Annotated in this window: 57 protein-coding genes and 14 pseudogenes (1 of these 71 cut by a window edge); 32 read left to right on the forward strand and 39 right to left on the reverse strand. The window is 56.6% G+C overall.

Annotated elements, in window-relative coordinates:
• Nucleotides 1–333 precede the first annotated feature (333 nt).
• The 3 pseudogenes from dnaA to gyrB all read left to right on the forward strand — a co-directional run bounded on the left by dnaA (nt 334) and on the right by gyrB (nt 5,389).
• Nucleotides 334–1,735 (forward strand): annotated as a pseudogene (dnaA, locus tag GKE73_RS08780) (chromosomal replication initiator protein DnaA).
• 42 nt (nt 1,736–1,777) lie between these two features.
• Nucleotides 1,778–2,886, forward strand: a pseudogene (gene dnaN, locus GKE73_RS08785) (DNA polymerase III subunit beta).
• A gap of 110 nt (nt 2,887–2,996) precedes the next feature.
• A pseudogene (gene gyrB / locus GKE73_RS08790) lies at nt 2,997–5,389 on the forward strand (DNA topoisomerase (ATP-hydrolyzing) subunit B).
• A gap of 199 nt (nt 5,390–5,588) precedes the next feature.
• Here the strand turns inward: gyrB and GKE73_RS08795 are convergent.
• The 14 genes and pseudogenes from GKE73_RS08795 to GKE73_RS08855 all read right to left on the reverse strand — a co-directional run bounded on the left by GKE73_RS08795 (nt 5,589) and on the right by GKE73_RS08855 (nt 13,920).
• The gene (locus tag GKE73_RS08795) at nt 5,589–6,590 is read right to left on the reverse strand and encodes a restriction endonuclease (RefSeq protein WP_230369767.1); all 1,002 of its coding nucleotides are present in this window, start codon (nt 6,588–6,590) and stop codon (nt 5,589–5,591) included.
• Between the two features lie 9 nt (nt 6,591–6,599).
• A complete protein-coding gene (locus GKE73_RS08800; protein ID WP_230369768.1) occupies nt 6,600–8,255 on the reverse strand; it encodes a type I restriction-modification system subunit M in 1,656 nt (551 codons plus the stop codon).
• Nucleotides 8,252–8,596 carry a hypothetical protein gene (locus GKE73_RS08805; protein WP_230369769.1) on the reverse strand — a complete coding sequence of 115 codons (345 nt, stop codon included), beginning with the start codon at nt 8,594–8,596 and terminating at the stop codon, nt 8,252–8,254. The genes GKE73_RS08800 and GKE73_RS08805 overlap by 4 nt, the downstream gene beginning before the upstream one ends.
• Nucleotides 8,590–9,393 carry an AAA family ATPase gene (locus GKE73_RS08810; protein WP_230369770.1) on the reverse strand — a complete coding sequence of 268 codons (804 nt, stop codon included), beginning with the start codon at nt 9,391–9,393 and terminating at the stop codon, nt 8,590–8,592. Before GKE73_RS08810 ends, GKE73_RS08805 begins: the two co-directional genes overlap by 7 nt.
• Nucleotides 9,390–10,643, reverse strand: a complete 1,254-nt coding sequence (locus tag GKE73_RS08815; protein WP_230369771.1) for a restriction endonuclease subunit S — start codon at nt 10,641–10,643, stop codon at nt 9,390–9,392. Before GKE73_RS08815 ends, GKE73_RS08810 begins: the two co-directional genes overlap by 4 nt.
• Nucleotides 10,644–10,656: 13 nt before the next feature.
• Nucleotides 10,657–10,899, reverse strand: coding sequence for a type I restriction endonuclease subunit R, EcoR124 family (locus GKE73_RS23090; protein WP_312854411.1), 243 nt, complete (start codon nt 10,897–10,899; stop codon nt 10,657–10,659).
• Complete coding sequence (locus GKE73_RS08820; protein ID WP_280954851.1) at nt 10,797–11,621, reverse strand: type I restriction endonuclease subunit R, EcoR124 family; 825 nt, start codon at nt 11,619–11,621, stop codon at nt 10,797–10,799. Before GKE73_RS08820 ends, GKE73_RS23090 begins: the two co-directional genes overlap by 103 nt.
• Nucleotides 11,512–11,811, reverse strand: coding sequence for a type I restriction enzyme subunit R domain-containing protein (locus GKE73_RS08825; protein ID WP_230369772.1), 300 nt, complete (start codon nt 11,809–11,811; stop codon nt 11,512–11,514). The genes GKE73_RS08820 and GKE73_RS08825 overlap by 110 nt, the downstream gene beginning before the upstream one ends.
• Entirely contained in the window at nt 11,771–12,115 is a 345-nt protein-coding gene (locus GKE73_RS08830) for a type I restriction enzyme subunit R domain-containing protein (RefSeq protein ID WP_230369773.1), read from the reverse strand. Before GKE73_RS08830 ends, GKE73_RS08825 begins: the two co-directional genes overlap by 41 nt.
• A pseudogene (locus GKE73_RS08835) lies at nt 12,013–12,660 on the reverse strand (DEAD/DEAH box helicase family protein); the annotation flags it as partial. The gene GKE73_RS08830 and the pseudogene GKE73_RS08835, both read right to left, overlap by 103 nt.
• A gap of 121 nt (nt 12,661–12,781) precedes the next feature.
• A pseudogene (locus GKE73_RS08840) lies at nt 12,782–12,964 on the reverse strand (DEAD/DEAH box helicase family protein); the annotation flags it as partial.
• On the reverse strand, nt 12,961–13,383 hold the full coding sequence (locus GKE73_RS08845) for a type I restriction endonuclease (protein WP_230369774.1): 423 nt from the start codon (nt 13,381–13,383) through the stop codon (nt 12,961–12,963). The pseudogene GKE73_RS08840 and the gene GKE73_RS08845, both read right to left, overlap by 4 nt.
• On the reverse strand, nt 13,349–13,657 hold the full coding sequence (locus tag GKE73_RS08850) for a type I restriction endonuclease (RefSeq protein WP_230369775.1): 309 nt from the start codon (nt 13,655–13,657) through the stop codon (nt 13,349–13,351). The genes GKE73_RS08845 and GKE73_RS08850 overlap by 35 nt, the downstream gene beginning before the upstream one ends.
• A 71-nt stretch (nt 13,658–13,728) precedes the next feature.
• A complete protein-coding gene (locus GKE73_RS08855; RefSeq protein WP_230369776.1) occupies nt 13,729–13,920 on the reverse strand; it encodes a hypothetical protein in 192 nt (63 codons plus the stop codon).
• 224 nt (nt 13,921–14,144) lie between these two features.
• Here GKE73_RS08855 and GKE73_RS25585 point away from each other — a divergent pair, with 224 nt between their 5' ends.
• From GKE73_RS25585 to GKE73_RS08890, 10 genes are all read left to right on the forward strand, one after another.
• Nucleotides 14,145–14,630: a helix-turn-helix domain-containing protein gene (locus GKE73_RS25585; protein WP_376767311.1), complete on the forward strand. Its 486-nt coding sequence runs from the start codon at nt 14,145–14,147 to the stop codon at nt 14,628–14,630.
• 171 nt (nt 14,631–14,801) lie between these two features.
• The gene (locus GKE73_RS08860; RefSeq protein ID WP_230369777.1) at nt 14,802–15,215 is read left to right on the forward strand and encodes a TnsA endonuclease N-terminal domain-containing protein; all 414 of its coding nucleotides are present in this window, start codon (nt 14,802–14,804) and stop codon (nt 15,213–15,215) included.
• Between the two features lie 17 nt (nt 15,216–15,232).
• On the forward strand, nt 15,233–15,523 hold the full coding sequence (locus tag GKE73_RS08865) for a hypothetical protein (protein ID WP_230369778.1): 291 nt from the start codon (nt 15,233–15,235) through the stop codon (nt 15,521–15,523).
• The gene (locus GKE73_RS08870; protein ID WP_230369779.1) at nt 15,486–17,033 is read left to right on the forward strand and encodes a TnsB C-terminal domain-containing protein; all 1,548 of its coding nucleotides are present in this window, start codon (nt 15,486–15,488) and stop codon (nt 17,031–17,033) included. The genes GKE73_RS08865 and GKE73_RS08870 overlap by 38 nt, the downstream gene beginning before the upstream one ends.
• Nucleotides 17,030–17,257, forward strand: a complete 228-nt coding sequence (locus tag GKE73_RS08875) for a Mu transposase C-terminal domain-containing protein (RefSeq protein WP_230369780.1) — start codon at nt 17,030–17,032, stop codon at nt 17,255–17,257. Before GKE73_RS08870 ends, GKE73_RS08875 begins: the two co-directional genes overlap by 4 nt.
• 246 nt (nt 17,258–17,503) lie before the next feature.
• Nucleotides 17,504–18,460 (forward strand): TniB family NTP-binding protein, encoded by a 957-nt coding sequence (locus tag GKE73_RS08880; RefSeq protein WP_230369781.1) that lies wholly within the window; start codon nt 17,504–17,506, stop codon nt 18,458–18,460.
• Entirely contained in the window at nt 18,457–19,089 is a 633-nt protein-coding gene (locus tag GKE73_RS25590; RefSeq protein ID WP_376767312.1) for a TniQ family protein, read from the forward strand. The genes GKE73_RS08880 and GKE73_RS25590 overlap by 4 nt, the downstream gene beginning before the upstream one ends.
• 263 nt (nt 19,090–19,352) lie before the next feature.
• The gene (locus tag GKE73_RS08885; RefSeq protein WP_230369782.1) at nt 19,353–19,820 is read left to right on the forward strand and encodes a hypothetical protein; all 468 of its coding nucleotides are present in this window, start codon (nt 19,353–19,355) and stop codon (nt 19,818–19,820) included.
• Nucleotides 19,817–20,509 carry a TniQ family protein gene (locus GKE73_RS25595; protein ID WP_376767313.1) on the forward strand — a complete coding sequence of 231 codons (693 nt, stop codon included), beginning with the start codon at nt 19,817–19,819 and terminating at the stop codon, nt 20,507–20,509. The genes GKE73_RS08885 and GKE73_RS25595 overlap by 4 nt, the downstream gene beginning before the upstream one ends.
• The gene (locus GKE73_RS08890) at nt 20,422–21,432 is read left to right on the forward strand and encodes a helix-turn-helix domain-containing protein (RefSeq protein ID WP_230369783.1); all 1,011 of its coding nucleotides are present in this window, start codon (nt 20,422–20,424) and stop codon (nt 21,430–21,432) included. The genes GKE73_RS25595 and GKE73_RS08890 overlap by 88 nt, the downstream gene beginning before the upstream one ends.
• 16 nt (nt 21,433–21,448) lie before the next feature.
• Here the strand turns inward: GKE73_RS08890 and GKE73_RS08895 are convergent, their stop codons facing one another.
• The gene (locus GKE73_RS08895) at nt 21,449–21,823 is read right to left on the reverse strand and encodes a hypothetical protein (protein ID WP_230369784.1); all 375 of its coding nucleotides are present in this window, start codon (nt 21,821–21,823) and stop codon (nt 21,449–21,451) included.
• A gap of 102 nt (nt 21,824–21,925) precedes the next feature.
• Here GKE73_RS08895 and GKE73_RS08900 point away from each other — a divergent pair, with 102 nt between their 5' ends.
• The 14 genes and pseudogenes from GKE73_RS08900 to GKE73_RS26980 all read left to right on the forward strand — a co-directional run bounded on the left by GKE73_RS08900 (nt 21,926) and on the right by GKE73_RS26980 (nt 32,572).
• Nucleotides 21,926–23,011 (forward strand): hypothetical protein, encoded by a 1,086-nt coding sequence (locus tag GKE73_RS08900; RefSeq protein ID WP_230369785.1) that lies wholly within the window; start codon nt 21,926–21,928, stop codon nt 23,009–23,011.
• A complete protein-coding gene (locus tag GKE73_RS08905; protein ID WP_230369786.1) occupies nt 23,008–23,328 on the forward strand; it encodes a hypothetical protein in 321 nt (106 codons plus the stop codon). The genes GKE73_RS08900 and GKE73_RS08905 overlap by 4 nt, the downstream gene beginning before the upstream one ends.
• A gap of 661 nt (nt 23,329–23,989) precedes the next feature.
• Complete coding sequence (locus tag GKE73_RS08910) at nt 23,990–24,781, forward strand: DUF2971 domain-containing protein (RefSeq protein ID WP_230369787.1); 792 nt, start codon at nt 23,990–23,992, stop codon at nt 24,779–24,781.
• 332 nt (nt 24,782–25,113) lie between these two features.
• Entirely contained in the window at nt 25,114–26,403 is a 1,290-nt protein-coding gene (locus tag GKE73_RS08915) for a type VI secretion system Vgr family protein (RefSeq protein WP_230369788.1), read from the forward strand.
• Nucleotides 26,384–27,019, forward strand: coding sequence for a type VI secretion system Vgr family protein (locus tag GKE73_RS08920; protein WP_230369789.1), 636 nt, complete (start codon nt 26,384–26,386; stop codon nt 27,017–27,019). Before GKE73_RS08915 ends, GKE73_RS08920 begins: the two co-directional genes overlap by 20 nt.
• A complete protein-coding gene (locus GKE73_RS08925) occupies nt 26,986–27,291 on the forward strand; it encodes a hypothetical protein (RefSeq protein WP_230369790.1) in 306 nt (101 codons plus the stop codon). The genes GKE73_RS08920 and GKE73_RS08925 overlap by 34 nt, the downstream gene beginning before the upstream one ends.
• 59 nt (nt 27,292–27,350) lie before the next feature.
• The gene (locus GKE73_RS08930) at nt 27,351–27,752 is read left to right on the forward strand and encodes a DUF2345 domain-containing protein (RefSeq protein WP_230371445.1); all 402 of its coding nucleotides are present in this window, start codon (nt 27,351–27,353) and stop codon (nt 27,750–27,752) included.
• 11 nt (nt 27,753–27,763) lie between these two features.
• Entirely contained in the window at nt 27,764–28,543 is a 780-nt protein-coding gene (gene tla1 / locus GKE73_RS08935; protein WP_512698901.1) for a toxin Tle1 chaperone Tla1, read from the forward strand.
• The gene (locus tag GKE73_RS08940) at nt 28,540–29,118 is read left to right on the forward strand and encodes a DUF3304 domain-containing protein (RefSeq protein WP_230369792.1); all 579 of its coding nucleotides are present in this window, start codon (nt 28,540–28,542) and stop codon (nt 29,116–29,118) included. The genes tla1 and GKE73_RS08940 overlap by 4 nt, the downstream gene beginning before the upstream one ends.
• Before the next feature lie 139 nt (nt 29,119–29,257).
• Entirely contained in the window at nt 29,258–29,521 is a 264-nt protein-coding gene (locus tag GKE73_RS23095; protein WP_280954852.1) for a DUF3304 domain-containing protein, read from the forward strand.
• Between the two features lie 434 nt (nt 29,522–29,955).
• Nucleotides 29,956–30,507: a DUF3304 domain-containing protein gene (locus GKE73_RS08950; protein WP_230369793.1), complete on the forward strand. Its 552-nt coding sequence runs from the start codon at nt 29,956–29,958 to the stop codon at nt 30,505–30,507.
• A gap of 101 nt (nt 30,508–30,608) precedes the next feature.
• The gene (locus tag GKE73_RS08955; protein WP_230369794.1) at nt 30,609–31,238 is read left to right on the forward strand and encodes a phospholipase effector Tle1 domain-containing protein; all 630 of its coding nucleotides are present in this window, start codon (nt 30,609–30,611) and stop codon (nt 31,236–31,238) included.
• Nucleotides 31,205–31,498: a phospholipase effector Tle1 domain-containing protein gene (locus GKE73_RS25600; RefSeq protein WP_376767314.1), complete on the forward strand. Its 294-nt coding sequence runs from the start codon at nt 31,205–31,207 to the stop codon at nt 31,496–31,498. Before GKE73_RS08955 ends, GKE73_RS25600 begins: the two co-directional genes overlap by 34 nt.
• 178 nt (nt 31,499–31,676) lie before the next feature.
• Nucleotides 31,677–32,572, forward strand: a pseudogene (locus GKE73_RS26980) (T6SS phospholipase effector Tle1-like catalytic domain-containing protein).
• A gap of 494 nt (nt 32,573–33,066) precedes the next feature.
• Here the strand turns inward: GKE73_RS26980 and GKE73_RS08970 are convergent.
• The 5 genes and pseudogenes from GKE73_RS08970 to istA all read right to left on the reverse strand — a co-directional run bounded on the left by GKE73_RS08970 (nt 33,067) and on the right by istA (nt 35,517).
• Nucleotides 33,067–33,339: a hypothetical protein gene (locus GKE73_RS08970; protein ID WP_230371556.1), complete on the reverse strand. Its 273-nt coding sequence runs from the start codon at nt 33,337–33,339 to the stop codon at nt 33,067–33,069.
• Nucleotides 33,299–34,036, reverse strand: a pseudogene (istB, locus tag GKE73_RS08975) (IS21-like element helper ATPase IstB). Before istB ends, GKE73_RS08970 begins: the two are co-directional and overlap by 41 nt.
• Nucleotides 34,029–34,247, reverse strand: coding sequence for a hypothetical protein (locus tag GKE73_RS08980; protein ID WP_230369797.1), 219 nt, complete (start codon nt 34,245–34,247; stop codon nt 34,029–34,031). Before GKE73_RS08980 ends, istB begins: the two are co-directional and overlap by 8 nt.
• Nucleotides 34,248–34,514: 267 nt before the next feature.
• Entirely contained in the window at nt 34,515–34,790 is a 276-nt protein-coding gene (locus GKE73_RS08985; protein WP_230369798.1) for a Mu transposase domain-containing protein, read from the reverse strand.
• A gap of 109 nt (nt 34,791–34,899) precedes the next feature.
• Nucleotides 34,900–35,517, reverse strand: a complete 618-nt coding sequence (gene istA, locus GKE73_RS08990) for an IS21 family transposase (protein ID WP_230369460.1) — start codon at nt 35,515–35,517, stop codon at nt 34,900–34,902.
• A gap of 39 nt (nt 35,518–35,556) precedes the next feature.
• Here istA and GKE73_RS08995 point away from each other — a divergent pair, with 39 nt between their 5' ends.
• The 3 genes and pseudogenes from GKE73_RS08995 (at nt 35,557) to GKE73_RS09010 (ending at nt 38,461) form a co-directional block, all read left to right on the forward strand.
• Nucleotides 35,557–36,789 carry a helix-turn-helix domain-containing protein gene (locus GKE73_RS08995; RefSeq protein WP_230369799.1) on the forward strand — a complete coding sequence of 411 codons (1,233 nt, stop codon included), beginning with the start codon at nt 35,557–35,559 and terminating at the stop codon, nt 36,787–36,789.
• A gap of 316 nt (nt 36,790–37,105) precedes the next feature.
• A pseudogene (locus GKE73_RS26500) lies at nt 37,106–37,999 on the forward strand (bestrophin family protein).
• A 291-nt stretch (nt 38,000–38,290) separates the two neighbouring features.
• Nucleotides 38,291–38,461, forward strand: a complete 171-nt coding sequence (locus GKE73_RS09010) for a hypothetical protein (RefSeq protein WP_230369802.1) — start codon at nt 38,291–38,293, stop codon at nt 38,459–38,461.
• Nucleotides 38,462–38,664: 203 nt separating this feature from the next.
• On the opposite strand, the gene pgaD is transcribed toward GKE73_RS09010, so the two are convergent.
• From pgaD to hemA, 13 genes and pseudogenes are all read right to left on the reverse strand, one after another.
• The gene (pgaD, locus tag GKE73_RS09015; RefSeq protein WP_230369803.1) at nt 38,665–39,210 is read right to left on the reverse strand and encodes a poly-beta-1,6-N-acetyl-D-glucosamine biosynthesis protein PgaD; all 546 of its coding nucleotides are present in this window, start codon (nt 39,208–39,210) and stop codon (nt 38,665–38,667) included.
• A gap of 312 nt (nt 39,211–39,522) precedes the next feature.
• Nucleotides 39,523–40,452 carry a poly-beta-1,6-N-acetyl-D-glucosamine synthase gene (gene pgaC / locus GKE73_RS09020; protein ID WP_230369804.1) on the reverse strand — a complete coding sequence of 310 codons (930 nt, stop codon included), beginning with the start codon at nt 40,450–40,452 and terminating at the stop codon, nt 39,523–39,525.
• Between the two features lie 70 nt (nt 40,453–40,522).
• Nucleotides 40,523–40,891: a poly-beta-1,6-N-acetyl-D-glucosamine N-deacetylase PgaB gene (locus tag GKE73_RS09025; protein WP_230369805.1), complete on the reverse strand. Its 369-nt coding sequence runs from the start codon at nt 40,889–40,891 to the stop codon at nt 40,523–40,525.
• Nucleotides 40,891–41,346: a poly-beta-1,6-N-acetyl-D-glucosamine N-deacetylase PgaB gene (locus tag GKE73_RS09030; protein WP_230369806.1), complete on the reverse strand. Its 456-nt coding sequence runs from the start codon at nt 41,344–41,346 to the stop codon at nt 40,891–40,893. Before GKE73_RS09030 ends, GKE73_RS09025 begins: the two co-directional genes overlap by 1 nt.
• A complete protein-coding gene (locus GKE73_RS09035) occupies nt 41,309–41,581 on the reverse strand; it encodes a poly-beta-1,6-N-acetyl-D-glucosamine N-deacetylase PgaB (protein WP_230369807.1) in 273 nt (90 codons plus the stop codon). Before GKE73_RS09035 ends, GKE73_RS09030 begins: the two co-directional genes overlap by 38 nt.
• Before the next feature lie 15 nt (nt 41,582–41,596).
• Entirely contained in the window at nt 41,597–42,490 is an 894-nt protein-coding gene (gene pgaB / locus GKE73_RS09040; RefSeq protein WP_230369808.1) for a poly-beta-1,6-N-acetyl-D-glucosamine N-deacetylase PgaB, read from the reverse strand.
• On the reverse strand, nt 42,490–43,020 hold the full coding sequence (locus GKE73_RS09045) for a PgaA family protein (protein ID WP_376767316.1): 531 nt from the start codon (nt 43,018–43,020) through the stop codon (nt 42,490–42,492). Before GKE73_RS09045 ends, pgaB begins: the two co-directional genes overlap by 1 nt.
• Nucleotides 42,951–43,910: a PgaA family protein gene (locus GKE73_RS09050; protein ID WP_230369810.1), complete on the reverse strand. Its 960-nt coding sequence runs from the start codon at nt 43,908–43,910 to the stop codon at nt 42,951–42,953. The genes GKE73_RS09045 and GKE73_RS09050 overlap by 70 nt, the downstream gene beginning before the upstream one ends.
• Complete coding sequence (locus GKE73_RS09055; RefSeq protein ID WP_230369811.1) at nt 43,859–44,929, reverse strand: PgaA family protein; 1,071 nt, start codon at nt 44,927–44,929, stop codon at nt 43,859–43,861. The genes GKE73_RS09050 and GKE73_RS09055 overlap by 52 nt, the downstream gene beginning before the upstream one ends.
• A 526-nt stretch (nt 44,930–45,455) precedes the next feature.
• Nucleotides 45,456–45,935, reverse strand: coding sequence for a DUF4337 domain-containing protein (locus tag GKE73_RS09060; protein WP_230369812.1), 480 nt, complete (start codon nt 45,933–45,935; stop codon nt 45,456–45,458).
• Nucleotides 45,936–46,221: 286 nt separating this feature from the next.
• Nucleotides 46,222–46,422: a YgaP family membrane protein gene (locus GKE73_RS09065; RefSeq protein ID WP_230369813.1), complete on the reverse strand. Its 201-nt coding sequence runs from the start codon at nt 46,420–46,422 to the stop codon at nt 46,222–46,224.
• Nucleotides 46,423–46,572: 150 nt separating this feature from the next.
• Nucleotides 46,573–47,650 (reverse strand): annotated as a pseudogene (prfA, locus tag GKE73_RS09070) (peptide chain release factor 1).
• Nucleotides 47,650–48,904 (reverse strand): annotated as a pseudogene (gene hemA / locus GKE73_RS09075) (glutamyl-tRNA reductase). Before hemA ends, prfA begins: the two co-directional pseudogenes overlap by 1 nt.
• Nucleotides 48,905–49,076: 172 nt before the next feature.
• On the opposite strand from hemA, the pseudogene pdxH reads away from it, so the two are divergent.
• Nucleotides 49,077–49,717: pseudogene (pdxH, locus tag GKE73_RS09080) on the forward strand (pyridoxamine 5'-phosphate oxidase).
• Between the two features lie 80 nt (nt 49,718–49,797).
• Here the strand turns inward: pdxH and fghA are convergent.
• Together fghA and GKE73_RS09090 are read right to left on the reverse strand one after the other, a co-directional pair.
• A pseudogene (gene fghA, locus GKE73_RS09085) lies at nt 49,798–50,647 on the reverse strand (S-formylglutathione hydrolase).
• Between the two features lie 13 nt (nt 50,648–50,660).
• Nucleotides 50,661–51,779: an S-(hydroxymethyl)glutathione dehydrogenase/class III alcohol dehydrogenase gene (locus GKE73_RS09090; RefSeq protein WP_245393835.1), complete on the reverse strand. Its 1,119-nt coding sequence runs from the start codon at nt 51,777–51,779 to the stop codon at nt 50,661–50,663.
• Nucleotides 51,780–51,989: 210 nt separating this feature from the next.
• Here GKE73_RS09090 and GKE73_RS09095 point away from each other — a divergent pair, with 210 nt between their 5' ends.
• Nucleotides 51,990–52,787, forward strand: a complete 798-nt coding sequence (locus GKE73_RS09095; RefSeq protein ID WP_312854412.1) for a LysR substrate-binding domain-containing protein — start codon at nt 51,990–51,992, stop codon at nt 52,785–52,787.
• Nucleotides 52,788–52,832: 45 nt separating this feature from the next.
• Here the strand turns inward: GKE73_RS09095 and GKE73_RS09100 are convergent.
• The 4 genes and pseudogenes from GKE73_RS09100 to parC all read right to left on the reverse strand — a co-directional run.
• Nucleotides 52,833–54,186, reverse strand: a pseudogene (locus tag GKE73_RS09100) (sigma-54-dependent transcriptional regulator).
• A 15-nt stretch (nt 54,187–54,201) separates the two neighbouring features.
• Nucleotides 54,202–54,414 carry an ATP-binding protein gene (locus GKE73_RS09105; protein WP_230369814.1) on the reverse strand — a complete coding sequence of 71 codons (213 nt, stop codon included), beginning with the start codon at nt 54,412–54,414 and terminating at the stop codon, nt 54,202–54,204.
• A complete protein-coding gene (locus GKE73_RS09110) occupies nt 54,381–55,730 on the reverse strand; it encodes a histidine kinase dimerization/phospho-acceptor domain-containing protein (protein ID WP_230369815.1) in 1,350 nt (449 codons plus the stop codon). Before GKE73_RS09110 ends, GKE73_RS09105 begins: the two co-directional genes overlap by 34 nt.
• Before the next feature lie 3 nt (nt 55,731–55,733).
• Nucleotides 55,734–56,362 (reverse strand): annotated as a pseudogene (gene parC, locus GKE73_RS09115) (DNA topoisomerase IV subunit A) (it continues 1,728 nt past the right edge of the window).

A 56,362-nucleotide genomic window follows, 5' to 3' on the forward strand; every position in this document is an offset into this window, starting at 1 on the left:
ACGCGTGATTTCACAAGAAAAATCCACTGTTGTCAATGCCAAATTTTTGCATCGCCTGTGGATAACTAGGGTGAAAACCGTTAGAATAAGCAAGCTTACCGAGAACAAGAACCCGCCGCCTGGTCCGCTATCCCGCACACTTCAGCCGGGCAAACGGCGCAACGACGGGGGGCACTCGACTCCGGTTTCCTTGCCAAACATGCCGTCATGGCCACGACACCCTCCGCTCCTGTCGGCGCAGCGCCCGGGGGCAACACGGTGCCGCCATGACCCTTCCCGCCGCCAACGCCACCATCTGCGCGGCGGGCTTTTGTTTTTATTTGCGTAACTGTAATGACCGAACTGGATCAATTCTGGCCTGCCTGCCTCGTTCGCCTTGAGGCTGAACTGTCTGCCCAACAGTTCAATACCGGATCAAGCCCCCGGCGGCCGAAGCCACCGAAGACGGTATCGCCTTGTTCGCGCCCAACCGCTTCATCATGCAGTTCATCAAGGACCGTTTCCTTGATCGTATCGAGGCGCTGGCGGTGGAACTGCTGGGCGAGGCCTCGGTCGAGTTGCGCCTAGGGTCGCCCTTGAACAAACCGGCCAGCAGCGCCAGCCCGCTCAAGGCAGCCAGCCAGCGCCCAGCCCCCACCAGCCCGGCCACCGCACAGGCACCGTCTCCGGCCAAACAGGCCGCCGTCAAGGCTATTGGTGGCAGCCATGAAAGCACGCGACTCAACCCGGCGTTTACCTTTGATACGCTGGTCACCGGTAAAGGTAACCAGCTGGCGCGCGCAGCGGCGATGCAGATTGCCGAGAACCCGGGCGATCAGGCCTACAATCCGCTGTTTGTCTACGGTGGCGTCGGTCTGGGTAAAACCCACTTGATCCAGGCCATCGGCAACCACGTGTTCCAGAAAAACCCGCAGGCCAAGATCCGTTACATCCATGCCGAACGCTATGTGGCCGACATCATGCGCGCCTATCAGCACAAGGCGTTTGACGAGTTCAAGCGCTATTACCACTCGCTGGACCTGCTGCTGATCGACGACATCCAGTTCTTTGCTTAAGCAAGAACCGCACACAGGAAGAGTTTTTCTACGCCTTCAACGCACTGATCGAGGGCGGCAAGCAAGTGATCATGACTTGCGATACCTACCCCAAGCAGATTGAAGGCATGGAAGAGCGTCTGATTTCGCGCTTCTCCCGGGGCCTGACGGTGGAAATCCAGCCGCCGGAGCTGGAAATGCGCGTGGCGATTTTGATGAAAAAGGCCGAGGCCGACAGCATCAAGCTAGATCACCCGGTCGCCTTCTTCATTGCCCAGAACGTGCGCTCCAACGTGCGTGAGCTGGAAGGTGCGCTCAAGCGCGTGGTGGCCTATGCCCGCTTTACCAACCAGAACATCTCGCTGGAACTGGTCAAGGAAGCGCTGAAAGACATTCTGGCCGCTGGCAACCGCCAGGTTACGGTCGACGCCATCCAGAAGACGGTGGCGGAGTATTACAAGATCAAGCTGTCGGACATGCACAGCAAGAAGCGCACGCGTGACATTGCCCGTCCACGGCAGGTGGCCATGGCACTGGCCAAGGAACTGACCCAGCTGTCGTTGCCGAATATCGGCGATGCGTTTGGCGGCCGCGATCACACCACGGTACTGCATGCCTGCAAAACCATTGCCGAAATGCGCGGCAGTGACGGCGACATCGCACACGATTACGATACGCTGCTATCCATGCTGCGTAACTGACATGTTTATTACTGATACTGCACATTCTCGGGAGTCCGGAACATGCTGATTCTGCAAGCCGAACGCGACACACTGCTCAAGCCTTTGCTGGCTGTGACCGGCATTGTCGAGCGTCGCCACACGCTGCCCATTCTCTCCAATGTCCTGATAGAGAAAAAGGGCGGGCAGGTGGGCTTTCTTGCCACCGATCTGGAAATTCAGATCACCACGGCCAGCGCCGATGAACTGGTACTAACGAAGACTTCCGCCTGACCACCTCGGCCAAGAAATTGCAGGACATCCTGCGTGCCATTCCGGACAAGGCCACCGTCACGCTGGAACAACTGGATGGCCGCCTGACGCTGAAAGCCGGTAAAAGCCGCTTCAACCTGCAGACGCTACCCGCCGAAGATTTCCCGCTGCTGTCAGTTGCTTAAGGCTCCGATGCCAGCTTCAGCCTGCCACAACGCGAACTGAAGCGACTGATCTCGCAAGTGCAGTACGCCATGGCGGTACAGGACATCCGTTATTACCTGAACGGCCTGCTGATGCAGACGGACGGCAACGAGGTCAAACTGATCGCCACCGACGGTCATCGTCTGGCCTTTGCCGCCGCCAACATCGAGGCGACGCTGCCCAAGGCGGAAGTGATCCTGCCGCGCAAGACCATCATTGAGCTGTACAAGCTGCTGCAAGACAGCGATGAGCCGATCGAGATCGAGGTGCTGGCCAATCAGGTACGCTTCAGCTTTGGTGCCACCGTGATCATCAGCAAGGTTGTTGACGGCAAGTTCCCCGACTATAACCGCGTGATCCCGCTGGATAACGACAAGATCTTTCTGATTGAACGGCTGAATTTCCTGCATGCGTTGCAACGCGCAGCCATTCTGGCCAATGAAAAATTCCGCGGCGTGCGCCCGGTGCTCAAGCCGGGTGCCATGTCCATCCTGTGTACCAACAGCGAACAGGAAGAAGCCGAAGAAGAGCTGGAGATCGCCTATCAGGGCGGTGAGCTGGAAATCGGTTTCAACATCAATTACTTGCTGGATGTGCTGACCAACCTGCCGGTCGACACGCTGCAACTGGCGTTTGGCGATGCCAACCGCAGTGCGCTGTTTACCATTCCGGAAGTCAGCAACTTCAAGTACATCGTGATGCCAATGCGCATCTGATAGCGGTTTCGGCCAACCTGGCACGATCAGGGTTGGCCGAAATGAGGGAGTACCGGCCTGATGCTTAAGCACTTCGGTGACACTTGCCACCACACGACAGAGAAGGTTTTATGAGCGAACAGGAATACGGCGCGGACAGCATTAAAGTCCTCAAGGGTCTGGATGCAGTCCGCAAGCGCCCGGGCATGTACATTGGCGACACTCAGGATGGTACCGGCTTGCACCACATGGTGTTCGAAGTGCTGGATAACGCCATTGACGAGGCGCTGGCTTAGCCACGCCGACACCATCAAGGTCATCATCAATCCCGACAACTCCATCACGGTATCGGATAACGGCCGGGGGATTCCCACCGACATCCACCATGAGGAAGGACGTTCGGCGGCCGAAGTGATCATGACCATCCTGCACGCTTACGGCAAATTTGACAGCAACAGCTACAAGATTTCCGGCGGTCTGCACGGCGTTGGCGTATCGGTGGTGAATGCGCTGTCCGACTGGCTCAAGCTCAAGATCTGGCGTGATGGCAAGGTACACGAGATGGAATTCCGCCGCGGCGATGCCGTCGCGCCGCTCACCGTCACCGGCCATACCACCCACCGCGGCACGGAAGTCACCTTCCTCGCCAGCGCTGAGACCTTTGGCACCGTCGAGTACCACTTCGACATCCTGGCCAAACGTATCCGCGAATTGTCGTTCCTCAACCGGGGCGTAGCCATTACCCTGATCGACAAACGCAGCGGCAAGGAAGAAAACTTCGCCTATTCCGGCGGTGTGGCAGGCTTTGTCAGCTACATGAACCGCAACAAGTCGGTGCTGCACCCCAAAGCGTTCTACAGCGTGGGGGAAAAAGACGGCATGACGGTAGAAGTCGCCATGCAATGGAACGACTCCTATCAGGAAAACGTGCTGTGCTTCACCAACAACATCCCGCAACGCGACGGTGGCAGCCACCTGACTGCGTTGCGCCAAGTGATGACACGCACGCTGAATCAGTACATCGAACAAAACGAAGTGGCCAAGAAGGCCAAGGTCGACACCACCGGTGACGACATGCGCGAAGGGCTGACCTGCGTACTCTCGGTCAAGCTGCCCGACCCGAAATTCTCCAGCCAGACCAAAGACAAACTGGTCTCCAGCGAAATTGGCCCGGTAGTCAACGAAGTTGTCAGCGAAGGCCTGAAAAACTTCCTGCTGGAAAACCCGACCGACGCCAAGATCATCTGCAGCAAGATCGTGGATGCCGCCCGCGCCCGTGAAGCCGCACGCAAGGCACGCGAAATCACCCGCCGCAAAGGCATCATGGACGGCCTTGGCCTGCCGGGTAAACTGGCCGACTGCCGGAAAAGAACCCGGCGCTGTCTGAACTGTATCTGGTGGAGGGCGACTCCGCCGGTGGCTCGGCCAAACAGGGCCGCGACCGCAAATTCCGTGCCATCCTGCCGCTCAAGGGTAAAATCCTCAACGTGGAAAAGGCCCGCTTTGACAAGCTGCTGCAAAGCCGTGAAATTGCCACACTGATTACCGCCATGGGCTGCGGCATCGGCAAGGACGAATACAACCCGGACAAACTGCGCTACCACCGCATCATCATCATGACCGATGCCGACGTGGATGGTGCGCACATCCGCACCCTGCTGCTGACCTTCTTCTACCGCCAGATGCCGGAGCTGGTCGAACGCGGCCACATCTACATCGCCCAACCGCCACTGTACAAGGCCAAATATGGCAAGCAGGAACGCTATCTGAAGGACGAATTCGAACTCAACCAGTTCTTGCTGCAACTGGCGCTGGACAAGTCCGAACTCACCCCATCAGAAGGCGCGGCACCGCTGGAAAACCACACGTTGGCCGAAATTGCCCGCCAATACCTGCTGGCCCGCGCCGTTATCGAACGTGAAAGCCGCGTGATCGACCATCTGGTACTGGAAGCCATGCTGAAAGTTGGCCGCCTGTCACTGGAAAGCCGGGCACAGGCACAGGCAACACTCGCCAGCCTCACTGCCGAGCTGCTTAAGCGGATGAAATTGGCCCGGAACTTTTGGCTGATGAAAAGAACGATGGCTGGATGCTCAAGATCATCCGCAAGCTGCATGGCAACGTGCTGGTCACCGTACTCGATCAGGACTTCCTGAATGGCAGCGACTATGCCGAACTGGCCAAGACCGGCGACCTGCTCAACGGGCTACTCGGCCGCGGGGCTACCGTCCGCCGTGGCGAAACCATCAAGCCGGTCAGCACATTTGGTCAGGCACTGGATTGGCTGCTGAGCGAAGTACGCAAGGGCATGAATATCCAGCGCTACAAAGGTCTGGGCGAGATGAATCCGGATCAGCTATGGGACACCACGATGGACCCGACCGTGCGCCGCCTACTGAAAGTGAAAATCGAAGACGCCATGAGTGCCGACGATGTCTTCACCACCCTGATGGGCGACAATGTAGAACCCCGTCGCGCCTTTATTGAAAGCAATGCACTGATTGCACGGAATATCGACGTGTAGGTGTGTTGTCGGGCGTCATAGAAAGTGAGACTTTCGCCAAAAGTGTGAGACTTTTTTGACGTATAAAGAGAGACCTTTTTGAATACGGACCTGTTTTCAAAAGGCATTAAAAAAGGGAACGCAGATGCGTTCCCTTTTTCGTTTAATGGCAAGTGTGATCAAAGACTATCGTCCTGCGTGGCGACCATCCAGACCCGTTTTAATGGCAGCTCAGCCTTGATGTCTTCATCCAGGGCGCTCGTACTGTTCGAATAGCTGTTCTAGTATTTCCTTTTGTGTCCATAGGCGCAACCGGAAGAACTGCGAGGCCAGCTCCTTTTGGACATTGCCCTTGAACCCGCCCCCGGGCAACGAACAGGCCTTGATCGGCATTGAACTTGGTCATGGCGCCCAATAGCTTGTCTACCGGTTCTCGCCCGATAGCGGTGTCTTCGGACTTCACCTCCACGCACAATCGCGGTGATGAAAAGCCAAGTGGGCCAGATCCCGCCAAGATATCAGCCCCGCCGTCAGCACCTTCTGGACTTCGGTAGGTGGTGTAGCCTTGGGCTTTCAAAATGCCTTCGACTAGTCGCGTCAGATTGTGCCCCTTAAATCGTGCGGATATCAATGCCGCTATCTGATCTCGAGCCAGTTGATCAAGATCAGTGTCCACCGTATCCACATCGCTTGTTGCCGTCGTAGCAGCTTTTACTGGCGCTGCCAACGTTTCAGCCTTCCAACCATTGGAACGCATCGCATTGATTCTCTGCTCGGCGTTATTACGTTGAATGCGACAAATCGTGAGGAATGCGCCGAATGAGTACAACAAGTCCTGACCAAAATACGATCTGGGAATGGCTTCGCCAATCCACTTAATGGATCGCCAGTGGAAAAATGGGTTCGGCCCTGCTTTCTCGGCATGGTAGTCACCAGTTAACTCACCGATATAGACCACAGGCTGGGTCTTTAGCGGCAGCACAACCAGATCCCCTTTTTGCATCTCATGCGCAAACGGCCAAACCTGGCTCACCCAATTTTGAATAGTTTTCGGTTTCTCATCCGCATAACGATGGATCATCGCAGCGGTCAGTTCAGACCGCTGCTGCAAGATAGACAAGTCAATATCCAATTCATCCCGGGTCACGTAGACGCGACTTTCCTGTATGAATTTCTGTTCGTACTCACCATGAGAGCCAGCACGAATGAGCCAAATTGCCATGAAGAATCCTTACTTTTTGGACGAAGTACCGCCCGGCAGTGGTAGCAGGCCAAGTTCCCGTAGAAACTTATTGTGCAGGTCGGTGGCGGCTTGGATTTTCTTATCCAAATCCATCAGTTCCGCATGCACCGCCGCCAGATCAATCTCTTCCTCAGCCTCAGCCGTGCTCACATAGCGCGAAATATTCAGATTGAAATCGTTCTTTTCGATCTCCTCCATACTAACGCGCCGAGAGTAGCGCGGCTCTTCCTTGCGGTACTGATAGGTATCGATGATCTTTTCAATGTGACCGATTGCACCCTCGGTCATCTCATTTGTCCGCAGCAGTTGGTTTTGTCGCTTACCCTTTTCAAAATATTCGGCAGCATTGATGAACAGTACGTCGTCGGGCTTCTTGCACTTCTTCAATACCAAAATGCATACCGGGATGCCAGTAGAGAAGAACAAATTGGCTGGTAGACCGATCACCGTGTCGATGTGGCCATCCTTGAGCAGCTTAGTACGGATGCGGGCCTCGGCGCCGCTACGGAACAGCACCCCGTGCGGCAGAATGATGGCCATCACTCCGTCTTGCTTCAGGAAATGAAAGCCATGCAGCAGGAAGGCGAAGTCTGCTGCCGACTTCGGCGCCAAACCATAGTTCTTGAAGCGAGCGTCCTCACCTAGTGCCTCGCTTGGCTCCCAACGATAGCTAAATGGGGGGTTGGCAACAATCGCATCGAATTTCGGCACCTTTGCCGGATTGGTCTCACGCAACATGTCCCATTCATTAAGCAACGTGTCACCGTGGAAAATTTCAAATTCCGAGTCTTTCACCCCGTGCAGCAGCATGTTCATGCGCGCCAGGTTGTAGGTAGTTATGTTTTTCTCCTGCCCGTGAATCTTGCCGATACCATGCGTCCCCATGCGGTGGCGCACGTTCAACAGCAAAGAGCCAGAACCGCAAGCAAAATCGAGCACGCTGTCCAAGTGCGAACGCTGGCCAGTGGAGGGATCTTGACTATCCAGAGTGACGATCGCCGACAAAATATCTGAAACACGCTGCGGCGTGTAAAACTCACCTGCTTTTTTGCCCGAGCCAGCTGCGAACTGACCGATCAAGTATTCGTAAGCATCGCCCGTGGTATCGCTATCGGTGGAGAATTGACCGAGACCCTTGGCGATCTCGGCAATGATCTTGCACAACCGGGCATTGCGCTCGGGATAGGACTTGCCTAGCTTATCGGAAGCTAGGTTGATCTCCGAGAACAGTCCCCGGAACGTACTGGCAAAAGACTCTTCCTCAATGTACTTTAAGCCATCTTGTAAGGTACTAAGCAACTCATCATCCTGAGTTCGAGCCATTTCCGATATGTTGGTCCACAGATAATGCGGCTCAATAACATAATGCACCTTGCGGCGCATTTGTTTTTCGAACTCAGACACGTCGGCTGCATTGTCAGCGTACCAAAACGATAGCGGGCTTAGACGATCATCAGGCTCCAGTTCCGGGTAGTCTGCACCTAGTTCTTTCTTTGCGGCCGCTTCATAGTTATCGGACAGATATCGCAGGAACAAAAAGGCCAGCATGTAGTCGCGGAAATCATCTGCATTCATGGCGCCGCGTAGTTGATCAGCAATAGCCCAGAGGGTCTTGCCTAGTTTTTGTTTTTCGAGATCAGTCATGGTGTACCTGCTGGCCCAGCAGCCGGTGCAGGCTGAGGGAATAAATCGGGGTTGAATGGGTAGCGATTCAGGAAGCCATCAAGAATCGTCTTGAAATGCTCCTTGTTCTCGTCTCCCATCGGCACGGGTTCAAACAAGGAATAGTCGCCGTGGCTCAGGATGTTGATGAGCCGGGCATGCAACACGCCTTCCGGGTCGTCAGCATCGTCGGTCGGGATACAGGCCGAGAACTTCGAGAAGCCATGGAAACTCGCTGACTTCTCCAGCACCGAACGCAGCATGTTGAAGTGGTAGGTGTACAGATCGCCCGACTGCGCTGCCTGGTACAGGTCTGTCAGCACCGCCACATGGTGGAAGAACGGAGTCGCCCCGGTGTAAGCCGGGTATATGAACCGTCCGTCTTGGAGCGCGACAAGAAGTGCGCTGATACCTTTTTCGACTTGCGAGCATCAAGCTCGTTATGCATCACATTGAAAAACAATGGATGGTGAGACGAAATGACCACCTTCAGCGGGTTGTCCGCCTTGTTCAACAGCTGCGCAAGGTGATTACCCACCGAGATGGCGTTGTGCTCATCGAGCGACGAAATCGGATCGTCGATGTAGACGTACTTCACCCAGCGGTAGGCCTCGATCTCCGGGTCCATCGCCAGCCGCATAATGGCGAGGAAGAAGCACCAGACGAATAGGTTCTCTTCACCGCGCGACACCTTGATGTTGTCGATGATCTGTCCGTCCACCGTACGCGAGAACCGTACCACCCATTCCTCGGTGTCGATGCGGAAATCGAAGTCCGCATAGCGCTGCAGCAGTGGCCGAATGCGGTTGTCCATCTCCAGCTCGGCCAAACCGGCGAAGAAACGCGAATCGGCGTTCAACGTCAACTTACGATCATTGTCGCCCTCGAGGTCGTTGTCCCAGTGAAAGAGATCTTCGGTGAAGGCATTGAAGTACAGAGTGTCACGCGCCTCGGCATCGGCGCCGCCGCCCTGCTTGCCTATGTCCTTGAAGGCCATGGACAAGCGGGTTTTGCCGGTGCCGTTGTAGGCGTAGAGGACGATGGTCTTCCTATTTGTCAGTTCGCTGCGCAGGTGAGTGGCTAGTGCTGGCAGATTGGCGAAAGTCTGTGCTGGTTTCATGCGTGCATCTCAAGCATGACCGGGAACAGCTGCTGCATAAGCCCCTTCTTGTGAATCTTAAAGGCGTCGATCTTCTGGCTTTGAGCGGCGATTAGATTGTCAAGGGAAGAAAGACAGCGTGCGATTTCCGCTTGTTCTTCTACGTGCTCTGGAGAAAGAAACTCAAGATTCTCAAAATCCTTCTGACCAAGTGTCTTGTTTCTACCGGCTCCTCCAGGAGAGGCTATTCCCAGCAGCTCCTTTCCCTTCTTTGTCAGGAAGAAATATTTAATGAAATCGACATTGGATTTGCTCTTCTGAGCGACGTACATGGGAAACCGATGGGAAGCAATCATTCCTTTTTCCTGCATTGACGTCACAGCGACAGCCTGCTCCCAAGCGAAAACGATGTTGACCACAAAGGCGTTTTCTTCCACCCAAAAGACTCGCTTGTCTCCCAGTGCCTTTCCGCTGACAAAATCTTTGTGGAATAAACCCTTCCCGTGAGATCGAATTCCTATCTCCTGATAAGTCGCGCCACTATCCACGTCTACCGGTTTTGTCGATCTTTTCAGCAGATCAGAAATCTTCCTTCTTTTCCATTCGCTTGCCTCCAAGAACTGTGGGAAGCGAAATCGAGGAATAGTTTCGTCCTCGCGGGGGAACAGATGTTGCATTAGGCCCCTTTTGTGGGCTTTGAGATTTTCTAGCTTCTCGACCTCCCTCTTGAATAGTTCGTCGATGGATGACAGGAAATTGGCTATTTTTATTTGTTCTGTGTCAGAAGGGACTGGGACGTCTAGTGCGAGAAACTTTTCCGGAGAAATTCGTTTGAGAGTAGTGCTTGTCCCAGTTCGCTCGATATTAAGGCGCTCGTAGCTTGCTTTTAGCCAATTCACGAAGAATGTCGAGGATCGGTTGGATTTGAACGAATACGCAGGCACGTCCGAGGACGAAGCGAATCCGTCGAGCGCATCCGGCACTATTCCGAAGGCGCCATTCAGCAAGTCGATCTTTGAGAAAACGAATTGCCCGGCTCTGCGATTGAAATAGTTCGCACCCCCAGTAAGGTTCGTCTTCTCATTCTTCACCACGCCATTGGCGTGCAGTTTGACGGTCAGGAGCCTGTTTTTGTCGAAGGCCTCTGTCTTCTCCGACGTGTCGGTGTGATCAAAGAAATCACGAACTCCGACCAGGTCCCGTGTCTCCTGAAACTCCGGAAATCTAAGCCGTGGTACCAGCGCCGACTTTTCGTTGTTCTGTTCGCTCATCACGCTTGTGCCCTCATTGCTCATACACACTCAGTCCTGAGATATCTCGTCCTTGCGCCAGTTTGTGTAACAACGGCGTCAGCTCTTCCATCAACGCCAATTCCTTCTGCGTGCGGGCCTTCCAGCCCAGATCCAGCGGTGCCATTAGCTCGCTCAGCGCTTCAGCATCAAAAATGTGGCGGCGCAGCACGCCATCGACGAAGGCTTGCAGGGCGTCGGCTCCCACGCCATGGCGTTGCGCCATCTCGGACAGCACCCGATTTTTCTTCTCCGCCTTAAAGCGATCAAAACCTTTGCGAATGGCGTCTTCGTCCAGGGCCCGCCCACGGGCAGCCCACGGATGTACTCGGCGATATCATCGCGGTCGTCGATGAACTTGGCATCGGCCTGGATCAGGCCGATGAGTTGCTCGCGATTCAAGGTCAGCTTGCCGGGTTTTTGCTGCGTCATGCGCGCGATCAGGCCCATGATGTAGTCGTAGTCGATCACCGCAGAGGCGAAGAGCACGAACTCGAAGTCGAGCTGCTGCACTTCGGGCGGGGTTTGGTCGCGGTCTTGCTGGGCCTTCAAGCGCTTGGCAGTCTCCGTGTACATGCCCTTGAAGCCGAGCATCTGGTCGGGTGGCACGATCTGAGTGATCTGCGTTTTCTGCTCTTCCGACAGGTCGGTGTATTGGTCCAGCTGCGTTTTAAGCCGCTGCACTTCTTTGAAGAGGTTGACGAACTGGCTGCGCACGGCATCGCCCTTCAGGTTGGCAACGTCTTCCGGGGCGTTCGTCAGCCCTTGTGACTGCATGAAGTCCGCCAGCTTTTGAGTGGCAGCTTGCAAGGTATCGATGACCTTGGGCGCCGGATCCACCAGCCAGATTTCACGCGGGTTGTTGGTCTTCTTGCCCGAGAACAGCGTGATGGCCTCTTCCACGGGCTTTTGCTGCTGGCGGAAGTCGAGCACATTGCCATAGGGCTTGCTGTCGTTCAAGACGCGGTTGGTGCGCGAGAAGGCCCTGGATCAGGCCGTGGTACTTGAGGTTCTTGTCCACGTACAGCGTGTTGAGGTACTTGGAGTCGAAACCGGTGAGCAGCATGTCCACCACGATGGTGATGTCGATCTTCTGGCTGTGCGGAAGGTCAGCATTCGGGTATTGCTGGTCCTTGATGCGCTTTTGCACGTCTTGGTAGGTACAGGTCGAACTCGGCAATACGGTGGTTGGTCCCGAAGCGCGCGTTGTAGTCGGCCATGATGCACGTGAGCGCGGCCTTCTTGCCTTCGGGGTCCTGCTGGTTGTCGGCCTTCTCCTGCGGCAGGTCTTCCTGAATCTGCTGCACGTCCTTGTTGCCTTCGGCAGGGGGAGAGAACACGCAGGCCACGTTCAGCGGGACGAAGCCGTCATCCTCAGCCTGCTTCTTGTCCTGCAGTTCCTTGAAGGCCTCGAAGTACTCGATGGCATCGTTGATGCTGGCAGTGGCCAGCACGGCATTGAACTTGCGCCCGTTGGTGGCGGCATCGTGTTTGGCCGGATGGTCTCGATGACCTTGGCTTTCGGCAGCCCCTCGCCAGGCTTAGGCGGCTTTTTGCCCTCGGGCTTGAAGAAGTCGATGTGGAACTTCAGGACGTTTTGGTCCTCGATGGCGTGCGTGATCGTGTATTCGTGCAGGCAGCGCTGGAACAGGTCATCCGTGGTGCGGTAGCTGGCCTGCTGGCCTTCGATCTGCACGGCCGTGGCGTTGTCCTTGAAGATCGGGGTGCCAGTGAAGCCAAACAACTGGGCCTTGGGAAAGAATTCCTTGATGGCCTTGTGGTTGTCGCCAAACTGCGAGCGGTGGCACTCGTCGAAGATGAACACCACTCGCTGTTCCCGCAGGGGCTCCAGACGCTGCTTGTAGGTCTCCTTGCCCTGCTTTTCTTTCTGCTTGTTGCGCTTGCTGTTCTCGTCCAGCGCCAAACCTAGCTTCTGGATGGTGGTAACGATCACCTTGTCGGCGTAGTCGTCTGACAGCAGGCGGCGCACAAGTGCTTCGGTGTTGGTGTTCTCTTCGACGCAGCCTTCCCGGAAGCGGTTGAACTCTTCGCGTGTCTGGCGATCCGAGGTCTTTGCGGTCCACCACGAACAAGCACTTGTCGATGTCCGGGTTGTCTTTGAGCAGGGTGGAGGCCTTGAACGAGGTCAGCGTTTTGCCCGAGCCGGTAGTGTGCCAGATGTAGCCGTTGCCGCAGTTCTGGTGGATGCACTCCACGATGGCTTTGACGGCATAGATTTGGTATGGCCGCATCATCAGCAGCTTCTGCTCGCTGGCGACCAGCACCATGTAGCGGCTGATCATCTGGCCCGAGGGTGCACTTGGCCGGGGAACTTTTCTGCGAAGCTGTCGAGCTGGGAGACCTTCTTGTTGTCTTCGCTCGCGAACTGGTAGACCGGCAAGAAGCGCTCATCCGCATTGAAGCTGAAATGCCGGGCGTTGTTGTTGGCGAAGTACCAGGTGCCAGTACGGTTACTGACAATGAAGAGCTGCAGGAAACACAGCAGCGTTTTGCCGTAGCCATTGCCGGGATCGGTCTTGTAGTCAACGATCTGCTGCATGGCCCGGCGCGGGCTGACAGACAGGGCCTTCAGCTCAATCTGCACTACAGGTACGCCATTAATAAGTAGCATCACGTCGTATCTGTGATGACTGTTATCGGTGTTCATACGCAACTGGTTGACGACTTCAAAATCGTTCTTGCACCAGTCCTTGATGTTCACCGAGGGTGTAGTTCAGCGGCGTGCCGTCGTCGCGCTCGAAAGCGTTAATGTTTCGTAGCGTCTGGGCGGCGTTGTAGACATCGGGCGTGATGATGCTATCCAGCAAGCGTTGGAACTCGCTGTCGGTCAGCCGTACTCGATTGAGCGCTTCAAATTTTCTTCGGAAGTTGGCTTCCAGAGCAGCGCGGTCGCGAATATCCTCGCGGTAGGTGTACTTGAGATCGCCAAGCTTAGCGATCAGGTCCTGCTCAATTTGGTGTTCTGTAGTCGTCATGAATCTTACCCTGCCGTTCTAATTGCGTTGACGTGGCAGGATGACCGCTTTTTGTGGCATATCAGCGCCATTCAATGCCCCCTCTCTTTAGATTCTCCGTGCAAGCTATCTGGTCTCAAGTCGTGACTACGCGCGTACTCGAGCACCGGGATTTCAATCATCGAAGCCACCGAACGGCGCTCGCGATCAGCCGCCAAGCGCAATAGCTGCTTGATCTCGGCAGAGGTACGGATAGACAGGGTTTCGTCCTTCAGGCGTGACATGGCGTCGTCTCGTCAATGATGTGCTGCAAATGTACTGCATTTTGCATAAAATTGATAGAGATCGGGCTCGCTAGGGGCACCCACGCCACAGTGGTATCACAGGTGGAATCGACGAAGGCTAGTGACATACATATATCAATAACTTGTTGATTTTAATATGTTTTTTGACTTTTTGAGTCGTTTAATTTAGGCTTTGGGTTGTTAAAACACCCCGATCCAGTTGAATGAGCCCCTTCGCCCACCTGCTCCACGCGCTACGGTTACAGCATGGCATCCGCCAGGCTGAGCTGGCCGCGTTGCTGGGATACGAGCAGAGCTACATCTCAGCTCTGGAGGTGGGAATCAAAGGGCCACCGACCGACGAATTTGTAGACCGCTTGGTACAAGGGCTGCAGCTCACCCAAGGTGATGAGGTGCGCTTGCGTGATGCGGTATCAGCCTCGCAGCGAAAGCTGGTCATAGACCGGGACACTCCAGAAGACGGCTACTGGTTGCTCAAAGAACTGCGGGAGCAGTTTGAATCTTTGTCGCCTGAGGCAGATCCGCATGCTGCGGGATGTGCTTCAACTGGGGCAAGAAAACGAGCCCGCCCAGAAAGACCCCGTTCGGCGGGTGCCTCGCCGGGACAGAATGCAGGAGGCTCCAATGTAAAAACGGGACAAACCTTTCGGCTTGCCCCGCTTCTTGGGGCACTTGCATACCCCGTCTAGACAACGCAAGTATCCACAGCGCCTCCTCGCGCGTCAAGCCGTTCCCCTCATAGCGATCTGTTTTTGTTCAGCTTTATTGCTGGACATGGGCGTACTTACGCCCAAAAACGGATGAATTGGCAAACGCATTGACGTTGGCGGGCATCGCTTTGCCGCCAGCAAGGAGCAGTCATGTCCACAAACATGTGGCGAGGACGCTGGTATGGCATGTCACCACAAGGTGATGCGCATCAGCGCGCCAGAGAAGTTGTCCGCCCCACCGGCACTATTGTGCGCGGTAAATTCCCGAGCCGAAAAAACGGCCGTATGGTTGACCATGAAGGTCTGCTTGAACTGGATGCCATCTACCTATTCGAGTGCAGCCCGGAAATTGTCCGATACCGCGAGCAGCCGTTAACGCTGACCTATCCTGATGGCCACCGGCTACGCCGGTATACACCAGATTTTGAGCTGGTGCTCCGCAGTGGGGAAATCATTCTGGTCGAGATCAAGCCAACGCGCAGCTTGGTCAATGATGAGGTTCAGCACAAATTGGCCCGGTGGCCAAGCACCTCGCCCATACCGGTCAGCGCTTTGCGGTTCTGACAGAGCAAGAGCTGCGCATGGCACCCGTGCAAAGCAATTTGCGTTGGGTTTATCACCAGACAGACCGGGTACCGGTCTCTGCCGAACAGATTCGCGCAGCACTGGCGCGCCACCAGTCGGCATTCCCACTCTCGATCAGCGCCGCTATTCAGACCCCGCCCAGCCCGAGGCTCAACCCTTTCAACATGCTGGTGAGCGGATGGCTGTACTGCCCAATCGATCAGGCGGTATCGCCTGCTACCCATCTTCATCTTATTCAGGAGGAAAACCATGTCTGGTTTCGCATTACGCAAGAGCATGACTTTTGAATGGGATGGCACGGCCTTCCGTATCGATAGGCTTCCATCCGATGGGTCAGCCTTGATAGAGCGTCTGTCAGATGGCCAGTTTTCAACAGTGAGCCGCCATCAACTGCTGCAGGCCTTTGGCGCAGGAAAAATCCGCACGCTGTCGCAGGAAAAGAACCAACCCACGGTCCCGGACCGTATTTTTATGGAGCCGCTGGCCAGTATTCCAGAACACCTGCAAAAGGAAGCCAGACGCCGTCACCAATATTTGCAAGCCATTGCGGATGCAGGTGTGGCGCCATCCTCCAAGATAGAGCTACGGGATGTGGTCACCGAGTGCGCAGAACAGATTGGCGACCTGAAGCCGCCGTCGCGAGCGACCATTTTCAGGTGGTATCGTAAGTTCATCCAGCAAAACGACACCCGCGCGCTGATCCCCAAATATCATCGGAGGGGTAATCGGCAACTTCGACAACCGAAGCTGATTCTTGATATGGCCGGGCAAGCCATCGAGGAGGCCTTCAAGCTTTCCCCTCGCGCGTCTATACGGCAGATCTATCATCGCTTGGTCGGCAAAATCGAGCTGCACAATCGCAAGTTGCTACCGATTGAGCACCTGAAGGTGCCAAGCGAGCGGACGGTTCACCGCATGGTGCAACAGCTCGAGGCTTTCCAACTGGTGGCATACCGCGATGGCAAGCTTGCAGCCAGTAAGAAATTTCGGCGCGTCCTCAACAGCGTCGAGACTTCCCGTATTCTGGAGCGAGTGGAAGTCGATCACACCCCGCTTGATCTGTTCCTGATCGACGAAGTTTCTGGATTGCCGCTTGGCCGCCCGACGCTGACCGTCATGATTGATCACTTCAGTCGGATGCTGCTGGGCTACTACCTCAGTTACGGCAATCCCTCCACGGCGGCGGTCATGGGTGCCCTGCGTCATGCCGTTTTGCCCAAAGAGTTGAGCCATGCCGCGATACCGGGGCTAACCATTGAAAACCAATGGGAATGCTATGGCCGTCCTGATGTGATGGTCCTTGATAACGGCATGGAGTTTCACAGCAATGACCTTGAGAGCGTTGCCTTCGATCTGGACATCCGCCTCCAGTATTGCCCGAAGCATGAGCCACGCTTCAAAGGTGTGGTTGAGCGGTACCTGAAGACCATCAATTATTTCTTCGCGCAACAGCTACCGGGCACCAGCATGGCAAGGCTGCATTTGCGCGGCGACTACGACCCGATCAAACACGCGGTACTGACCTTTGCTGAGTTCAACCATCTTTTCCAAAAATGGGTGGTGGATGTGTATGCCGCCACACCACATCGAGGGCTACATGGGCGATGCCCACGTGATGTGTGGAAGGACGGATTGCAACATCGCGAACCTGAGCTTCCCGAAAGCCTGCAGGCCTTGCAGTGCAGGATTGGCCAGGTTCAAGAACGTCGTCTGCGGCCTGACGGCATTCAACTCAATGGCATTCGTTACAACGGTGACAGCCTGACCAGAATCTTGCAGAGCTATGGGCCGGGGTGAAGGTCAGAGTCCTGTTTGACCCGAACGACTTGGGTGAAATTCAGGTGTGGGGGCCCGATGATGAAGCACCGGTACAAGTTCTCGCCCTGGATCAGAAGGGGACGCGAGGCCTGACCTTGACCCAAAACGAACTCATCCGCACCGCCATGCGGGAAAGCGGAGCGGAGAAAGACGATCCATCCGCTCGCCAGCGCGCCCACTATGAAATTGCCCAGTGCTGTTGACCAATTGATGGCCAGCCGCAAGCAACGTGATCGCCGTCGTGCGGCCAACATCCGGGGTGCCAATAGCCATCAACCGGAAAAATCCTTATCACCGCCGCCCCAGCCTTCCAAGCCTGTTTTGAAGGTCGTGACCCAAAAGTTAAAACCGACCGCAGAGTCTTCCGGGGCAGCGTCACCCCCTATGCCCCTGCTGCCTGCATTCCAGCTGAAGCGTAAACAAGGAGGTACGCCATGAACCTCCGAGAAGTGGCTGCACAGCTACAACGTTTCGACGAAGACTACATCCCGTTCCCACCCTTTGTCGCAGCACTGGATGCTATCGAAAGCCATTTGACGCTGTTTCGAGAGTCCGGCCTGGTCCAGAACCTGCTGGTGCTTGGTGAGAGTGGCACCGGCAAGAGTAGTTTGTGCCGATGGCTGACAAACAAGTATCCGAAGGTGATCGCGACTGATCGGGACATTCTGCCTGTGTTGTTTGTCTCCATTCCCCCGGGCGGCACGGTTCCCAATCTTGCAGAGTCCATCTTGGCGGCGCTCGGCGACCCCGATCCGAGTCAGGGTAAGAATTCCGTCAAAACCGCTCGGATCGTCAAGCTATGCGCGCAATGCAAAGTCGAGTTGTTGCTGCTGGACGAAGCACAACACCTGCATGATCGGGGTCAAGCCGGGACCCACTATTACGTGGCGGACTGGCTCAAAAGCCTGCTCGACGCACTACAAATTCCGGCTGTATTTTTGGGCTTGCCACGGCTCGAAACATTACTGCAAGTGAATGAACAGCTTCGTCGGCGTTTTACCCAACGGCTTCACCTGTCTTTGGGCCAAGGAGAAGCGGCAGACATCCACCATGAAAGTCTTCAGTTGTTCGTCTCGCTGGGTGCCTGTCTATCCATACCACTGACGCCAGCACCTTTCAGCTGGGATGAGCTGGGCATGCGAATTTTCTTTGCCAGCGATGGCCGTGTTGCCTATGTCAAAAAGCTGCTGGCAGGCGCCTATCGTCAGGCACTGGAAAACCAGCTGCCTGTTATTGACCCGCCGCTACTGGCGCAAATTTTCAGGCGCGATGTATGGGTGCAGGGAGTCGGTGCGCTAAATCCATTCGAACAGGATTTTGAATTCAGACGTTTGGACCGAGGATTTGAGCCTTTCGAGCGTGGCACCCACTACACATCGGGGAAACGCGGGAGGGAGGCACCATGACGCCTTTCGCACGTTACCCGGTTCGCCCCGTGGTTCAACCGGGAGAAAGTCTGGCTGGCTACCTATATCGGTTCTACAACGACAATCACCATAAGGTACCTGCGCCTGCCTTGGCTGCCGCGATGCAGATGTACCAAGGCAGTGAGGCAAAGCAAGCTACGGCCAACAGTATCCTGTCGGTCTTGTTCGGCAAGGTCGCTCACCGGATGCACGCTACTGGCAGACACATCAATTATTGCCAAGCGCAACGGGTCACGTTCAGTCATCACCCGCACCCCAAGCCCGAGGCCGCTACCCAGTTCTGCCCAGCGTGCATTGAAGAACGGCAAATTCACAAAGCGCTATGGGAATTGCCATTCGTTGAAGCCTGCCCGGTTCATGAGACAGCTTTGCTGGAATCTTGCCCCACATGTGACCGCCCCTACACCTGGTCGAGCCTGAACCACGACTGGGCATGCCGGTGCGAAATCCCTATTTCAGAACATACTTGCCCACGCGCCTCACGCAAACAAGTCCAACTGGCCCGGTTCATGGCACGGGTAGACAGTGCGTGGTCGACCGGAGAACGGCAAAGCGATCGACGATTTCTCGCTGGTCAATTTACACGCTGCCCTCGTCTGGCTGGATGAGGCCGTCAAGACTTGCCTCAGGGTATGGCCTGCAGGAAAAGACCGACCAAACTGGGGGCCAGCTCAACGCCTGAAATTCTCATTGCGAGTACTGTCAGGGCCAGAGCAAGAGACGCTGCGGATTTTACGCCGTCTACTGCTTCGCCATTGTTTTCCAACTGGGGAGTTCCCTCTCGTTGCCGCCACATTCCCTAGCTTGCTCAATACTTTCGAGCAATTGCTGGCAACAGCCTTACACAGTGGCAATCTCTTAATCCAGCAGCTTGGACAAGGACTCCAGTGCGATGATAGGTACTGCCCGGATCAAGCCCGATGCACTAGGTGGTATCTATCGATCAGCACGGCTCTCGGATATCAACTGGACCTCTGGCAGGGTTGCCTTATCCATATGGTGGGCAAAGCTTGTTCCCATATTTATCAGCATGCCGCCGGTCGATCGGTACCGCGATCTCGAAGCAAACCAACCAGCCAAGAACACGCTGATCACAGGCATCCTTAATAGCTGGTGGGCGGCAGCAAATACCAAGAGGCAACACCCCCGGTTTGATCTGCTATGTCAGAGGTGGCAAGTGAGTCACACCATCAAACACGAGATCAACGCCGATGAAATTCTGGAGGTACTGGCCAGCTACCTTGCGACGCTGCGGGCCTCGGAGCTGCATTTCATCTTGGATTTGACCAAGGAGTGCATGAATTTCGGGGTCGAAGCATGTGAGGAGGCAGTGTCATGACGAGAATAACTGCCTCTGCACCAATCATTCCTGTCGTTCGTCCAAAGCCCGAACCTGGCGAGGCACTGGCGGGCTACCTTGCCCGCGTGGCTGCAGAAAACGGCTTTGAGAATGGCAGGACACTGTGGTCAGCGCTGTTCAAAAGTATGGTGGGCTACCAGCAAGAACCGTTGACCAGTTTCCTCGAGGCACTGGATCTTTCCGCCCGTGAGCGTAGCCTGCTCGGTGGCCCATCGCCACGCTATTGTCGCTCACCAAGCACCCATACCTTCGGCCCGGGCCGCGCCATGTTCAATCTGGATTATCGACGCTGGTGCCCCTTGTGTACCGCGACAACGGAATTTATTAGAACCGAATGGACATTGAAGTTCTTCTGCGCGTGCCCTGAGCATGGTTGCTGGTTGGTATCGACCTGCTCAGAATGCGGACAGCGCTTTCACATGGACAGTATCCAGTTCCGTCGATGCCAATGTGGCGCAAGAATGGATAGTTCTGGTATCGACTTGGCACCATCCGCAGTCATCAAACTCATGGCAGCTTTACGTGGCGCCATGTATCAAGAGGCATATCCTGGCTTGCCAAACCTATCGTTGCAAGACTGGTGCCGCTTGCTGCTCTACCCGGGCAGTTCGCTCCAGACCAGCAGCCGAAACGTCCAGGGCAGATTGCCAACCTTGCAGACTTGCTGATCGCAAAGGCTATCGCCACGAACATCGGCCAGTTACTCGATGACTGGCCAGTCAATTTCAATGCGCTTCTATCATCTATCCAAGCCCAGCAAGGACAGAGCACCAGCCTACGCAATAGCTTCGGCGTTCTGCACCGAGTGCTCTATCAAGACCTTGCTGGTACGGGGTTCGACTTCATACGCGTCGCTTTTGAAGAGTATGTAAATCTCAACTGGTGGGGGCTAGTTTGCCGTAGGCACAAGGGTTTCAACCCCAAAACACTTACTGCGCATCCCCGGCTAGCGTTGAAGGAAGCTGCAAAAATTTGTGATACCTCCCTCGCGGTGATCAACCACCTGATCGACGCAGGGAAAATTCAAGTCGATGAATACGTTTCCGCTTCGGGGCGACGGACACGCTCTATCCATCAATCTGATCTGCCAGAGCTGAAGAAACTCGCAGCAGGTTTTCTGTGTATGGCTGACGCTTGCACATTTCTCGGCATACCTGAGCGTCGCGTGCATGAACTGATCCTTGCAGGGAAAATCACGCCGCTTGCCAGTCCTGGCGAAACACGCAGCGCGCGTTGGTATCTACCGAAGTCAGCGCTGCAATCCTTGATGTTTTCAGGCTCTGCGTCGACTCCGGCCGACGCGATAGCTATTTCATCGGTACTTCGAGGTGGCCGATTGGACGATGGAGAATTTATCGCCATCGTTAACGGGCTGCAGAACGGCGAGCTATCAGCGGTGGGGGTTGTATCTTGCCCTATTGGCCGGGTCGCCGTCTCAAAGAAAGCCCTCGACGAGTTCAGGTTGCGTTGGGCGATTCAGCACCATCGCAGCCTCAGCATTGACCAAGGCCGCCGACTTGTTGGAGTTGAAGCAGCAAGTCACTTACCAACTTGCAAGACTTGGTTTGCTCCGAACGGACGAAGATCCTGACGGCCGATTGGCCGTCTCAATGGCTCAGATCCAGCGGTTTCAGCGCAAGTACACATCTTTGCAATCCATTGCCAAGCGCATGAACACGTCCCCACGCGCCGCTCTTGCGCGCATTTCGGCCACACCAGTAGCCGGACCTAGCATGCACAACTGCCGCCAGTATTTCTTCAGGCGCACGGATGTGGCGGAGCTGCTTGAGGATCAGTAGCCGGGGCGCGGCACTGGATTGATGCCCATCGCCGAATGGGCGCACCGTACCGTCTGGCAGCTCCTCCATCAGTACACCGTTTTCTAGGAAGTGCGTAACAATTCCTTTGCTACGCAGGCTTTCTCTCGCCTCCGTGCTGGCTTCTACTCCTGCAACTACCCACTGATGAATATCTGTTTGCATGATAAGAACTCAACATGAAATAATGACAAATAGATCATTGTATATAAGTGAATTTATACCAGACTCGACTCCAACCAACATTCGAAAAATTTGAGAGAACCCATGAGTAAAACGACACAACCACATAAGGCACCTACCGAAAAAGAAGAAAAACCATCCAAGGTAAGTCAGCTTATTACTGAAAACCCATTCAAAGCATTATCAATAGGGGCGTTGTGCTGGGGTAGCTTATTGCTTTTTTTGTTCTTCAATAGAATTGGCTACATGCCTGATGTCAACATAGAATCAATAACTTCTGTTCTTTATGCTTTATCTTTACTAGGATTTACTGTATCAGTATACACAATGCTCGTAATGGTGCTACCCGGTCTTTTTCTTGCGCAGGCAAAGACAGCAACAGAGGGGGTCTCACTGGGGCATCTGATATGCATCTGCATGGGCGCAGCTCTTATATGGGCGATTTGCATGTGCAAAATATTGGACGTACAAATTGGATCGTGGCACATCAGTTATCTATTTGCATGGGTGTCCGGTATTGCTATCGCCTTAGTAGCGCCAATCATTGGCATGTGGATCAACCATAAGTGGCCTCCTGAGAATTCAGCAGAGGCTGAAGGCAACACTCCACGCTCAAAAAAATGGAATCAAAAAGATAATAAACGGGAAATTTATTTCTGGTCAGTTGGATCTCTCGGAGTGTTATTCGTTCTTCTCTTTATATCTCTACTGTTCATTGGTGTATTAGGACTCGGCGGCTCCATCAGAACAGCAACCGGATGGCAGGCTACAATTCAAATCACAATGTTGACGTTTTTGATTGCTTTTGTTTCTGCCCTTATTGCAGGAGTGAAGCCGACAGAGACAGCAAAAATAACCCTGATTTTCGCCCCAAGTGTTTTATTCATTGTTCTCAGCGTCACCGGAAGTTTTTCAGCCATTCCGATGATTGCAGTAAAGAGTTTGCAGCTTGGTGAAATTAGCGCAGCTAGAATAGCCATCTCTGGCAAAACATGCAATGAAGTCAATCAGGCTTTAGGCCAGAAGGTATGTGTGTCAGGAGGCGCGGACGAACCAACTGCGATATGTCCCGTCTCTATAAAATCTCGAATTGGTGGGCAGATTGTTTTAGAATTCTCTCGGCTCGCCGACAGTATAGACGACAAAAAAATCATCATGTCAATTGGGTGACGACTCAAGGGGAGATCGAAGGAAAAACCGGGAGAAGAATAAATCGCCGAATCATTCTCGACAAATCTAAATTATTAAGCTGGCAGCCTTTAAGTAGCATTGATGAGGCAGATGCCGAAAACTTAAAAAATGCATATATCACACCCCATGTCGCTACATGGTTAGACTATGCGCAGGTTGTTTCAGATCCGAAATCGCCACCTCGCAACAAAAACATTGAATCAGTAATAAATGAGCGATGCGGCGAATTCATTGCACCCGAAAAATCAGACAAAAGTGAGACCAAAGCAAGCCAATCTAAAAATTCAGAAAAATAAATCTACTGGAAATTCAGACAACATCAATCAGCATTGATGAGATTCCGGCGATCACGGATGCTTTCGATCAGGTCTCACTTTTTCATGTTTACCTAATAGAAAGTCTCATTTTCTACGTCGAACTTATCATTCCTTGCTATCACAGAAATTGAATTTTGCCTGTGATATCATAGCGTGCTGGTCTCAAGTTTTATGTCATCCGACATGTGTCGGGTGACACCAAAAGTGAAAATTGTGTCAGGTTAGTGAAAAAATACCGACGCAATTAATGAAAAAGCCACCGGGAGCGGTGGCTTTTTTCGGCCATTGCCGCCGTTCGGCTTGCTTACCTGATCGGTCGGCAATGAATCGGTTACCTGCCACTCGACCGAGAATCGCTTTGAATGTCAGCTTCGCAATCCGCCGAACTCACACCACTGCCCCTGAACAGCCACTTACCCTTTCAATCAGGCCGCGTCTGCTTGACAACTTTTTTCTGTCATTGGTCAGAACTTGCACGGGTCATCGGTCGCTCATGAGCTAGGTTAGCTGCAGCTCCGGGCATTTCTTTATGATAATATCATCATTTGTCAATCGGTGAGGGTTATAAACCCTGCCACCAATATAAATTTTTATATGGATACCACTGCCCGTATAAATATTGTTAGGCAAAAGGAGTGTTATGCTAATTTCGCGTGCTGAGTTGATTAAACAAGGCGTTATGCAAGGAACATTTCCTAAGCGTCTATATAAATACCGCCCTCTTGATGGCGGAGAAGGTGAAAAATGGTCGTTGGCTATTCTGGAGAAATCCGAATTTTGGTTTGCCAGCGCACCAACATTCAATGATCCATTTGACTGCAATCTTTCTGAAGTTCTTCAACATAGCGAGAAGGACTATGAGGCGTACCTCACAGAGTCAGGCCTTACTCCAGAGCAGAAATCGAACATCTACATGAGAATGGCCGAGGACCCGTCATATATAAGAAATAAAGCCATTAAAAATAGGGAAAAAGTTATAAATTCAAAAGGGATACTTTCGTTATCCTGCAACTACGATCAAATATTGATGTGGTCCCATTACGCCTCCAGCCATACCGGAATGGTCATTGGGTTAGACCTTCTGGAAGACCCTGAATTCTTTGTAACTCCATTGCGTGTCTCGTACGTTGACGAGTATGAGCCACTTGACTACTTCGCAGATCAGAAGGGAACCATCGAAAAAAACATTACGACTAAATCACTGAGCTGGGCGTACGAGGAGGAAATGCGTATTTTTAAGAAATCTTTTGGAACGCACTCAATTGTACGGCAGGCAATTAAAACAATCCACTTCGGGTGCAAAACACCTGATGAAAAGATGCATGAAATTATCAAGAATTGTGCGGGATGGGGCCTAAGCCACGTGCGCTTCTACAAGGCCTCGCAGGCGCATGGCGCCTTTAAACTGACGTTTGATGAAGTTCATGGCTAGTTTGCCCGGCAATTCGCTGCTGAGCTCAAACTTTGATGGCAGCTTTTCTATTAACACCGGCCGTTCGTCTGCCAGATAGTTGATTATTCCCTATGTCCGCAACTGTCCGAGAGTAGACCTTTGGCAAACATCTGATCAACTTCTGCAATGGCCGACAATTTGCCACTGCCACATCTTGCTTCTCCCCCCTCGGCACGCCTTTGAGTGCATTTCGTCCCCTCCGTACAAACACCTACTCTCGCCACGGTGTCTTGCCCCATCCATGTCGTCGGCATAAACTCGCGCTTTCAACCGTTCGTGAACACTCACGTCACCCGACGTGACAAGACTCCATGGATCTGTCTGCCCTGCTCGCCAGCTTCGCCAGCGCCTTCACCCAGCACCAGCGCCTGCTCACCCTGCAGCTCGAGGCCCCATCGCTCAGCGCCGAATCGTTGTTGCCCCACGCGCTGGACGGCCGCGAGGGCGTCTCCGAGGCCTATCTCTATCAGCTCACCTGTCTGTCTCCCGATACCCATCTTGAACTCAAGTCGCTGCTCGGCCTGACCGCCCGGCTGGGGGTACAGGAGGCCGATGGCCGGGAGAGTATCCGCTGTGGCGTCGTCTCGCGCGCCGAGTTGTTGGGCGCCGATGGCGGTTTCGCCAAGTATGCGCTGACCCTCGAGCCGCCGTTTGCCCTGTTGCGCCACCGCCGGACTTCACGGGTGTTTCAGGATCTGACCGTCCCGGAGATCGTGACGCAGATCCTCCACGAGCATCAGGCCAATAATGCCGTCTTTGCCCAGGTGCAGACGCTGAGCTTTCACACCCAGCCAGCCGCTCCCCGCCGGTATTGTCTGCAGTACCGCGAGAGCGATTTCGATTTCATCGTGCGGCTGTTGCAGGAAGAAGGCTATGCCCGGCGTTTCGAGCACCACGACGGGGAGACGCCACAGGTGGAACTGGTGGTGTTCGACGATCCTTACAGCCTGCCCGCCGCGCCGTTGGAGCGGGTGCGCTATCACCGTCGTGATGCCACCGAGGACGAAGACGGGCTGACCGACTGGTCGGCCAGCCGTCAGGTGGTCGCCAGTCAGGTGGCGTTGGCCAGCTTTGACTACCAGCCGGTGGCGACCCAGCACAGCCTTGACCAGAGCCGTATCGATCAGGGGGCACGCGGCGAGACGCTGCAATCCACCTTGCAGGACTACGATCCGCAATCGCTCCACTATGCCAATGACGCCGATCAGCTTGGCCAGTATGCCCAGCTGCGCCAGCAGGCACACGATGCCCAGTGCCAAGACCTTCAGCGGCAGCGGGTCAGTCCGTGGTCTGTGTGCTTAAGCCAATGGTTCCGGCTGGATGATCATCCGGCGCACGAGGGGGACAGCCGTGAGCAGCGTGAATTCGTGGTTACCCGGCAGACCTTCCGGGCGCGTAACAACCTGCCCGTCGACCTGCAGGGGGCGCTGTCCGGCCTGATCGGCCAACCCGAGGCGGATGCGGCCAAGTCGCCGTTCGAGACCGAATTCACCGCCCAGCGGCGCGGTCTGCCGCTGACGCCAGCGTATGCACACAGCGAGCTGGCCCGACCGACCTCCCGGGGGGGTACAGACCGCCACGGTGGTCGGCCCGGCGGGTGAGGAGGTGTATACCGATGCCCGGGGGCGCATCAAGGTGCAGTTCCACTGGCAGCGGCCAGACGAACACCCGACCCTCGGCGCCAATCTCGATGACCAGTCCTCCTGCTGGCTACGGGTGGCCATGCCCTCGGCTGGCGCTAACTGGGGGCACCAGTTCATTCCGCGCATCGGTCAGGAAGTGCTGGTCGACTTCATCGAAGGCGACATCGACCGCCCGGTGATTGTGGGCGTGCTGTACAACGGTAGTCATGCCACCCCGGCCTTTAGCGGCGCCGGTGCCCTGCTTACCAACAAGACCCTGTCCGGCATCAAGTCGAAAGAACATCAGGGTGGGCAATACAACGAACTGCTGTTCGACGACACCCCCGGCGAAGTGCGGGCCAAACTCAGCAGCGAATCCGGCAAGACCCAGCTCAACCAGGGCTTTCTGACCCAGCCGCGCACGAACGGCAAAGCCCAGCCGCGCGGTAACGGCTTCGAACTGCGGACCGACCAGCACGGCGCGATCCGCGCCGCCCACGGTCTGCTGCTCACGACCGAGGCACAGAACGGGGCCAGCTCCCACAGCTGGCACGGGAACACGTGCAAAGCCAGCTCGATGCCGCCCTCAACCTGAGCCAAAGCCCGGCCGACACCGCCAGCGCCCAGTTGGCCGACCGCATGGAAACCGGGCCGGAGGCCATCAATCCGGACAACAGCGCCGCCGGAAAGAAAGACAGCGGCCACCTGCAACACCACGTCGCGGCCCTCAAAGCCCGGGAAGCCAGCAACACCGATAAAGAGGGCAAGACCGCCAAAGACCAAAGCGGTCAGCAACCCTTGCTCATCCTGTCCGGCCCGGCCGGTATCGCCAGTGCCAGTGAACAAAGCCAGACCCTCAGCGCTTAAGCACCAACCTTAACCTGATCGCCCAGCGCGACAGCAACCACACCACCGGCCGCCGCTGGCTGCACAACGTCGGCCAGCACATCAGCCTGTTTGTGGCGGGGGTGAAGGACAAGGTGGCGCTGAAGCTGATTGCGGCCAAAGGCAAGGTACAGGTGCAGGCGCAGAGTGGGGAGATGGAGCTGACGGCGGACCAGGATGTCACCGTTACATCGTGTAAGGGCAAGGAGGTATTCAACGGTAAGAAAGAAATCCTGCTAACTAGCGGTGGCGCATATGTGCGGATCAAGGACGGCAAGATCGAGCTGCACGCCCCCGGCACCGTCACCTTCCAAGGAGGCAGCCATGATTGGAGTGGTCCGGATAGCATGACGATCCCTATGCCGGTTTTTCCGAATACCGTATGCAAGTCCTGCATGGCTAAAGCTTTTAATCAGGCCAATCCATTGGTGGCAGCCAAATGATGGCCCATCTGATGCAAAAAAATCCTACTCCAGAAGAGTGGTTGTTCTTGGTGCAAAGCCATTCCGAGGCCCTTGGCTTGTCTTGGCTGGATTTAATCGTCGATCAAGCTGGGCTGGGTTCTGCATGGCAGTCGCGCATTGATGCTCTCTGCCCCCCAAAGATGCTATTGAACGACACTCCACATGCCGATGCGGCAGAGGAAGGCCCTGTGCTGGTGCGCGTCAGCCACGAGCACACGGGCTCCGGCCTGCTGAAATTGCTGCACCGATGGCATGGGCAACCAAGAGTCCTGGCGCTACTGAGCCCTTGGCATTTCGAGGATCTGGCCAGCAACTGCACGTTTTGCCTACAGGCATCATGGGACAAAGGCCTACAAAAAGGTGTGCTCCGCTATCACGATCCTCGTCTGTTTGGTGCCGTGGTAGATACGCTGGATGATGTCGGTCGTGGCCTGTTGTTACGTAGTGCGCGGCAATGGCATTGGTTGGACCGCGATGGGCACGCCCGCCTACTGGACGCGGGACAATGGCACACCCCCTCGCCACAGCAATGGCCTGACGAAGCCCTTTCACTGAAAAGCGCACAAGTCGACACGCTGGCCAGCTGGCATATCGCCGAACTCTGGCGACAAAACCACTTGTTGATACCGGACGAATACAACCTGACCTCGGAAGAGGAGCTGATCACACGACTGGCACATGCTCACCAAGCTGCGGACAAGGCAAAAGTGTGGTCCGAATCTGAACGCCTGCCTTTCGTGGATGCCATTTTGAAAGACACGCGTGTATGACTCGTCTATCCACCTTGTTATCGCAGGGAGCAGTGAGTTTGTTGCTATTGCTGATAGTCCTGACCACCGGCTGTCAAGGCATGGCTAAAGACGCGACCACCGGGATAGATGGCCGAGTGGTCAATGCCGACAAAAGCATCCATATTCTCTGGGCAAGGATGAATGGCAGCGGAGTGAGCGGCAGTGGTGGGGATGAATGCTGCATGAGCATCCCGGCAAAATGGAGACCGGGCATGACCGCAGAAATCACCTGGAAGAAAGATCCAAGTCCGGGGATAAACCCTGACGGATCAAGAAAACCCAATGCCCCTGGTTCCTTCGTAACCCCTGAATGGAGCAAGTGGATGGATGCCCATGAGAAAAATTACCGGGTCATGAAGAAAACCATTTTCATCTCCAAATATGATGATATTTGCAAGGTAAACTTTGTTTTCCTCCCCTGCGATGATCCCCGAGTCATTATCGACTGCGATGCCCAGAATAAGCTCTTTCAAAATATGCCCGGCGGGCAGAATTATGATCCGGAATTGATTCGTCGCTTAGGTGGGCAAACTATTTGCCAAAAGCCTGCTTAATTATCGTGAATTCCGGTGCAGACCTTAACTCATTCGAGCTGCCATCCATGGGTACCAAGCCGATATCTCATCTTAAAATTCATTTGTTCAGGAAACCTTGCTAAATCTGGTTTCGAACCTTCTCATCAGGCACTACGCAATGATCAAACACCATATCGCCGTAACGGGCCTCGCCGTACTGGCCGGGCTAACGGGTTGTCAAGGCATGGCCAAAGAAGCGACCAAAGGGGTTCCGGGCCAAGTGGTCAATGCCGACAAAAGCATCAGTATTTTGTGGGCAAGGATGAATGGCAGCGGAGTGAGCGGCAGTGGTGGGGATGAATGCTGCATGAGCATCCCGGCAAAATGGAGACCGGGCATGACCGCGGAAATCACCGGAAGAAAGATCCAAGTCCGGGGATAAACCCTGACGGATCCAGAAAGCCCAATACCTCTGGTTCCTTCGTAACCCCCGAATGGAGCAAGTGGATGGATGCCCATGAGAAAAATTACCGAGTCATGAGGAAAACAATTCTCCTCCCCAAATACGAGAATACATGTGGGGCAACATTTATCTTTCTCCCCTGTGATGATCCTCGAGTCATTATCGACTGCGATGCCCAGAATAAGCTCTTTCAAAATATGCCGGCGGGCAGAATTTTGCTCCAGAATTGATTCGTCGCTTAGGTGGGCAAACTATTTGCCAAAAGCCTGCTTAATTATCGTGAATTCCGATGATGGCCTTAACTCATTCGAGCCGCCATCCATGGGTACCAAGCCGATATCTCATCTTAAAATTCATTTGTTCAGGAAACCTTGCTAAATCTGGTTTCGAACCTTCTCATCAGGCACTACGCAATGATCAAACACCATATCGTCGTAACGGGCCTCGCCGTACTGGCCGGGCTAACGGGTTGTCAAGGCATGGCGAAAGAAGCGACCACCGGAATAGATGGCAGAGTGGTCAATGCCGACAAAAGTATCAGTATTTTGTGGGCAAGGATGAATGGCAGCGGGGTGAGTGGCAGTGGTGGGGATGAATGCTGCATGAGCATCCCGGCAAAATGGAAACCGGGCATGACCGCAGAAATCACCTGGAAGAAGGATCCTAGCCCTGACGTAAACCCCGACGGATCAAAGGAGCCCAAATACCATGGCGCCTTCGTAACCCCCGAATGGGAAAAATGGATGGAGGCGCATAAGAGAAATTACCGGGTCATGAAGAAAACTATTCTCATCCCAAAATATGATGATATCTGCAGAGTTAGCTTTGTCTTTCTTCCCTGCGATGACCCTCGAGTCATTATCGACTGCGATACCCAGAATAAGCTCTTTCGAAATATGCCGGGAGGGCAGAATTATGATCCGGAATTGATTCGTCGCCTTGGAGGGAAACGAGTATGTCAGTAAGACTTGCCCCAATTTACCCTGAGAAGGGTTATTTCCCCACCAAGGTTACCAACGTGCTAGCACAGCGCCGTGCGCAACAACAGGAAATTGCCGAGAGCTGCATGGAGGAACGCGCCGCAGGCAAACCGGCCCCCTGTAATCAGGTATTGAATATCAGCCTGTTTTTTGATGGCACGAATAACCATGGCGATTCCGATGATGCGGCTAATCCAATCTGCAGCAGTAATGTTCGCCGTCTTTATCATGCTTCAATCGGTGATTCGAAATCGCAGGCTAGCGGCTACTACCGCCACTATATGCAAGGCGTTGGTACCCAGTTTGACCAAATTGGTGAAACGGGTCCCTCATCTGGGGGCTTGAGTTTTGCCAGTGGCGGCGAACGGCGGATATTGTGGGGGCTGACCCGGCTGATTGACTCCTTGCAGCAAAGCCTTGCCTGTGGATCTCTCGCTAAAAATGAGGCAATGGATATCATCCAGAAGATGGAGTTTACCTACGAGCAAAACGGTAAAGGCTTCATGGTGAAAAAGTCCACGAGCAAGGAAGATAGGCGGGCGGCCATGGCCGAGGGCATGGCCAAGGTGTTACAGGCCAAGGCGGATTACAAGCCCACTATCCTGAAAATAAAACTGTTTATTTATGGCTTCTCACGTGGCGCCGCCGAGGCCGGGCGTTTCTCTGGCGATTGGACGAACAGATGGAGGGCAACAATTTTTTTGATATCCCTTTGACCGTAGAGTTTCTTGGGGTATTTGATACCGTCGCTTCGGTCGGCGTGACAGAGTTGTTTCCGGGGGCACAAGGACATATAGATTGGGCCGATGGCACCATGCAGTTACCAGCGCGAAGCTGGATAAAATGTTGTGCCCATTTGGTCAGCGCTCACGAGCAACGGCTGTGCTTTCCAATGGATTCTGTTGGCACTACCACAGATGGAGCTTACCCATCGTGCGTCAAAGGCGAATGGGTCTATCCGAGGAGTGCACAGTGACGTGGGCGGAGGCTACTCACCCACGGATCAAGGTAAAGCCCGCGAGGGGCAGGGGATGTTGCTTTCGCAGATTCCCTTAAACCATATGTACCGGCTAGCATTTAATGCCGGAGCGCCGTTGAAAATCAATTCCGCCTCATTCGACATAGGTAGTAAAGCGGAAAAAGACAAATTGCAAATGCTCCAGGAGCATGAGCCATGGCGCTTTTTCGATAAAAACGTGACAGATTTATTTAAAGTTGGTCCGGACTTAGCAACACGCTTCAACGCTTGGCGACATGCTTCCAGATCCGGCAGTAGTCTCATTGAGATCATGAAGAGCCAGACGGCACAGATCAATGCTTGGCGCATTGAACGCTATGCCGGTGGCTTGCATGGACACGGTGGTCAAGACCAGGAAAATACCGATTATTTCAAATATGCCGAAGCGGAACGAGAAACCCCCGATTGGGCGATCAAGCAAGAAGAGCAAGCCGGAAAGCGCAAAGAAGGAACGGATCGACTAGCGAAGTGAAAATACAACAGCAATCCGGTAATGATATGCCTGATGTTGGCCGTGGATATACACCTAATACGGCCAAAGAGTACGAACCCACTCAAGATGCCACCCAACTCCGCAAGGGGGCACAAGACTTTCGTGATGAATACTTGGGCAATATTAGTGTTGAATTCAATCCACTGGGGTGGGTGGCAACATTATGCACAGCCATATCCCGACCATTTAGCCCTGACTGTACCGGCGATGAACGCGAAATGCTGATCAAACACAGTGAGGCCAAGTACCTGAAGGTTATCCAAAACGAAAGCCTGATGTTGTTCTACGATGAGCATGTGCATGATTCAAGAGCGTGGTTCATGTGCTGGAAGCTAGGTAAGTTGGAACCACACGGTTCTTATTGGCGCTATCGCACGGTCTTCTTCACCGATGACGACAACAACAAAGCCGTGATCTGTAAGGCCCCGGACAAGGAAGAGCCTGAAGACACAGCAGACACAGCAGACACAGCAGACACAGCAGACACAGAATCGCACAATGATTGGCACGATCTCCCACAAACTGATACCGCTAGATGAACCGATATTTTACAAGAAGAATGGCAGATGTCTGGTTCCGCTCCGTGGGTAGCAGCTCATGGCGAATAGGGCAACAGACCGCTTCGGCCGAGCATCCGTCAGAAAAGGAAAGAGCAAGGATTCCCTTGCTCTTTTCATATTGGTTAGCCGACTCGAACAGAAATCGGAAAGCCTCTCAGCCCGTACTGTTCAGCGTAAATTTTTCCGCCCATTTTTCAGAGTGATACAAGCTCAGCACTGAATTTCATATCCTTCAGGTAAGGGCAAATCCAATTTCAGTTGCTGCATCGTTCTATTTCTCCACGGTAGCAACCCAAATAGGCTGGCTGTCAACGCCGCACCAACTGCAAATACGGCCCAAATCCAGCACCTATCAGTCAGAAAGTCTTACGTTTTGCTTGCGCGAGGGCACTGCCAGCGGCAGATTTCGATGCCGCACTGGTACCGCAGTGTTGCTTTTCTGTCTTAACCCCATCATTTTTGCAATTCCAGTATCAATAAATCGTACTGGTTTTACACGCCCCGACTTCCCCTTTTGACACAGCCGATGTTGCTTCATAACCTGACGATAGAACATCTATCTCCGGTAAAAATGAGCCCCTTTGCCCAACTCCTACATGAATTGAGGATACGTTTTGGCATTCGTCAAGGAGACCTAGCTGAACTGGTGTGTCAATCAGCGTCGAATTTTGACCAGCAAACAGCGTCCAAATTTGACCGAGCAAATCAGCCGTTTTTCCTCCTCTGCTTGAACCGGTAAGAGTCATTTCCGGTTTCCAGAATGTCGCAGTGGTGCGTCACCCGATCCAGCAGCGCAGTGGTCATCTTGGCATCGCCAAACACGCTCACCCACTCCCCGAAACTCAGATTGGTCGTGATGATCAGCGAAGTCTTCTCATACAACTGACTGATCAGGTGAAACAGCAACGCCCCACCCGATTCGGGGAATGGCAGGTAGCCCAGCTCATCCAGAATCACGGCATCCATCAGTACCAGTTGGCGTGCCAGCAGTCCCGTTTTACCCTGCTGTTTCTCTTTCTCCAACTGGTTCACCAGGGTCTACCGCATTGTAGAACCGCACCCGTTTGCCCTGATGAATGGCCGCAATACCCAAGGCTGTCGCCGGTGGGTTTTACCGGTTCCAGTGCCTCCCACCAGGATCAGGTTGTGCGCGGTATCCAAATAGCTGCCACTCGCCAGTTGCTTGATACGGGCTGACTCCAGCGGGGTCTCTGACCAGTCAATGCCGCTCAGGTCACGGTGCACCGGGAAGCGCGCTGCTTTGAGTTGATAGCTCAGACTGCGTGCCTGTCGGTCGGCTTGTTCTGCATCGAGCAATCGTCGCAGCAGCGCCTCTCCCGAAAGGGGGTGCCGGTGAACCTCTGCTTGCAATTCGCGCCATGCTTCGGCCATGCCGTACAACCGCAGTGTTTGCAGTCGGGCCAGATGGGAGGACTCAGACATGCGCCACCTCCCGCAGGGTATCGTAGCGGTCGCAATTCGCCACCGGCTCCTCACGGAGGCTCAATGTGTCGGGTGTCTCCACCACGGCCACTCGAGGGGGGCGGGTCAATCGCCGTAACTCGTTCAGTACAATTGCCGTGCTGGGCTTACCATATTTCTGCGCCAGTTGGCAGGCCACTTCCAGCGTCTCCAGGCCGGATTCACGCGCCACCAGCAGTAGCTCGGCAAAGGCACGATCTCCCCGGGCTGTTTAAGGGCCTGCTGACGAACCGCTTCGATAGCGGGAGGGAGGACCCATTCGATGAATGGCCGCCCGTGACGGAGGGCACCAGGTTTCGTCTCCAGTATCGACAGGTAATGCCGGGGCTCGCAGACCATCTGGTCCCGGCCAAAGTGGCGAACATGGCAGGCCAGCTCCCGGCCATCGGCCACGATACGAATCGTGCTTAAGCATTGATACGTACCGAAACGACCTTGCTTACCATTCGGCGGGGACGCTATAACGGTTGCGATCCACCGAGACCAGACAGGTGCTGGAGACGCGCAACAGATGTTCGACGTAACCGTCGAACGGCATGGTGACCGGTCGCAGATGAGGGCGTTCCACCTTCAGTACATCCGCAATGGTGGCCTCTTGCGTGGGATGACGTCGTCCCGCCAGTTCTCGACAGCGCTGTTCCAGCCACTGGTTCAAGCCGCTGAAGTCAGCAAAGCGCGGCGTCGGCGTGAATAGCCATTCACGGATATTGCCCACCTGATTCTCGACCGGCCCTTCTCCCAGCCTGAAGCCGTGCAGGCTACCGGCTCAAACAGGTAATGATTCGCCAGCGCCAGAAAGCGGCGATTGAACTGGCGCTCTTTGCTTAAGCAAACACTGTCTCCACCACGGTCTTGAGGTTGTCGTAGACCATCTTGTGCGGGACCCCACCGAAGAAAGCGAAGGCGCGGCGATGGGCATCGAACACCATCTCCCGGGTCTCGCGCGGATAGGCAACGACAAACATCTGCCGACTGTAGGTCAGACGGAAATGGGCTAGTTTGATGGTCTGGGTAACACCACCGAGCACCACATGTTCGTAGCTCCAGTCGAACTGACCCACTTCACCAGGAGCGAATGACAACGGGACAAAAGCCTGTGTTCTGACGATCTTTGTAGCACTCGCATTCCAGGCCCGGACATAGCGCTGGATGCTGTCGTAGGCCCCGCGATAGCCTTCAGCTTGTAGGAATTCGAATAATCGGCGAGCCGTACGGCGCTGCGCTTTGGGCAGAGAGTGGTCGAGCTCAAGCCACTGCTCCAGTGTTGCCTGAAAGGCACCCAGTTGCGGTTTGGGTTGACGTTGCCGTTGGTAGGTGGGTTCGGCGGTAGTGTTGAGGTATGTCTTGACGGTGTTGCGGGAAAGGTTGAGAGATCGGGCGATGGCACTGATGCTCTCGCCGTTGACGAGGTGTCGGCGACGAATCTTGCCGATGGATTCCATGCAAAGCACTCCGGGTAGACCTCCGCCTAAAAGGCGGAAGTGTGGCACACCCGGGGTGGTCAAAATTGGACGCTGATCACCCCGGAAACCTGGTCACTTTTGCACGCTGTTTTACACCTATATAAAGGAAACCTACGTGGAGGCATCTACAGCCCGGTGCGGGAAGCCTTTGAACAGTGGGTTGCCCATAACTGGAAAGGTGCGCTTGCCAAACGCAATCGACGCCTGACCGATTCCGTCCTCGAAAACGTGCAGTGGATTCCGTGCAAGGCCGCAGCTGACCGGCTGGGGATTTCGATGGCCAGACTGCGGTATCTCGTCCGCTCGGAGCAACTGGATGGTCAAGAGACAATCAGTGCCAAGGGAAGGCACTTCCTGATGGTGCGGAAAGACCAGTTGGCCCGCGTAGAGGAGGAGCTGGCTGGCGAGATCACCATGGCCAAAGCCATGGAAATTCTCGGGTTGGGCAAGGTCCGGCTGCGACGGATACTGAAGCTGCTTTTCCCATCGGCCGGGCGTGTGAACGACCAGCCGCACCTGCCGTGGTGCATCTCTAGCACGGAGGTATACCAGCTGGCAGAGCTGGGCGAGGAGCTGCCACGCATCTATTGTGTAGATGATGACGAGATATCCCTCGCGGATGTACTGCATTACTGGCAGTGGAACGCCGATGAAGTCGTGTCACTGGTAGAGGAGGTTAAGGCGGGGACGCTGGCGCTGAGCCGGACACTCATCGGCAAAGCAGGCATCAGCCGCTGGGTGTTCAAGCGCAAGGATCTGATCCAGTGGCGAGCCGCCATGCAAACAGGTCGGGTTAACTGGATTACGATTCCCGAGCTTGCGGAAGTGTTGGGGGTGAAACAGCAAGTAGCCTACTGGCTCACCCAGAACGACTATATCCGCTCTCAGAAGATGGGCACGCGAAAGCACCATGGTTCGCGGGTACGGAAAATCGATGTAGACCGCTTCCTCCGACAGCACATCTTTGGTACTGAAATCGCTGACAGAATTGGCCGCTCCCCCAGAAAAGCCATGCTCATGCTACAGGCCGTGTCGATCTACCCTCTTCGGGGGACCAGCATCGAAGCGTGCCGCCAACTGGTCTATACTCGTTGTGAAGCGCTTGACCGGTTCCTCACTAAATACAGCGTCGGCGACCTGACGAAGTGGCACGACACGGTGAAGCGACGAAAGAAAGCCTGGGAGAGGATAATCTACGAAAATGGGACGCCAGTGCCTGATCCGTCCCACTTTCAGCTAGAACCCCGTTGATTTGGCAAAGTCCAAAATCTAGATGGAAATGGGATCCTACAAGGTGTGTAGGATCCCACGAAACTCTAGATTTTTCCCACTTTTCTAGATTTTTGGGATTCTGTTCTCTGTACTCAGCTTAGCAAATGGCCTCCAAGTTTGGAGGCCATTTTTCATTATGGCTCAAGTCCATCAGGGCCATTTGCTGTCCAGCCGAACTGACGGATGGCCCACCGTCTGGCACGCCATGCTCCTCGTAGCAATCATTGGCCCCGGATGCACGGCTCGGGTTATCCCGCTAAAATCGCCTCTCATTACCCGCCAAGGAAACGCCCGCATGATCGTCCGTCCGCCCCAGCACTGGTTTCGCCGCTTTTTTGACTGGCACGGTTCGGTTTTACCTCTGATTCTGTCGCGGCTGCTGCTCAATCTGATCATGGGTATCAGCGCGGTCCTGTTTTACCAGAATTACCAACATTTAGGCATCCACATCACGACGGCCCCGTTCAGTCTGCTGGGGGTGACGATTGCGATTTTTCTTGGGTTTCGCAACAACACCAGCTATGCCCGTTTTACTGAGGCACGGCAGTTGTGGGGCTCGCTGTTGATATCCAGCCGTTCACTATTGCGGCAAGTCAAAAGTGTTTTCGGCCGGGAAAGTGAAGAAGCACAGCTCTTTGGCGAGCTGCTGATGGCTTTTGCCCTGGAGCCTGAAGCACCAGTTACGGAATACGGATGGTCGCGATGATATTGCCCGTCTGGTCCCAACCCAGTTTCGTCAGGAGGTGCTCGACAGCCCATTACAACCCAGCCGACTGTTGCTGTGCATGGGGCTGTGGCTGGGAGAGCGGCGCGCGCAAGGCTGAGTGACATGTTGTATGACGGCATTGACCGTAATCTGAACCAGCTGTCGCAGGTATTGGGCGGCTGCGAGCGCATTGCTTCGACACCGATTCCTTTTGCCTATGGCCTGATCCTGCACCGTACGGTCTATCTGTACTGCACGTTGCTGCCATTTGCGCTGGTACCAGACTTGCACTATATGGCGCCGCTGGTATCGGTGTTTGTATCGTATACCTTCCTGTCGCTGGAGGCGTTGGCCGAAGAACTGGAAGATCCGTTTGGCACGGCGGCAAATGACCTGCCGCTGGATGCGATCTGTACCAGCATCGAGATCAACCTGAAAGAAATGAACGACATTGCGCCACTGCCGAGCAAAATGCCTGCCTGATCAGCGGTTCAACCTGCTCTGAGCTGGATAATACCGGGGCTGACGATCACCCATGCCCCCGGCCTGATCACGGAGCCAGAGCATGGGGAAATTTAACCAAGCAATTGGTTTTGCTAACATTTAGCAAAATTCTCATCCGCGAGGCATGGGCTGAGCATTATTTGTTAGCGTTGCCGGGTATAGGATTCCGTATCATCCTAATCGGTTGTTCACAGCCTCAAGGTACCGGCTACCTTTGTATGGCAGACGGCACGCCTGCCTGTTTCACCCTTTTTATTATCAGGACATCAAATGCGCGTTCAGAAAAACCCGGAAGACATCGGCCGTTGCGGTTGTGGCCGTCGTGAATACTGCGATGGCAGCCATGGCTTAAGCGAAGAACAGTGGCAAGCCGTTGTCGCGAAAGAACGAGAGGCGGCGCTGTTGAAAGAGCTGTCCGAGGCGCCAGAGGGCGAAAAGTAAGCACGACAGCGTTGTATTGAACAGGCTATCGCGCCAGAGGCGGCAGGGCTGATGGTGCCCCCGATGCCCTGGCCTGTGGGTATCAGGGCCGGTAGCTGTTTGGCAGGGAAAAAGTCAGCCACAGGCACCGGCAGCAATATGTAAGGTGTGTGCGTTGTCGCCTAAAGGAGATGGTGACAACGCTGCGCTACCCACGTAAGGACTCAATGCCCGTTGATCGGTAAAATCTTGGCCGATGACACGGGTGACAAAGAAGGTTCTGTTGTCGTGGTGGCCGGGGCAACCGTTTCAAGCGGAATGGACGGATGAATCTCGGCAATTCCCCCTTCTTTGCCGTGATAAACAACCATCACCTGAGACTCTCTGGCGCGCGCCAGTTCCTCTACACTGATGCCCACATCGGCGGCAAGATCGGTCAGGCTAACGCTGGGTACCGGTTTGCGGCGCTCCACGCCAGCAAAACGCCAGAGATTGATGCGCGACCACAGCACCAGCGCGCCGCCAAACAGCACAATCACCAAGGCATAGTTCAACAGCAGGTCAACGTAGTGTTGCCGGTTACTAGTATCAACATGATAGGGCAACAACTGCTCTCCCGAGACAGCGACGCTGACGAAGGCCAGCGCTGGCAGACACAGATAAATCCACAGCGCCCACCATACCAGCGTCAGCACAAAGGATGTCACCCGTTGTACCAGCGATGCCTTGTGACCTGCATTGATGATCAGATCGTCTTCGCCTGTTGTCATGCTCGTACTCCTCTGTCTGGACTGACCCAACGGGCACGCTTGCCTTTTTGCGGATGACGCCTTGTGGAAACGCCACAACTGTGGTGCCGATATTGATAAGCCAATAGGCCAATGGATACCAGATCATCCAGAAGTAGTTCTTGCCCAAATCGCGATCGTACTGGCTGTCCATCAGCTTGCTGGTTGCAAACTGCAACATGCAGGTTGTCCCCAGAATCAGGCCATGCCAACTTGGTACAAACGGCGACGCCACTGGCGGGATCAGGTCGCGGAATATCAGACTGAGCAGCCAGTAGACGATGATGAAGGCCATCACGTATGACCAGATGACGCTGAGGAAATACTCGGCATAAACCGGCCACATGCGCCGGTGCCTCCAGTGCTCAACACCCGGGCATTACGCATCAGCGCCTGAGTGCCACCCTTGGCCCAACGCAGCCGCTGTTTCCACAGCCCGCGCAGGGTTTCCGGCATCAATATCCACACCAGTGCCCGCGGCTCGAAACGCACATCCCAGTGTTTGAGCTGGATTTTCCAGCTGATGTCGATGTCCTCGGTCAGCATGTCCTCGCTCCAGTAACCGGCCTGATAGATGGCGGTCTTGCGGAACGCTGACAGCACGCCGGACACGGTAAACAGGCGGCCATAGGTGCGCTGGGCGCGCTTGATCAAACCGATAATGGCGGTGAACTCGCCCACCTGCAGTTTGCCCAGCAGGGTGGAACGATTGCGAATGCGCGGGTTGCCAGTCACTGCTCCTACACGTGGCGAGAGGACAAAGTGGCGCATCAGCCATTTGGCGGCATAGCGGTCCAACACGGCATCACCGTCAATACACACTAGATGCTCGTAGCGCGATATCACCAGCGCGGTATTCAGCGCCACGGCCTTGCCCTGATTTCTGGCCTGATGCACCACCCGCAAACGCGGATTGGCTGCCGCCAGTTCGTTGAGAATCTCACCCGTTTTATCCTTGCTGCCATCGTTGACGGCAATCACTTCAAATTCGGGGTAATCCAGTGACAAGGCATAACGCAGGGTGTCGCGTACGTTTTCTGCTTCGTTGAAGCATGGCACCACCACGCTGATCGGCGGGTAGTCCAGCGCGGGCGGCTGCTCGCGCGGCGGGTCCTTGCGCTCGTAATGGAAGTAATAATGTAGCGCTCCCACCATCCACATATAGGCCATGAACAGTGGGTAATAAAAGGCGTACGCCGGGACCAATGCCAGAATTATCGTCATTGCCTTGCTCCTTTTTGTTGTTCTGAGGTCTGTTTCATGCGTGCAATCCCTGCCAGTGCCCGATGGCGCGTTAACGCTCAGGCTGGCTTGTCATGGAAAAGACCCGCTTGAATGGCTGCAGCTGTGGCTGGTCCTCGAACAGGTTATCGGGGTAGTAGGCAACATGGCGTGCGCCCCGGGTATTCAACTGGCGCACCGTTTCGGCCAACTTGCTGGTGAGTATCGGCTGACGGTTGCGCCAATCGACGCTTTGCAGTTCAAACACGGTTTTGTCCAGTGCGCCGGGTACGGCCGCGACCCGGTGAAACAGTTGCTGCATCCAGGCGTCGGGATCTTTGGCATTTTCCATGTAAGGCATGGCCATCACCGCCACCGAATCGTAATGCGCCAGCGCGCTGTCAAACGACTGGCCAAACCAGGAGGAAGATTCCGGCTGCATCACGACGGCTTAACGTACAGGTTGCGTGCGGTCTTGAGCGTGGGCTGGTAGGTGCGGACGATTTCGGCCAACTCCAGACTAAAGTCATCCAGCAACTTGATCTTGCTACGCGTCCACGCCGCACGCAGCGTCGCATCCTGACGCAACGTCAGCACATTATCGGGCCAACCAGCCTGACGATAGGCGGCAAGGGCTTGCGGGCTGGCGTCTTCGTAATCGGACAGCGTGGCGTCATCATGAAACAGCAACCCGTAAAAACTGGACGAGCGCCCCGGGTCTTCGTAAATCTCGCGGATTACCTGGCGTGCGGCTGCCGAGTACGGAGTAAGCCGCGGATAACCGTGTTCCACCACGTTACCCTTGCTATCCACCGCCTTGACCCGGTCGTTACGCACCGGATGCCCAGTAGCCAGCAGTTCAAAGGCCAGCAACGGCATCCGGGCATAGACCTTCACGCCGGTACGTGTTCTCAACTGCCAGTGCCACGCGGCTGAACAGATCGGCACGCATGGGCAAATGGCGATTGGGGAAATACAGGGCATCGGCCGCGCCGTTGCCGTCCGGGTCGGCGAAGGCCTGCAGATACACGACCGACGGCCCCATGGCCTTGACGCGATCCAGCAGCTTGCCCAGATTTTCTTCCTGACGCGCCGGTGACGGATCGTAGATGTAGTCCAGATCGACATGCATGATGCGCGACGGCGCTTACTGTTCGCTCTGTACCGCACGTTCCATCTTTTTGAATTGATAGGAGAAATCGGACAGCTTCATGTTGGCGTCCAACAACAGGCGGTGCAGCGCGGACAACGGCGTATCCCGGGTATTGGCGCCGTCATCCAGCGTCATGGCCACCGGCATGCCCAGCTCCGCCGCCGGGCGGATGGTTTCGCGCGAGTAGCTGCCGTATGGCCACACCATGACGCGCGGCGCCTTGCCCAAATGCGCCTTGAGAATCTCGCGATTGCGTTGCAGGTCAGCCCTCACGCGGGCCAGATATTCTTCGTGGGTTTCATAGCGATCGCCCTTGTAGGCCTGCGAGGTGGCAGCGGGCAGCTGATTGCCCTGCGGATTGGCAACCTGGCCAAAATGCAGGTCATAACTGTGGCTGGCGACTTCGACCAGTCCACTGGCCTGCAACTCGCGAATTTGCTGCCACGACAGGAAATTGCTGCGCGGCACTTTCTCGTTACCGTATTGCACCAGTTGGCCATCCGGCACTTCCAGCCAGTGGCCGACCAGCGCAATCACCGCCGGGGCCTTAAACAGCTTGAGGACCGGAAACACGTTGGTATAGACACTGCGATAGCCATCGTCGAAGGACAGCAGCACAGACTTTTCGGGTAGCGGCTTGCTACCGGCCCGGTCCGCCAGAATGTCATCGACACTGACAAAGTGGTAACCCTGCCCTTTGAGCCATTCCAGTTGCTTGACGAATGCCTTGGTGTCCACCGCATTCACGTCACTGGCCGGGCTGTTCTGGTCGATCTCATGGTAAGCCAGCACCACCAGTTGTGATGAGGAAGGCGCTACCGCTGCCGCCAGCGCACACCAGCTGATGAGAGAAATGACCAGCCCAAGCAATATGTGTTTGAGTTTCATTAGAAGCGCCAGTCCAGAGTGATGTAGGCACGGTTGCCAAAATCGGCAGCCCCGTCATAAGGATGCCGCGTGCGCGAGAAGCCGTAACGCACACTGCCACGGTGCGACCACTGCCATTCCTGTTCGACAAAATAGCTCCAGACCAGACCGCTGGCGTAGCCTTGCTGGGCATACCGGCCAACCGTCAGACCGAGCCGCTGATGCAACGTGTCGTCGTAGTACCCCCACAGCTTCCAGTCGTGCACCGTGGTCAAGCCAACTTCGACATCGCTCTTGGGGTTGAAATAACGCGCATCCGGCATCTCGTCGTTATGGCTGGCCGCCAGCGCAAGCGTGGTATCCAGCTTGTAAACCGGCCCGCTATACCAGCGTTCCGTCCAGCCGGTACCCAGCGTTTTACGCAGATTGCCATCGGAGAGCGAGGACACGGCGGCATCCAGATTGAACGAACGGTAATCACTCACCCGATAACCCAGTGCCAGGCTGCTACGGCGGCCATGCAAATCGTCCAGCCGCCCTTTGAGCGGCACATCGCTGGAGTTTTCCTCGTGCCGGAGGCCGAGCGACCAGTGATCATCCGGCGTCCGGTATAGCCAGCAAAGCCGCCACCACGGCGCGAGCCATCCAGTGCCGCCAGCAGGCCGAACTCGCCCACGCCATTGCTGTCGCGGTATTGCGCCCCCAACCCGTAAGCTTCATAACGGGCCTTGCCTTCGTCGCTATAGTGGGCAGTGGCCAGATTGTGCTGCGCAAATACGCGCCAATGGCCGTAAGGTGATGAGTACAAGCGCGACTGGCTGTCCCGGGCGTTCTGTTCCCCCGCGCCACGCGCGCCGGACAAGTCCTTGCCCACCTCAACCACCAGTTCCGGGCGCGTTTCCCAATACCAGCGATCCTGCAGGGTGGTCAGCGTACGCCAGCCGGGACGGACGCTGTCGAGGTAATCCAGCTGCTGCCCGGCCTGATCGAATTCGTAGGTATCCATGGCGGCCGATGCCAGCCCGCTACTGGCTTCATACGCCTGCGGCTCGTCGACCTTGACGCGGGCAAAGATACCGGCGGCCTGACGCGGCCAACCGCGCATCAGCGCCAGCGAGCCGCGGTTATTGCGCAACTCGGTATTGAAAGGGGCTTCGGCCAACAGCGCATCCAGCTTTTTCCAAGCCTCGCGCGTGTTGTCCAGATAGGCCTGCAACATGGCATCGGTCAGCATGACCTTTTGATAATCGCCGTTGTAGCGCGTTTGCCGACTGGGCGCGTCATAGCGGGTGCGTGGCACCGCGCGCTTCAACGCTGCCATTTCCTGCCGCGCCTGATCGCTTTGGCCGGATTCCAGCAAGGCAAAGATCAAGGCAATGCGCCAATCGATCACCTCATCAGCATTGGGTGCGGCGGCAATGGCGGCACGGTACAGAGGCACGGCCTGTTGCGGTTTTTTTTGTGCCAGATAGGCATCAGCCACCGCTGCCCGGGTATAGGTTTGTTAAGCGTAAACGGCTGGTGCTGTTCATAGTCGCGAATGACCTCTGCCGACCGGTCACGCTGTTGCAGCATGATCAGGCGGTCATTCAAGGCGCCATCACGAAACCGCTGTTCGTCCGGGCGCAATTGCTCGCTGACGATCTGATTTTGCTGCAAGGCCAGATCGGTGAGTTGGTAGCGCTGCGTGCCGGTTTCCAGCGACTCCTGCGTCACCCCCCAGCGGCTGGTGACGGCGGCCTGATCCAGCTCGGTTTGCACATCCAGCGTGCGGTCAACGCCGCCGCTCTGCCGGATAAAGCGATGGGCTTCGCCTGGTGCGCCCAGTTTCAGCAACAGGGTGACGTAGGTTCGAGCCAATTCGCGGTCACCGGGAAAACGTTGCATCGCGGCCCGGATATTGCTCAGACCGGCGGTCAGATCGCCGCCTTGTACCAGCACATAGGAGCGGGCGCGCGCCAACTCCAGTTCGTCGGCTCGGGTCGCCGGTTTGCCTGCGGCAGCCAGCGTAGCCAATGCCTGTGGCAGTTGCCCGGCATCGGCCTGAGTCATGGCCGGGCCTGCGCTGGCATCGCTGGTCGGATGGGAGTTGAGTACGGTGCGATAGAGCTGCTGCGCCAAGGCATAGTCATGCTGGTCGCGCGCCTTGCGCGCCAGCAGGCCAAGAGTAGTCGGCGTCAAAGCTGGATCAGGCTGCGCTTTCCACTGGCGCAATGCTTCGACGCTGCGGCCATCCCAGCACAGCAAGGTGAGGTAGTCATCCAGCAACGGAGTCGGCAAGGCGCCTTTCTGGCGCTCTTGTTCCAACAGTTGCAAGGCTCCGCTTGGCTGCCCTGCTCTGGCGGCCTGAATCGCTGCCACATAGTCCGCCTGCTTCCAGCGTGGCAATTCCGCCGCATGGACAGACACCCCGACCGAAAACAATCCTGCCAACAAGCAGGGCAAAAGGTTCTTTTTCATATAGCTCACGCCAGTCGGATTGACATGGAGATTGGATATTGGGTGAAGCTGGCACCCGTAGTATGTCAAATGCTTCTTTAATTATTTGTTATTTTATCTGATAGTGCAAATATCATATTGCGTAGAAAAACCATGCTATTTATATGGTTAACAATGAACAGCGCCCATCATTTCCCTGCGTGGCACATGCCATCCCGCATGACTGGAGTACAGAAAAACCCCTTTCATATCAGTGTGTACTCTTCAATGGTTAACACCGGTTGGCAAGAAATCCAATAATCATTTCTGCTGCGCTTGCCTCGTTTGGCATTGCCATCAGAATTAAGACTAGCCGGTGTGGCAGAAATGAATCAAGCGGTTGCTTGGTAGACAATGAAAAATGCCAAATGGGCAGGCAGGGGCAACAAGAAGGGGAAGACCGCTGACCCGGATGGGTCAGCGCCATGCAGACGGATGGTCATGCACTCGCTGCCGCCGCCATGCAGACCATTCGGCCAACCCCGGCGGCGCAGCGTGGATCATTGCATTAGAAGAACAACCAGAAGCCGTTGGCGAAGAACAGCATGCCGAGCAAACCCACCGGTAGCGCCGTGAGCCACAGGGCTTTCTTTTTAAGCAAGCCAGCCACCGATGACAACAAGATGGCGACCTGCAGGAAGATCACCGCCAGACCAAACGGCTTGCCGTGTTTCTGTGCGGTATCTCGTTGCAGTTCCAGCTGCTTGGCCTTGGCCCGGATATCAGCCTGCTCCTGACCATAAGTGGCGGACTTTTTGCCGAACTCGGCAATTTTGGCATCGAATTCTGCCGCTGCCGGGCTGCTTAAAGGCAGGGCGGCACGCGCCAGTTGCAGTTGGCTGCGCGACAGGTCGTACAGGTTCTTTTTCAGGCTTTTGGCCTGATAAAACGCCCATTGGTCCGATGCCTGCTGCTGGCTGATCAGGCTGAGTGTGGAATAGCCACCAGCCTTGAAGGTGGATAAGGTGGCACAGACGGCAAGGAACACGGTAGACAGCGCCAGCTGGTTGAGCCGGTGGTTCTTTTTGCGATTCAGACATGATGGTGGGTACGCTAACGAAATCAGAAAGACACCAGCGCGGGCGCCACAAGCCTGACAGTGGGCAGGCGTGCGTCGGCGCTCGCGGCCGAAAACCTGCTTTATAAAGCTTTCCGTGCGCTTTGCCCAGCCTTTTGTCCGGTCGTGTCCTGCCCATAAAAAACCGCCCGAGAGCGGGCGGTGCTGACGATCAGGCGGCTAACACGCCCGCAAGCAGGTGCCGGGCGGGACGGGATCAAGCCTGGTCTTTGGTTTTGCAGGCCGTGTTGATACCCAACAGGGCGTAGGGCGGACACCAGCCGAGCAACCCGGTGGCCAGCGGCACAATACCCAGCCAGCCCCATGGCGTCTGCGGGCCGACGAATACCAGGCTGAGGATACCCAGCCCGGCGACGATACGGATCACGCGTTCAATATTGCCGATATTCTGTTGCATGCTGTGCTCCCGGAGTGGGGTTAGCTACTACGATATATATAAAAACATAATATCATGAAGCATCACGTCCGTAACCATTTCCCCCTGTGCACCAAAGAAAAGGCCACTTGCGTGGCCCCAATGCGGAGAAATGATTGCGGCCCGGCCGCCTCAGTCGCCCATGGCAGCCAATTGTTCGGCCTGATGTTCGGCGATCAGCGCATCGGTCAGCTCGAACAGGTCGCCATCCATGACCTGATCAAGCTTGTATAGCGTCAGGTTGATGCGGTGGTCGGTAATACGGCCTTGAGGGTAATTATAGGTGCGAATCCGCTCGGAGCGATCGCCCGAACCAATCAGGCTCTTGCGCTCGGCCGCTTCCTTCTGTTGCTGCTCGCGCCGCTGGATGTCGTTGATGCGTGCGGCGAGCACGGCTAGTGCGCTGGCCTTGTTGGCGTGTTGCGACCGGCCGTCCTGACACTCGGCGACGATGCCGGTGGGCAAGTGGGTGACGCGCACGGCGGAGTCGGTTTTGTTGATGTGCTGACCACCGGCGCCGCTGGCGCGGAAGGTATCGATGCGCAGGTCGGCCGGGTTGAGCACCACGTCCACCAGTTCATCGGCTTCGGCCATCACCGCCACGGTGCAGGCCGAGGTATGAATCCGCCCCCGGGTTTCGGTGGCCGGTACGCGCTGCACGCGGTGGCCGCCGGATTCGAACTTGAGACGCGAATAGGCGCCTTGCCCGATCAGGCGCACGATCACTTCCTTGTAGCCGCCCAGATCGGATTCGCTGGCCGAGACCACTTCCACCTGCCAGCGGTTGCGTTCGGCAAAGCGGGTGTACATGCGCAGCAGGTCGCTAAGCAAACAGCGCCGCCTCGTCGCCGCCGGTGCCAGCCCGCACTTCCAGAAAGATGTTCTTGTCGTCGTTCGGGTCTTTGGGCAGCAGCAGCTTTTGCAACGCCAGCTCGAGTTCGGCCAACCTTTGTTTGCCTTCGTCCAGTTCGGCCTGGGCAAATTCTTTCATGTCCGGGTCGGACAGCATTTCCTCGGCGGTGGCGATGTCGTTTTCGCACTGCTGGTAGGCGGAAAAGGCTTCCACCACCGGGGTCAGTTCGGCGTGTTCGCGGGTCAGTTTACGGAACTGATCCATGTTGGCAGTGGCGGATTCGCTGGCCAGAAGATGGGTGACTTCTTCCAGACGTTCGGCCAACTGCGACAGTTTGGTCGCAATCGACGGTTTCATTACGACTCCGGATGTAGGCGGTAGAGATGTGCCACCGCCTCGATCAGCGCGTCGTGTTCCGGCCCGTGGCCTTGCGACAGCGCCTGGGTCGGCGGGTGCATCAGTTTGTTGGTGAGCTGGAGCGACAGCGCTTCCAGCACTTTTTCCGGGGCTTCGCCGCGTGCCAGCTGCTTTTGCGCGGCGTCCAGCGCGTTACGGCGGATACGTTCGGCTTCGTCGCGCAGCGAGCGGATCAGCGGCACGGCTTCGCGCCGTTTCAGCCACTCGACAAATTCCACCACGCGCGCCTTGATGATGGCTTCGGCTTCTTCCGCAGCCTGCTGGCGGGCTTCCTTGCCCACTTCGACGATGCTGGCGATATCGTCCACGCTGTAGAGATAGACGTCATCCAGCTTGGCCACTTCCATCTCGATGTCGCGCGGCACGGCTAGATCGAGCATGAACATGGGGCGATGGCGACGGGCCTTGAGGGCACGTTCCACCAGCCCTTTGCCCACAATCGGCAACTGGCTGGCAGTGGAGGTCACCACCACGTCGTAGCGCGGCAAGACATCGGGCAGTTCGGACAGCGTGATGGCGTTGCCGGAGAACTGCTGCGCCAGTTTCTGGCCGCGTTCCAGCGTGCGGTTGGCGATGGTGATACAGGCCGGGTTGCGGGCGGCAAAGTGGGTAGCCACCAGTTCGATCATCTCGCTTAGCGCCGATAAACAGCACATTCAGCTCGCTCACCGTGGGGAAGATCTGTTCGGCCAACTTGACTGCGGCGGCGGACATCGACACCGAGCTGGCGCCGACGGCGGTGGAACTGCGCACGTCCTTGGCCACGGCAAAGGTTTTCTGGAACAGGCCGTTGAGCAGCGGGCCGAGCGTGCCCACCCGTTCGGCGGTGCGCACCGCGTCCTTGATCTGGCCCAGAATCTGGGTTTCCCCCAGCACCATGGAATCCAGCCCGGAAGCCACGCGGAAGGCATGGCGGGCGGCGCTGGCGGCATCCAGCTGGTACAGATAGGGTTTCAGTTCGGCCAACGGCAGGCTGTGAAAACGTGACAGCCAGTTGAGCGCCGCGTCCGGATCACTGCTGTTGCAGTAAATCTCGGTGCGGTTACAGGTGGACACGATGGCGGCTTCGCGTGCGGCCGCCGACTGCACCGAGCTTTCCAGTGCTTTCGGCAACACTTCGGCCGGGAAAGCCAGTTTTTCCCGCACCGACAGCGGGGCAGTGTGATGATTGAGACCGAAGGCGACCAGATGCATGGGCGGAAAATAAGCCGCAGAGGAAATGGGGTATTTTAGCCTAAGTTGGCGCGCCCGTCCCGGCTACGTGCGCGCGGCCAGCCTAACGGTTTGATCGGGTGGCGGCGGCGATGACGGACAGTTATTCGGCCAGCCGGAATTAGACTAAGATAGCGTCAACAGGAGGCTTACCATGTCGCTCAATCTTGCCGACATCCGCAAGGATTATTCGCAAAAAGAACTCTCACCCGATGACTGCCTGCCGGACGCGGTGGCGCAGTTTGAAGTCTGGCTGAACGAGGCCATGACGGCACAGGTGAACGAACCGACGGCCGTGAACGTGGCCAGCGTGGGGGCAGATGGCCGCCCGTCAGCACGCATGGTGCTGCTCAAGGGCGTGGAAGACGGCCAGTTGCTGTTCTACACCAACTACAACAGCCGCAAGGGGCAGCAGTTGTTGGCCAACCCTTATGTGTCGCTGACCTTTTTCTGGCCGGAGCTGGAACGCCAGGTGCGAGTGGAAGGCAAGGCTAGCCGGTGGCGCCGGAGGTGTCCGATGCCTATTTTGCCAGCCGCCCTTACACCAGCAGGCTGGGCGCCCGGGCGAGCGAGCAAAGCACGGAAATCGATTCCAAGGCGGTGCTGGTGAAACGCGCGGCGATGTTTGGCGTAAAACACCCGATCAGCGTGCCGCGCCCGCCGCATTGGGGTGGCTTTGCCGTGGTGCCGGATCGCATCGAGTTCTGGCAGGGACGCCCCAGCCGCCTGCACGACCGAGTGGTGTACACGTTGGCCGAAAACGGCAGCTGGAAGAAAGTACGCCTGGCGCCGTAAACCCGCCATCATGCTGGCCAGCACAACGCCCCGTAACCAAAGGTTCACGGGGCGTTGCTGTCTGGCGGCAAGCCACCCGGTCAGGCGATGGGCAGCCCTAACGCCTGCGCATGAAAACGCAGGTGATCGTCAATGAAGCTGGCGATGAAATAGTAGCTGTGGTCGTAGCCCGGCTGCTCGGCGCAGCGTGAGCGGATAACCGACGCGCTCGGCGGCCTGTTGCAGGGCGTGTGGATGCAGCTGGCTGTCGAGAAACTCGTCGTCCTCACCCTGATCCACCAACAACGGCAACTGTTGCGACGCCTGCGCCAGCAAGGCACAGGCATCCCATTGCAACCACTGCTGCGCATCGTCGCCCAGATAGGCGGCAAACGCCTTCTGCCCCCACGGCACGCGGGATGGCTCAACGATGGGGGCAAATGCCGATACCGAACGGTAGCGCTCCGGCTGACGCAAGGCCAGCACCAGCGCGCCATGGCCGCCCATGGAGTGCCCGGCAATGCTGCGCGCGGTGGTCACCGGGAAATGCGCTTCGATCAGCGCCGGTAGCTCGTCGGCCACGTAGTCGTACATGCGGTAATGGCTGGCCCACGGCGCCTGACTGGCGTTGAGGTAAAAGCCGCCTTGCCCCAGATCGTAAGCAGGGTCATCGGCCACGCCGGCGCCGCGCGGGCTGGTATCGCACACCACGATGGCCAGCCCCAGCTGCGCCGCCAGACGTTGCGCCCCGGCTTTGTGGATAAAGTTTTCCTCGCTACAGGTCAGGCCGGACAGCCAGTACAGCACCGGCACGCGGCCGGACTCGGCCTGCGGCGGCAGGTAGATGGCAAACTTCATGTCACAGCCAAGCACCTGCGACGCGTGCTGATAGCGATACTGCCAACCGCCGAAACAGAGGTTGGCCGAAAGTCGTGTGGGAGCGGCAGTCATGGCGGGCACCGCGTTACAGGTCGAAATGGATGACGCTGCGGATACTCTTGCCTTCGTGCATCAGCTCGAACGCCTTGTTGATGTCGTTCAGCCCCATGGTGTGGGTGATGAAGGTATCCAGTTCGAACTCGCCCTTCATGTAGCGCTCGACATAGCCCGGCAACTCGCTGCGGCCGCGTACGCCACCAAAGGCGGAACCGCGCCAGACGCGGCCGGTCACCAGCTGGAACGGCCGGGTGCTGATTTCCTCGCCCGCGCTTACCACACCGATAATCACCGATTCGCCCCAGCCCTTGTGACAGCACTCCAGCGCGGAACGCATCACCTTGACGTTGCCGATGCACTCGAACGAATAGTCGACACCGCCATCGGTCAGGTCGACGATTACTTCCTGAATCGGCCGGTCGTAGTCCAGCGGGTTGATGCACTCGGTGGCGCCCAACTGTTTGGCAATTTCAAACTTGGCCGGGTTGACGTCGATGCCGATAATGCGGCTGGCCTTGGCCATGACGGCGCCGATGATGGCCGACAGGCCGATGCCGCCCAAACCGAAAATCGCCACCGTGCTGCCCGGCTGCACCTTGGCGGTATTGAGCACGGCGCCCATGCCGGTGGTGACGCCACAGCCCAACAGGCAAACCTTTTCCAGCGGCGCTTCCTTGCTGATCTTTGCGACCGAAATCTCCGGCAACACGGTGTATTCGGAGAAGGTGGACGTGCCCATGTAGTGATAGATCGGCTTGCCCTGATAGGAGAAGCGCGTGGTGCCGTCCGGCATCAGCCCCTTGCCCTGCGTGGCACGGATGGCCTGACACAGATTGGTTTTACCGGAGCGGCAGAACTTGCACTGGCCACATTCCGGCGTGTAGAGCGGAATCACGTGATCGCCCGGCTGTACCGAGGTCACGCCCGGGCCCACTTCCACCACCACCGCACCGCCTTCGTGACCGAGAATGGCCGGGAACACGCCTTCCGGGTCAGCACCGGACAGGGTGTAGGCATCGGTGTGGCACACGCCGGTGGCAACAATGCGCACCAGCACTTCACCCGCCTTGGGGCCTTCCACATCCACTTCGACAATTTCCAGCGGTTGTTTGGCCGCCCGTGCGACCGCGGCGCGCGACTTGATCATGGCAATTCCTCGTTAAGCTGACGACAACAGGCAAAACGGCAGTATACGGGCGCAACTTGCGGCCAACGTAGCGCTGTACGGTAAAATACTATTGCCGTATGGCAATAATCGGAACAAAACCATGGACAAGCCGTACAGCTGGGAGGCAATCGAAGAATTTGTGGCGGTGGCGGACAGTGGCAGTTTCACCGCCGCCGCGTTGCGCCCGGGGTGTCGGCCTCGTTTGTCAGCCGCCGTGTGGCAGCGCTGGAAGCGCGGCTCGACACCCGGCTGTTTTATCGCAACACCCGCACGGTACGCCTGACCGAGGCTGGCGAAACGCTGCACCGCCACTGCAAACGGTTGACCGAAGAACGCGACGAGCTGTTCCTGTCGCTCGGGCGCGAACACGACGAACCGAGCGGCACCCTGCGCATGACCTGCGCAGTGGCCTACGGCGAGCGCTTCATCGCGCCGCTGGTCAACACCTTCCTCGAACGTTATCCACAGCTGTCGGTCGACATGGTGCTGACCAACCGTCAGCTCGATCTGGTACAGGAAGGCATGGATCTGGCGGTGCGGCTGGGACGGCTGAGTGAATCCAGCCTGGTGGCGACCCGGCTGGCACCACGGGTGGAATACCTGTGCGCCAGCCCGGACTATCTGGCGCAACACGGTACGCCGCAAAGCCTGTACGAGTTGGCCGAACACGCCTGCCTGACCGGCACGTCAGAAACCTGGGCGTTTGATCTGGATGGGCATGAATGGCTGTTCCGGCCCAAGGGACGCTGGCGCTGCAACAGTGGCTGGGCAGTGCTGGACGCGGCCTTGCGCGGCTTTGGCATTGCGCAATTGCCGGATTATTACGTACAGCCGCATCTGGCGCGCGGCACGCTGGTATCCCTGCTGCCGCAACACCAGCCGCCCAACACGGCGGTCTGGGCGGTGTATCCGCAGCGCCGCCATGTTCCGGCCAAGGTGCGGTTGCTGCTGGAGTTCCTGCGCACGCAGCTGGCGCTTACGCAATAAGGCGACGAAGTTGGCCGAAGCGACGGTTTCGGCCAACCCTGATGCTTACTTGATGCCAAGGCGCTCCATGCGATAGCGCATGGAACGGAAGGTCAGCCCCAGCAGCTTGGCGGCCTGGGTACGGTTGAAGCGCGTGGCTTCCAGTGCCTTGATGATGGCGGCACGTTCCACGCGGTCAAGAAAATCCGGCAGCGCTTCCTGCCCGCCATGGCTATATTCGGTAAGCAATTCGCTATCAGCCAGCGACGTGGCGCTGGGCGTCAATTGCAGATCAGCCACGTCAACATCGTCGCCGCCAGCCAGCGCCACCGCGCGTTCCAGAATGTTTTCCAGCTCGCGGAAATTGCCCGGATAGTTGTAGGCCATCAGCGCCGTCACCGCCGCCGGGGTCAGATGTGGGCGCTTTTCCTGACTGAGCAAGGCGAAGCGGTCCAGCAGCGTGGCGATGAAGTGCGGAATGTCCTCGCGCAATTCGCGCAGCGGTGGCATTTTCAGCTGCAACACGTTGAGGCGATAGTACAAATCCTGCCGGAAGGTACCTTCTTCCACCCGTGCCGCCAAATCCTGATGCGTGGCGCAGATGATGCGCACGTCGACCGGGTCTTCCTGCGGATTGCCGAGCTTGCGCACGGTTTTTTCCTGAATCACCCGCAACAGTTTCACCTGCATCGCCAGCGGCAGATCGGCCACCTCGTCCAGAAACAGCGTGCCGCCGTTGGCCTGCTGAAAGAAGCCATCGCGCTCGCTGTCGGCACCGGTAAACGCGCCTTTGCGATAACCAAAAAACTCGCTTTCCATCAGCGTTTCCGGAATCGCGCCACAGTTGACCGGGACAAACGGTCGGGCAGCGCGAGGGCCCAGTTCGTGGATCAAGCGCGCGGCGCGCTCCTTGCCGGTGCCGGATTCGCCGCTGATATACACCGCCGCCCTGGCTCTGCGCCAGTTTGGCGATGAGCCGACGCACCTCCTGCAACGCCGGAGCCTCGCCCTGCAAGCGCTCGGCCACCGCCGGGCCGGGACGGCTACCATCCAGCTTCAATACCGATTTCACCAGCGTGCGCAGCTGCGCCAGACTGACCGGTTTGGACAGGTAATCAAACGCCCCGGCTTTCATCGCTTCCACCGCGTTTTCCGCGCTGCCATAGGCAGTGATGACGGCGATGGGCACATCCAGCCCTTGCTGACCGATGAAGCGCACCACGTCCATGCCGTTGCCATCGGGCAGGCGCATGTCGGTCAACGCCAGATCAAACGGCTGGCCCGCCAGCCGCTCGCAGGCGTGTTTCACCGTACCCGCCGTCACCACTTCCAGCCCCATCTTGAGCAGGGTCAGTTCCAGCAATTCGCGGATGTCAGGCTCGTCATCCACCACCAGTACGCGCAAGGCTGCTTTAGTCATAGGCTTTACGACAATTCAGTTGAAAAACACCGGCTTAGGCGGCAGGTAGTCGAGCCGGGCGTCATTGGCTTCGGCCAACTCACGGGCGATATACAGCCCCAGCCCGGTGCCGCTGCTTTCGGTGGTAAAAAACGGCTCGAACAGATGCGACAGCGCCTCTTCCGACACGCCCGGCCCGTCGTCACGCACACGGATCAGCAAACGCTGTGGATCGGTGCCATGCGCCACTTCCAGCCGCAGCGCCCCGGCGACCGGCTGGAATGGCGCCAGCCATTGGCCAGCAGGTTGGTAACGATGCGCGCCAGATGCACGCGGTCGAACAGGATGATGCCGTCGGTGGCGAAATCGGTCACGATGCGCCCGGCGGTTGCCGGTTGCGCCATGCCGAAATGATCGACCAGCTCGGCCAGAAAGCTGGACAGTTGCAGCGATTCGGTCTTGATCCGGTCGCGCCGCCCCAGCACCAGCACGTCTTCCACCATGCTGTTGATGCGTCGGGCATTGTCGCGCACGATGCGCGTCAGGCGTTGCGCCACCGGGTCGTCCGCTTGTTCGGCCAACAAGTCGCCGTGGCTGATGGCGGACAGCGGGTTGCGGATTTCGTGTGCCATATTGGCGGTCAGGCGGCCCAGCGCCGCCAGCTTGATCCGGCGCGCCTCCTCGGCCATGTCGGCCATGTCGCGGAAGAACAGCACCACGCCGCGCAAATCGCCGCTGAGAATCGGCACCATGCGGCCACCCAGCTGGCGGCCACGCACGTTGCGTTCGATAAATTGCGACCCCGCCGGGCAGCCCTGCTGTCGCCAGCGTTCCACCAGCGGTGCCAGTTCCGGCAACAGCACGCCACGGCTCAGACCGGGGAAATAGCGGCTCGCCTGCGCGTTGAACTGCCGCACCGTGCCGGTTTCGTCCAGCACGCACACCGCGTCGCGCTGGCTTTGCAGCACCAGTTCGTTCAGCTGGTTGAGGTTGGCGATTTCACCGCCGCGCCGCCGCGCCAGTTCTTCCGACTCGCGCGCCGCCCGTCCCAGCTGGTAGGTCATGCCGCTGGTGACAAAGCTTACCAGCGACAACAGTGCGGTCTGGAACAGATCGGGCGACAGGCTGAAGCCACGGCTGTACTGGTAGCCTTCAAAACTGAACAGCACGCCGGTGGCGATCGCCGCGTAAAACAGCGCATAACGGCCGGACGACAGCAGCCCGGCCACCGCCAGATACGGCAACAGCAACATGCCGTAGCCGCTTCTCACCCCGCCGTTCAGCCCCATCAGCAACACGATCATGACGATGTCGGAGGCAATGGCCAACGACAGCTGCAAACCGTGCGCCAGCTTGCCCTCGCGCAGCAGGAACCAGCCGCCGATCAGCAAGGCGTACAACAGCGCCCACACGTGGAACAGCGCACCGCCATCCACCAGCGGCAAACCTTCCGAATCCTGCAACAGCGACATGGCCAACAACACGCCCAGCATCACCGAGCGGAACAGGTTGACGAAGGTCAGCGTGTTGCGCGGCGTAAGCGGCAGGCGCGAGGGCGGCAGCATGGTTTAGCCAGCCTGACCGGGCAAATCGCCAATGGTTTTGACTGTCACCTTGCGCGGCAGCGGCTTGCCCTTCTTGCCGCGCTTGCCGTCGAATTCGGCCAACCCCAGTTTCTCTTCGGCCAACTTGCCACGCACCGACACAGTCGAGAGCAGCGCCTTGTCGCCCGCCACCAGGCCGACGGCGGTCAGCCGCTCACCGCTATCGAGCTGCATCAGCATCAGGCCACGGCCCTTGGCCAATTCCTTCAGTTCACTGGCCGGGAACGCCAGCAAACGGCCATTGTCGGCCGCCGCCACCAGCCGCAGCGTATCAAGCGCGGCATTCACCGGCACCGGCGCCAGCACGGTTTCGTCGGCATCCAGCGTCATGAACGCCTTGCCAGCCTTCACCCGCCCGGTCATGTCGGCCAGCCCGGCGACAAAGCCATAGCCGCCGGAACCGGCCAGCACGAAGCGACTGTCTTCCTTGCCGCTGAGCATTTGTGCTTAAGCAGCGCGCCATCCTGCAAGTCCACCAGCGACGACACCGGCACGCCATCGCCACGGCCGGTTGGCACGTCGGCGGCATCAATGGTGTAGCTACGGCCATGCGTGTCCAGCACCACGATCGGCCAGACGGTGCGGGTTTCCAG

Source organism: Paludibacterium denitrificans (assembly GCF_009707705.1).
Lineage (GTDB): Bacteria > Pseudomonadota > Gammaproteobacteria > Burkholderiales > Chromobacteriaceae > Paludibacterium_A > Paludibacterium_A denitrificans.

Bases quoted from the DNA above. Each gene is read 5' to 3' on its own strand.
- GKE73_RS08795 (WP_230369767.1), bottom strand. From the start codon at position 6,590: ATGGCAATTTGGCTCATTCGTGCTGGCTCTCATGGTGAGTACGAACAG.
- GKE73_RS08800 (WP_230369768.1), bottom strand. From the start codon at position 8,255: ATGACTGATCTCGAAAAACAAAAACTAGGCAAGACCCTCTGGGCTATT.
- GKE73_RS08810 (WP_230369770.1), bottom strand. From the start codon at position 9,393: ATGAAACCAGCACAGACTTTCGCCAATCTGCCAGCACTAGCCACTCAC.
- GKE73_RS08815 (WP_230369771.1), bottom strand. From the start codon at position 10,643: ATGAGCGAACAGAACAACGAAAAGTCGGCGCTGGTACCACGGCTTAGA.
- GKE73_RS08850 (WP_230369775.1), bottom strand. From the start codon at position 13,657: ATGACGACTACAGAACACCAAATTGAGCAGGACCTGATCGCTAAGCTT.
- GKE73_RS08855 (WP_230369776.1), bottom strand. From the start codon at position 13,920: ATGTCACGCCTGAAGGACGAAACCCTGTCTATCCGTACCTCTGCCGAG.
- GKE73_RS25585 (WP_376767311.1), top strand. From the start codon at position 14,145: ATGAGCCCCTTCGCCCACCTGCTCCACGCGCTACGGTTACAGCATGGC.
- GKE73_RS08860 (WP_230369777.1), top strand. From the start codon at position 14,802: ATGTCCACAAACATGTGGCGAGGACGCTGGTATGGCATGTCACCACAA.
- GKE73_RS08865 (WP_230369778.1), top strand. From the start codon at position 15,233: ATGGCACCCGTGCAAAGCAATTTGCGTTGGGTTTATCACCAGACAGAC.
- GKE73_RS08870 (WP_230369779.1), top strand. From the start codon at position 15,486: ATGTCTGGTTTCGCATTACGCAAGAGCATGACTTTTGAATGGGATGGC.
- GKE73_RS25590 (WP_376767312.1), top strand. From the start codon at position 18,457: ATGACGCCTTTCGCACGTTACCCGGTTCGCCCCGTGGTTCAACCGGGA.
- GKE73_RS25595 (WP_376767313.1), top strand. From the start codon at position 19,817: ATGACGAGAATAACTGCCTCTGCACCAATCATTCCTGTCGTTCGTCCA.
- GKE73_RS08895 (WP_230369784.1), bottom strand. From the start codon at position 21,823: ATGCAAACAGATATTCATCAGTGGGTAGTTGCAGGAGTAGAAGCCAGC.
- GKE73_RS08900 (WP_230369785.1), top strand. From the start codon at position 21,926: ATGAGTAAAACGACACAACCACATAAGGCACCTACCGAAAAAGAAGAA.
- GKE73_RS08910 (WP_230369787.1), top strand. From the start codon at position 23,990: ATGCTAATTTCGCGTGCTGAGTTGATTAAACAAGGCGTTATGCAAGGA.
- GKE73_RS08915 (WP_230369788.1), top strand. From the start codon at position 25,114: ATGGATCTGTCTGCCCTGCTCGCCAGCTTCGCCAGCGCCTTCACCCAG.
- tla1 (WP_512698901.1), top strand. From the start codon at position 27,764: ATGCAAAAAAATCCTACTCCAGAAGAGTGGTTGTTCTTGGTGCAAAGC.
- GKE73_RS08940 (WP_230369792.1), top strand. From the start codon at position 28,540: ATGACTCGTCTATCCACCTTGTTATCGCAGGGAGCAGTGAGTTTGTTG.
- GKE73_RS23095 (WP_280954852.1), top strand. From the start codon at position 29,258: ATGATCAAACACCATATCGCCGTAACGGGCCTCGCCGTACTGGCCGGG.
- GKE73_RS08950 (WP_230369793.1), top strand. From the start codon at position 29,956: ATGATCAAACACCATATCGTCGTAACGGGCCTCGCCGTACTGGCCGGG.
- GKE73_RS08955 (WP_230369794.1), top strand. From the start codon at position 30,609: ATGGAGGAACGCGCCGCAGGCAAACCGGCCCCCTGTAATCAGGTATTG.
- GKE73_RS25600 (WP_376767314.1), top strand. From the start codon at position 31,205: ATGGAGGGCAACAATTTTTTTGATATCCCTTTGACCGTAGAGTTTCTT.
- GKE73_RS08970 (WP_230371556.1), bottom strand. From the start codon at position 33,339: ATGACTCTTACCGGTTCAAGCAGAGGAGGAAAAACGGCTGATTTGCTC.
- istA (WP_230369460.1), bottom strand. From the start codon at position 35,517: ATGGAATCCATCGGCAAGATTCGTCGCCGACACCTCGTCAACGGCGAG.
- GKE73_RS09010 (WP_230369802.1), top strand. From the start codon at position 38,291: ATGCGCGTTCAGAAAAACCCGGAAGACATCGGCCGTTGCGGTTGTGGC.
- pgaD (WP_230369803.1), bottom strand. From the start codon at position 39,210: ATGACAACAGGCGAAGACGATCTGATCATCAATGCAGGTCACAAGGCA.
- pgaC (WP_230369804.1), bottom strand. From the start codon at position 40,452: ATGACGATAATTCTGGCATTGGTCCCGGCGTACGCCTTTTATTACCCA.
- GKE73_RS09025 (WP_230369805.1), bottom strand. From the start codon at position 40,891: ATGCAGCCGGAATCTTCCTCCTGGTTTGGCCAGTCGTTTGACAGCGCG.
- GKE73_RS09035 (WP_230369807.1), bottom strand. From the start codon at position 41,581: ATGCATGTCGATCTGGACTACATCTACGATCCGTCACCGGCGCGTCAG.
- pgaB (WP_230369808.1), bottom strand. From the start codon at position 42,490: ATGAAACTCAAACACATATTGCTTGGGCTGGTCATTTCTCTCATCAGC.
- GKE73_RS09055 (WP_230369811.1), bottom strand. From the start codon at position 44,929: ATGAAAAAGAACCTTTTGCCCTGCTTGTTGGCAGGATTGTTTTCGGTC.
- GKE73_RS09065 (WP_230369813.1), bottom strand. From the start codon at position 46,422: ATGCAACAGAATATCGGCAATATTGAACGCGTGATCCGTATCGTCGCC.
- GKE73_RS09090 (WP_245393835.1), bottom strand. From the start codon at position 51,779: ATGATCAAGTCGCGCGCCGCGGTCGCACGGGCGGCCAAACAACCGCTG.
- GKE73_RS09110 (WP_230369815.1), bottom strand. From the start codon at position 55,730: ATGCTGCCGCCCTCGCGCCTGCCGCTTACGCCGCGCAACACGCTGACC.